The organism is Pseudomonas mosselii (assembly GCF_005796105.1).
GTDB lineage: Bacteria > Pseudomonadota > Gammaproteobacteria > Pseudomonadales > Pseudomonadaceae > Aquipseudomonas > Aquipseudomonas mosselii_C.
The window spans coordinates 113,315-169,779 of record NZ_VAUO01000009.1 but is presented as its reverse complement, the minus strand read 5'-3'; the positions used below and the strand labels follow the sequence as shown (position 1 = coordinate 169,779).

The 56,465-nt window shown below is 62.9% G+C and carries 50 protein-coding genes, 4 tRNA genes and 1 pseudogene (2 of these 55 running past the window's edge); 34 read left to right on the top strand and 21 right to left on the bottom strand.

Going from position 1 to position 56,465, the window contains the following annotated elements:
- From FEM01_RS18595 to FEM01_RS18580, 4 genes are all read right to left on the bottom strand, one after another.
- A protein-coding gene (locus tag FEM01_RS18595) for a deoxyguanosinetriphosphate triphosphohydrolase (protein WP_138220939.1) crosses the window boundary here: on the bottom strand, nt 1-728 show its 5' portion. 604 nt of this gene lie to the left of the window's left edge; the window shows 728 of its 1,332 coding nt (coding positions 1-728); its start codon is at nt 726-728; its stop codon lies off the left edge, out of view.
- Between the two features lie 76 nt (nt 729-804).
- The gene (locus FEM01_RS18590) at nt 805-1,134 is read right to left on the bottom strand and encodes a hypothetical protein (protein WP_138220938.1); all 330 of its coding nucleotides are present in this window, start codon (nt 1,132-1,134) and stop codon (nt 805-807) included.
- Nucleotides 1,131-1,505: a phage holin family protein gene (locus FEM01_RS18585; RefSeq protein ID WP_138220937.1), complete on the bottom strand. Its 375-nt coding sequence runs from the start codon at nt 1,503-1,505 to the stop codon at nt 1,131-1,133. Before FEM01_RS18585 ends, FEM01_RS18590 begins: the two co-directional genes overlap by 4 nt.
- A gap of 9 nt (nt 1,506-1,514) precedes the next feature.
- Nucleotides 1,515-1,826: a DUF883 family protein gene (locus FEM01_RS18580; RefSeq protein WP_138220936.1), complete on the bottom strand. Its 312-nt coding sequence runs from the start codon at nt 1,824-1,826 to the stop codon at nt 1,515-1,517.
- Nucleotides 1,827-2,123: 297 nt separating this feature from the next.
- On the opposite strand from FEM01_RS18580, the gene FEM01_RS18575 reads away from it, so the two are divergent.
- The 4 genes from FEM01_RS18575 to FEM01_RS18560 all read left to right on the top strand — a co-directional run bounded on the left by FEM01_RS18575 (nt 2,124) and on the right by FEM01_RS18560 (nt 4,944).
- Entirely contained in the window at nt 2,124-3,332 is a 1,209-nt protein-coding gene (locus tag FEM01_RS18575; RefSeq protein ID WP_138220935.1) for an ammonium transporter, read from the top strand.
- A 72-nt stretch (nt 3,333-3,404) separates the two neighbouring features.
- Nucleotides 3,405-3,641, top strand: coding sequence for a glutaredoxin family protein (locus tag FEM01_RS18570; RefSeq protein WP_138220934.1), 237 nt, complete (start codon nt 3,405-3,407; stop codon nt 3,639-3,641).
- A 68-nt stretch (nt 3,642-3,709) separates the two neighbouring features.
- Complete coding sequence (locus FEM01_RS18565) at nt 3,710-4,018, top strand: transcriptional regulator (protein WP_138220933.1); 309 nt, start codon at nt 3,710-3,712, stop codon at nt 4,016-4,018.
- Nucleotides 4,019-4,059: 41 nt separating this feature from the next.
- Nucleotides 4,060-4,944, top strand: a complete 885-nt coding sequence (locus tag FEM01_RS18560; protein ID WP_138220932.1) for a pseudouridine synthase — start codon at nt 4,060-4,062, stop codon at nt 4,942-4,944.
- 46 nt (nt 4,945-4,990) lie between these two features.
- Here FEM01_RS18560 and FEM01_RS18555 read toward each other — a convergent pair whose 3' ends face one another.
- The 3 genes from FEM01_RS18555 to acnA form a co-directional block, all read right to left on the bottom strand.
- Nucleotides 4,991-6,556, bottom strand: coding sequence for a methyl-accepting chemotaxis protein (locus tag FEM01_RS18555; RefSeq protein ID WP_138220931.1), 1,566 nt, complete (start codon nt 6,554-6,556; stop codon nt 4,991-4,993).
- 201 nt (nt 6,557-6,757) lie between these two features.
- Nucleotides 6,758-7,534, bottom strand: coding sequence for a CPBP family glutamic-type intramembrane protease (locus FEM01_RS18550; protein WP_138220930.1), 777 nt, complete (start codon nt 7,532-7,534; stop codon nt 6,758-6,760).
- A gap of 96 nt (nt 7,535-7,630) precedes the next feature.
- Entirely contained in the window at nt 7,631-10,372 is a 2,742-nt protein-coding gene (gene acnA, locus FEM01_RS18545) for an aconitate hydratase AcnA (protein WP_138220929.1), read from the bottom strand.
- Nucleotides 10,373-10,590: 218 nt separating this feature from the next.
- Here acnA and rlmM point away from each other — a divergent pair, with 218 nt between their 5' ends.
- Genes rlmM through pdxB form a run of 3 tightly spaced genes read left to right on the top strand, consistent with a single transcriptional unit; the run spans nt 10,591 to nt 13,122 of the window.
- Nucleotides 10,591-11,655, top strand: coding sequence for a 23S rRNA (cytidine(2498)-2'-O)-methyltransferase RlmM (gene rlmM / locus FEM01_RS18540; protein ID WP_138220928.1), 1,065 nt, complete (start codon nt 10,591-10,593; stop codon nt 11,653-11,655).
- Nucleotides 11,656-11,689: 34 nt separating this feature from the next.
- Nucleotides 11,690-11,932: a sulfurtransferase TusA gene (tusA, locus tag FEM01_RS18535; RefSeq protein WP_138220927.1), complete on the top strand. Its 243-nt coding sequence runs from the start codon at nt 11,690-11,692 to the stop codon at nt 11,930-11,932.
- Nucleotides 11,933-11,979: 47 nt separating this feature from the next.
- Entirely contained in the window at nt 11,980-13,122 is a 1,143-nt protein-coding gene (gene pdxB / locus FEM01_RS18530; protein ID WP_138220926.1) for a 4-phosphoerythronate dehydrogenase PdxB, read from the top strand.
- 86 nt (nt 13,123-13,208) lie between these two features.
- On the opposite strand, the gene FEM01_RS24215 is transcribed toward pdxB, so the two are convergent.
- Nucleotides 13,209-13,382: a PA1571 family protein gene (locus tag FEM01_RS24215; protein ID WP_171030990.1), complete on the bottom strand. Its 174-nt coding sequence runs from the start codon at nt 13,380-13,382 to the stop codon at nt 13,209-13,211.
- Between the two features lie 256 nt (nt 13,383-13,638).
- Between FEM01_RS24215 and FEM01_RS18525 the strand changes: the two genes are divergently transcribed.
- From FEM01_RS18525 to FEM01_RS18495, 7 genes are all read left to right on the top strand, one after another.
- On the top strand, nt 13,639-15,402 hold the full coding sequence (locus FEM01_RS18525; RefSeq protein WP_138220925.1) for an ABC transporter transmembrane domain-containing protein: 1,764 nt from the start codon (nt 13,639-13,641) through the stop codon (nt 15,400-15,402).
- 184 nt (nt 15,403-15,586) lie between these two features.
- The gene (locus FEM01_RS18520; RefSeq protein ID WP_138220924.1) at nt 15,587-16,141 is read left to right on the top strand and encodes a serine acetyltransferase; all 555 of its coding nucleotides are present in this window, start codon (nt 15,587-15,589) and stop codon (nt 16,139-16,141) included.
- Between the two features lie 281 nt (nt 16,142-16,422).
- Nucleotides 16,423-16,908 carry a formate dehydrogenase subunit gamma gene (locus FEM01_RS18515; RefSeq protein WP_138220923.1) on the top strand — a complete coding sequence of 162 codons (486 nt, stop codon included), beginning with the start codon at nt 16,423-16,425 and terminating at the stop codon, nt 16,906-16,908.
- Entirely contained in the window at nt 16,902-18,443 is a 1,542-nt protein-coding gene (locus FEM01_RS18510) for a formate dehydrogenase beta subunit (RefSeq protein WP_138220922.1), read from the top strand. The genes FEM01_RS18515 and FEM01_RS18510 overlap by 7 nt, the downstream gene beginning before the upstream one ends.
- Complete coding sequence (gene fdhF / locus FEM01_RS18505) at nt 18,440-21,313, top strand: formate dehydrogenase subunit alpha (protein ID WP_138220921.1); 2,874 nt, start codon at nt 18,440-18,442, stop codon at nt 21,311-21,313. The genes FEM01_RS18510 and fdhF overlap by 4 nt, the downstream gene beginning before the upstream one ends.
- Nucleotides 21,310-21,513, top strand: a complete 204-nt coding sequence (locus tag FEM01_RS18500; protein WP_138220920.1) for a formate dehydrogenase subunit delta — start codon at nt 21,310-21,312, stop codon at nt 21,511-21,513. Before fdhF ends, FEM01_RS18500 begins: the two co-directional genes overlap by 4 nt.
- A 155-nt stretch (nt 21,514-21,668) precedes the next feature.
- Complete coding sequence (locus FEM01_RS18495) at nt 21,669-23,483, top strand: ABC transporter ATP-binding protein/permease (RefSeq protein ID WP_138220919.1); 1,815 nt, start codon at nt 21,669-21,671, stop codon at nt 23,481-23,483.
- A gap of 102 nt (nt 23,484-23,585) precedes the next feature.
- Here the strand turns inward: FEM01_RS18495 and FEM01_RS18490 are convergent, their stop codons facing one another.
- From FEM01_RS18490 to FEM01_RS18460, 7 genes are all read right to left on the bottom strand, one after another.
- Entirely contained in the window at nt 23,586-25,526 is a 1,941-nt protein-coding gene (locus FEM01_RS18490) for a methyl-accepting chemotaxis protein (RefSeq protein ID WP_138220918.1), read from the bottom strand.
- 189 nt (nt 25,527-25,715) lie between these two features.
- Nucleotides 25,716-26,804, bottom strand: coding sequence for a pyridoxal phosphate-dependent aminotransferase (locus tag FEM01_RS18485; protein WP_138220917.1), 1,089 nt, complete (start codon nt 26,802-26,804; stop codon nt 25,716-25,718).
- A gap of 153 nt (nt 26,805-26,957) precedes the next feature.
- Nucleotides 26,958-27,743 (bottom strand): sulfite exporter TauE/SafE family protein, encoded by a 786-nt coding sequence (locus FEM01_RS18480; protein WP_138220916.1) that lies wholly within the window; start codon nt 27,741-27,743, stop codon nt 26,958-26,960.
- 158 nt (nt 27,744-27,901) lie between these two features.
- Nucleotides 27,902-29,788, bottom strand: coding sequence for a methyl-accepting chemotaxis protein McpA (mcpA, locus tag FEM01_RS18475; RefSeq protein ID WP_138220915.1), 1,887 nt, complete (start codon nt 29,786-29,788; stop codon nt 27,902-27,904).
- A gap of 335 nt (nt 29,789-30,123) precedes the next feature.
- The gene (locus FEM01_RS18470; protein ID WP_138220914.1) at nt 30,124-30,813 is read right to left on the bottom strand and encodes a GntR family transcriptional regulator; all 690 of its coding nucleotides are present in this window, start codon (nt 30,811-30,813) and stop codon (nt 30,124-30,126) included.
- 17 nt (nt 30,814-30,830) lie between these two features.
- Entirely contained in the window at nt 30,831-31,532 is a 702-nt protein-coding gene (locus FEM01_RS18465) for a FadR/GntR family transcriptional regulator (RefSeq protein WP_138220913.1), read from the bottom strand.
- A 70-nt stretch (nt 31,533-31,602) separates the two neighbouring features.
- Nucleotides 31,603-32,913, bottom strand: coding sequence for a C4-dicarboxylate transporter DctA (locus FEM01_RS18460; protein ID WP_138220912.1), 1,311 nt, complete (start codon nt 32,911-32,913; stop codon nt 31,603-31,605).
- A gap of 473 nt (nt 32,914-33,386) precedes the next feature.
- Here FEM01_RS18460 and FEM01_RS24815 point away from each other — a divergent pair.
- Nucleotides 33,387-33,668 (top strand): annotated as a pseudogene (locus FEM01_RS24815) (PAS domain-containing protein); the annotation flags it as partial.
- 156 nt (nt 33,669-33,824) lie between these two features.
- Nucleotides 33,825-34,952: a methyl-accepting chemotaxis protein gene (locus FEM01_RS18455; RefSeq protein ID WP_431188613.1), complete on the top strand. Its 1,128-nt coding sequence runs from the start codon at nt 33,825-33,827 to the stop codon at nt 34,950-34,952.
- Nucleotides 34,953-35,040: 88 nt separating this feature from the next.
- Here FEM01_RS18455 and folD read toward each other — a convergent pair whose 3' ends face one another.
- The gene (gene folD, locus FEM01_RS18450) at nt 35,041-35,895 is read right to left on the bottom strand and encodes a bifunctional methylenetetrahydrofolate dehydrogenase/methenyltetrahydrofolate cyclohydrolase FolD (protein ID WP_138220910.1); all 855 of its coding nucleotides are present in this window, start codon (nt 35,893-35,895) and stop codon (nt 35,041-35,043) included.
- Between the two features lie 252 nt (nt 35,896-36,147).
- On the opposite strand from folD, the gene FEM01_RS18445 reads away from it, so the two are divergent.
- The 11 genes from FEM01_RS18445 (at nt 36,148) to FEM01_RS18395 (ending at nt 45,784) form a co-directional block, all read left to right on the top strand.
- A tRNA-Arg gene (locus tag FEM01_RS18445) sits at nt 36,148-36,224 on the top strand.
- 35 nt (nt 36,225-36,259) lie between these two features.
- A tRNA-His gene (locus tag FEM01_RS18440) sits at nt 36,260-36,335 on the top strand.
- 56 nt (nt 36,336-36,391) lie between these two features.
- Nucleotides 36,392-36,476: transfer RNA gene (locus FEM01_RS18435), tRNA-Leu, on the top strand.
- Nucleotides 36,477-36,518: 42 nt separating this feature from the next.
- Nucleotides 36,519-36,594: transfer RNA gene (locus FEM01_RS18430), tRNA-His, on the top strand.
- Nucleotides 36,595-36,743: 149 nt separating this feature from the next.
- Nucleotides 36,744-37,043 carry a DUF6388 family protein gene (locus tag FEM01_RS18425; protein ID WP_138220909.1) on the top strand — a complete coding sequence of 100 codons (300 nt, stop codon included), beginning with the start codon at nt 36,744-36,746 and terminating at the stop codon, nt 37,041-37,043.
- Nucleotides 37,044-37,329: 286 nt separating this feature from the next.
- On the top strand, nt 37,330-38,643 hold the full coding sequence (tig, locus tag FEM01_RS18420) for a trigger factor (RefSeq protein ID WP_138220908.1): 1,314 nt from the start codon (nt 37,330-37,332) through the stop codon (nt 38,641-38,643).
- 91 nt (nt 38,644-38,734) lie between these two features.
- Entirely contained in the window at nt 38,735-39,376 is a 642-nt protein-coding gene (gene clpP, locus FEM01_RS18415) for an ATP-dependent Clp endopeptidase proteolytic subunit ClpP (protein WP_043213484.1), read from the top strand.
- Between the two features lie 108 nt (nt 39,377-39,484).
- On the top strand, nt 39,485-40,768 hold the full coding sequence (gene clpX / locus FEM01_RS18410) for an ATP-dependent Clp protease ATP-binding subunit ClpX (RefSeq protein WP_138220907.1): 1,284 nt from the start codon (nt 39,485-39,487) through the stop codon (nt 40,766-40,768).
- A 153-nt stretch (nt 40,769-40,921) separates the two neighbouring features.
- Nucleotides 40,922-43,318: an endopeptidase La gene (gene lon, locus FEM01_RS18405; protein ID WP_138220906.1), complete on the top strand. Its 2,397-nt coding sequence runs from the start codon at nt 40,922-40,924 to the stop codon at nt 43,316-43,318.
- 153 nt (nt 43,319-43,471) lie between these two features.
- Nucleotides 43,472-43,744 (top strand): nucleoid-associated protein HU-beta, encoded by a 273-nt coding sequence (hupB, locus tag FEM01_RS18400; RefSeq protein WP_054883552.1) that lies wholly within the window; start codon nt 43,472-43,474, stop codon nt 43,742-43,744.
- Between the two features lie 180 nt (nt 43,745-43,924).
- Nucleotides 43,925-45,784: a SurA N-terminal domain-containing protein gene (locus tag FEM01_RS18395; RefSeq protein ID WP_138220905.1), complete on the top strand. Its 1,860-nt coding sequence runs from the start codon at nt 43,925-43,927 to the stop codon at nt 45,782-45,784.
- A gap of 92 nt (nt 45,785-45,876) precedes the next feature.
- Here FEM01_RS18395 and FEM01_RS18390 read toward each other — a convergent pair whose 3' ends face one another.
- A complete protein-coding gene (locus FEM01_RS18390) occupies nt 45,877-46,917 on the bottom strand; it encodes a patatin-like phospholipase family protein (RefSeq protein ID WP_138220904.1) in 1,041 nt (346 codons plus the stop codon).
- Between the two features lie 154 nt (nt 46,918-47,071).
- Between FEM01_RS18390 and FEM01_RS18385 the strand changes: the two genes are divergently transcribed.
- The 3 genes from FEM01_RS18385 to FEM01_RS18375 all read left to right on the top strand — a co-directional run bounded on the left by FEM01_RS18385 (nt 47,072) and on the right by FEM01_RS18375 (nt 49,012).
- Nucleotides 47,072-47,350 (top strand): hypothetical protein, encoded by a 279-nt coding sequence (locus tag FEM01_RS18385; RefSeq protein ID WP_138220903.1) that lies wholly within the window; start codon nt 47,072-47,074, stop codon nt 47,348-47,350.
- A 14-nt stretch (nt 47,351-47,364) separates the two neighbouring features.
- A complete protein-coding gene (locus tag FEM01_RS18380; protein ID WP_138220902.1) occupies nt 47,365-48,132 on the top strand; it encodes a CHAD domain-containing protein in 768 nt (255 codons plus the stop codon).
- Between the two features lie 82 nt (nt 48,133-48,214).
- Nucleotides 48,215-49,012 carry an acyl-CoA thioesterase gene (locus FEM01_RS18375; RefSeq protein ID WP_138220901.1) on the top strand — a complete coding sequence of 266 codons (798 nt, stop codon included), beginning with the start codon at nt 48,215-48,217 and terminating at the stop codon, nt 49,010-49,012.
- A gap of 30 nt (nt 49,013-49,042) precedes the next feature.
- Here FEM01_RS18375 and FEM01_RS18370 read toward each other — a convergent pair whose 3' ends face one another.
- The 3 genes from FEM01_RS18370 to FEM01_RS18360 all read right to left on the bottom strand — a co-directional run bounded on the left by FEM01_RS18370 (nt 49,043) and on the right by FEM01_RS18360 (nt 51,962).
- Complete coding sequence (locus tag FEM01_RS18370) at nt 49,043-49,411, bottom strand: Mpo1-like protein (RefSeq protein WP_138220900.1); 369 nt, start codon at nt 49,409-49,411, stop codon at nt 49,043-49,045.
- Nucleotides 49,412-49,590: 179 nt separating this feature from the next.
- Nucleotides 49,591-51,069, bottom strand: coding sequence for a methyl-accepting chemotaxis protein (locus FEM01_RS18365; RefSeq protein ID WP_138220899.1), 1,479 nt, complete (start codon nt 51,067-51,069; stop codon nt 49,591-49,593).
- A gap of 86 nt (nt 51,070-51,155) precedes the next feature.
- Entirely contained in the window at nt 51,156-51,962 is an 807-nt protein-coding gene (locus FEM01_RS18360) for a TatD family hydrolase (protein ID WP_138220898.1), read from the bottom strand.
- 159 nt (nt 51,963-52,121) lie between these two features.
- Between FEM01_RS18360 and FEM01_RS18355 the strand changes: the two genes are divergently transcribed.
- From FEM01_RS18355 to greB, 4 genes are all read left to right on the top strand, one after another.
- Nucleotides 52,122-53,522, top strand: coding sequence for a transglycosylase SLT domain-containing protein (locus FEM01_RS18355; RefSeq protein WP_138220897.1), 1,401 nt, complete (start codon nt 52,122-52,124; stop codon nt 53,520-53,522).
- Nucleotides 53,523-53,637: 115 nt separating this feature from the next.
- Nucleotides 53,638-54,072, top strand: coding sequence for a DoxX family protein (locus FEM01_RS18350; RefSeq protein ID WP_138220896.1), 435 nt, complete (start codon nt 53,638-53,640; stop codon nt 54,070-54,072).
- 226 nt (nt 54,073-54,298) lie between these two features.
- Entirely contained in the window at nt 54,299-54,607 is a 309-nt protein-coding gene (locus FEM01_RS18345) for a hypothetical protein (protein WP_138220895.1), read from the top strand.
- Nucleotides 54,608-54,683: 76 nt separating this feature from the next.
- Nucleotides 54,684-55,157 carry a transcription elongation factor GreB gene (greB, locus tag FEM01_RS18340; RefSeq protein WP_138220894.1) on the top strand — a complete coding sequence of 158 codons (474 nt, stop codon included), beginning with the start codon at nt 54,684-54,686 and terminating at the stop codon, nt 55,155-55,157.
- A 36-nt stretch (nt 55,158-55,193) separates the two neighbouring features.
- On the opposite strand, the gene FEM01_RS18335 is transcribed toward greB, so the two are convergent.
- A protein-coding gene (locus FEM01_RS18335; RefSeq protein WP_138220893.1) for an ABC transporter permease crosses the window boundary here: on the bottom strand, nt 55,194-56,465 show its 3' portion. Its footprint extends 1,236 nt past the window's final position; only the last 1,272 of its 2,508 coding nucleotides appear in the window; the start codon falls outside the window, past its right edge; it ends in the stop codon at nt 55,194-55,196.

The following is a 56,465-nucleotide window of genomic DNA, read 5'->3' as shown; positions in this document are numbered from 1 at the left end:
ATATCGTCAGCGGCCTCCATCAGGTAGACCAGCGGATGGCGTGCCCAGCGCTGGTGCTCTAGCTGTGGCAGGCCCAGCTTGCTGGCGATTTGCTCAAGCAGGCCCAGTTCGCTCTGGTAGCAGCCGAACTTGTGCTTCTTGTAGCCCAGAGCGTCGGCGTGGCGCGCTGTCCAGGGGTACTTGAGGTAGGCACCCAGAGTCGCGTAGGTCAGTCGGGTGCCACCGTCGAACTGGTGGTACTCCAGTTGGGTCAGCACGCGGAAACCTTGGGCGTTGCCTTCGAAATTGAGGAAGTCGGCGCGTTGGTCGTCACTCATGTCGTCCAGCCAACCGCGTCCGGCAGCCTGCTGGAACCAGTGACGGATGGCATCCTCGCCAGAGTGGCCGAAGGGCGGGTTGCCGATGTCGTGGGCCAGGCACGCGGACTGCACGATCATTCCCAGGTCACTCGGCTCACACCAATCTGGCAGCGCTTCGCGCAGGGTTTCGCCTACACGCATGCCCAGCGACCGGCCCACGCAACTGACCTCGAGCGAGTGAGTCAGGCGGGTGTGGATATGGTCGTTACTGGTAACCGGGTGCACCTGAGTCTTGCGTCCCAGACGCCGGAAGGCACCTGAGAAGATGATGCGGTCGTGGTCCTTGTGAAACGGGCTGCGACCCAGCTCCTCGGGGCTGTAGAGGGCCTTGCCCAAGCGTTCGCGCGTCAGCAGGGTCTGCCATTCCAAGGCGTGATCTCCGGTCAATGAGAGGGCATAGCTTCTCCCGTGTGGCGCGCCGTGGCAAGGGCGCGCCACACGGGATTCAGGGACGCCGATTGGGGCCCATGAACAAGCGAATCAGCGGCACCAGCGTGGTGCCCAGACGGACCAGCCGTGCCAGATTGCCGCTGCGCACGCCCTTGCCAGTGAAAAAGCCCATCGCCACTACGGCGCCCAGCCCCCACAGCGAGCCGTGCTTGATGCCTAGACCTTCGCCAAACGCACTGCCCCTGCCACGCAGGCGGCGGATCGGCTCGAGCATCTGCCCGGATTCGTGACGGATCTGTTGGCGGTGCATCTCCATGCGCAGACGCAGTAAAGCCTTACGCAACTCGCGCGGATTACGCGTGTCGGGAAGTTCTGGCAGGTTCATGGCAACAATCGCTCCCGGTCCTTGGCCAGCTCTTCGAGCGTGGCGCCAAATGGCGAGGATTCATCGAACACCGCGGCTTTGAGGCGCAGTGCGCAGAACAGCGCAGCCAAGCTGTAGAACACGCACAGGCCGATGATGCCGGCCAGGCGGTAGCTATCCCACAGCAGCACCAGCACCAGCCCCGACAGGGCGGTCAGCAGCAACAGAGCGAAGACCAGCGCCAAGCCTGCGAACAGCAACAGGCTGAGGGTACGGGCCTTTTGTTCCTGCAACTCGATGCCGAACAGCTCGATATGGCTGTGCAACAGGCCCAACACGGCTGCGCCCAGACGCCTGCCGGAGGCGCCGGTGCCAATGGCGTCGTTGTCCATGAGCGCTCCTTAGCGTTTGGCCAGTAGGCCGATCAGCAGGCCTACGCCTGCGGCGATACCGACCGCTTGCCATGGGTTCTCCTGTACGTACTGTTCTGCGCTACCGACGGCAGCCTGGCCGCGCTGGCGTACCGATTCCTGGGTCAGTTGCAGACTTTCGCGGGCTTGTGCCAGGCGCTCGTGGATCTGCTCGCGTAGTTCATCGGCTTGGTCGCCGGCAAGGTTGGCAGTGTCGGCGAGCAGCTTCTCGGTGTCGCGCACCAGCGCCTGGAAGTCAGCCATCAGTATGTCTTGTGCAGTCTTTGCGGATTTGCTGGCCATGGGCCTCTCCCTGTGGATGTGTGTGGCTATTTCGAGTATTGCGCGGCTGCGAAGGTTCAGCATGATGTGCTGGTACAGCCTTTGCTTACTCCCGGTGCGTCAGTGCCGTGACTGCGCCGAACCTGTGCACGGCTTGCGCAAATACCGATAAACCTTAACCCAATCCACGACAAACCCAAGAAAAAACCACACAGGCTGCTCGCACCTCGCTGAAAGAGGGCAGGGGTCTGGCACCGATTCGGTGCAAGGATGCCGGTACTTGAACTGTCATGGTGCCTTTTTCAGGTCTGCCACTACATGGAAAACATGCACAGCGCGATGGACTCTCTGCTCCACGGCTCTAATACCCTGTTCATTCTCATGGGGGCCATTCTGGTCCTGGCCATGCACGCCGGCTTCGCGTTTCTGGAAGTGGGCACCGTGCGCCACAAGAATCAGGTCAATGCCTTGTCGAAGATTCTGAGCGATTTCGCGATCTCGGCCCTGGTGTACTTTTTCATCGGCTACTGGATTGCGTATGGCGTGAGCTTCTTGCAGCCAGCGGCGACACTGGCCGCCGACCACGGCTACGGGTTGGTCAAATGCTTCTTCCTGCTGACCTTCGCCGCTGCGATCCCGGCGATCATTTCCGGCGGGATTGCCGAGCGCGCGCGCTTCGCCCCACAGTTGTGCGCCACTGCCCTGATCGTGGCGTTCATCTATCCGTTTTTCGAAGGCGTGGTATGGAACGGCAACTTTGGTGTGCAGGCTTGGCTAGCGGCGCGCTTCGGTGCCCCTTTCCACGACTTCGCAGGGTCGGTGGTGGTGCATGCCATGGGCGGCTGGTTGGCGTTGGCGGCTGTGCTGCTGCTCGGTGCGCGGCGTGGTCGTTACCGTGATGGCCGGCTAGTGGCCTTCGCGCCTTCGAGCATCCCGTTCCTGGCGTTGGGTTCGTGGATCCTGATCATCGGCTGGTTCGGCTTCAATGTCATGAGTGCGCAGACGCTGCAAGGGGTGAGTGGCCTGGTGGCGATCAATTCGCTGATGGCGATGGTCGGCGGGACCTTGTCGGCCCTGGTGGCTGGGCGCAACGACCCAGGCTTCCTGCACAACGGCCCGCTGGCTGGGTTGGTGGCGATCTGCGCAGGCTCGGATCTGATGCACCCGATTGGTGCGCTGGTCACCGGGCTGGTTGCCGGTGGGCTGTTCGTCTGGTGCTTCACCGCCTCGCAGAACCGCTGGAAAATCGATGATGTGCTGGGCGTGTGGCCGCTGCATGGGTTGTGCGGTGTATGGGGCGGTATCGCATGCGGTGTGTTCGGCCAGGCCGCCTTGGGTGGCTTGGGCGGTGTCAGCCTGGCCAGTCAGTTGCTTGGCAGTCTGGGCGGCGTTGCGGTGGCGCTGGTCGGCGGCTTTGCCGTGTACGGTCTAGTGCGGGCTGTGCTCGGTCTGCGTCTGAGCCACGAGCAGGAGTTCCAAGGCGCCGACCTGTCGTTGCATCGCATTGGCGCCACCAGTCAGGATTGATGTCCGACAGTGCGTGATCAGCAGGGTGGACCTAGAATAAGTCTCCGTTCTTGCGACTTTCTGGGTTTGCCCATGCTTCCTGAATGCCAGTTGTTCGGCACCCTGGGGTGTCATTTGTGCGAAGTGGCCGAGGCTGTGCTGATGCCGTTCGTCGAGCATGGCCTGCTGGTCGAGCTGGTCGACATTGCCGACGATCCGCTGCAGTACGAGCGCTATGCTCTCAGTATCCCGGTGCTGCGCCGCTGCGATAGCGGCGCGGAGCTGGCCTGGCCGTTCGATTCGCAACAGATCGTGGCCTTCCTGCGCTGACCTGTGCATTGACGCAGGTCCGCTTCGCTTCGTATGCTGTATATAAATACAGTATCGAGGTGACAGCCATGCTCAATGTCGAGCAACTCAAGTACAGCATCAATCACATGGCCCCGGAGCGGGTGTGCGACGCCGTGCTGGAACTGCGCCTCGACGGCATCGTCACCGACGCGCATACCCCGTTTGGCAAGGTGCATTTCAACACCTGCTTCGCCGAGATCGAGGCGTTGTTCCAGCGTGCGGGCTTTCACCGGCCGTTGGATGTGGTCGGCTATCAGGGCTTGAGCTATGCGCTGTTCGACCCTTCTCGCTGGGAGGCGGTGCAGGTGTTGCGTTGGCTCAAGGCGCGCTGCGAACCGGTTGGCGAGGTCGGTTGAGGAGGGGATAATGCCCGCCCTGCGATCAACCGAGCCTGCCGATGACCACGCCTTTCGACCCCGCCCGCCAGCAAGCCAGCACCGTATGCCTGCCGCCCGGCCAGTGGGTCACTGTGCTTGACTGCCTGAGCGATCACTTCAAGGCGATCAGTCGCGAGCAGTGGCTTGACCGATTTGCCCGTGGCCGCGTGCTCGACGCCCAAGGGCAGGCGGTTGCCGCCGACCTCGTGTACCGCCCTGGCATGCGCCTGCATTACTTTCGCGAGGTGCTCAACGAAAAGCCAATCCCGGTACAGGAGGATATCCTGTACGTGGACGAACATCTCGTGGTGGCCGACAAGCCGCATTTCCTACCGGTCACGCCCACCGGCGAGTACGTCGAGCAGACACTGCTGCGCCGGTTGATTCGCCGCTTGGACAACCCGCATCTGGTGCCTCTGCATCGCATCGACCGGCACACTGCCGGGTTGGTGCTGTTCTCGGCCAACCCCGAAACCCGTAGCGCTTACCAACGCCTGTTCCCGGAACGGCGAATCGACAAGCACTACCAGGCCATTGCCGCTGCGCTACCGCAGCACACCTTTCCACGGGTGCATCGCAGCCGCCTGGTACACGGCGAACCGTTCTTCCGCATGCACGAGGTCGAGGGGGTCGCCAACAGCGAGACCCACGCCTGCGTGCTGGAGAAAAACGCTGATCTGTGGCGCTATGGCCTGTCGCCGGTCACGGGCAAGACTCATCAGTTGCGGGTGCACATGGCAGCATTGGGGGCGGGAATCTGTAACGATCCGTTCTATCCGCAGTTGCTCGACACTCAGGACGATTATGCGCGGCCACTGAAGCTGCTGGCCCAGGGCCTGCGTTTTAGTGATCCGTTAACGGGTCAGCAGCGCGACTTCGAGAGCCGGCTGAAGCTGGAGTGGTAAACCCATTGCGGGGCACGTCGGTTCGCTGACGTGCCCCGCGACAGATTCAGCGGTTGAAGCGCTCCACCAGCGAGTACTGGGTGCTGGCAGTGCTGGTCAGCTCTTCGCTGAGCAAGGCCGAACGCTGGGCCTGGCCGGCGGTTTGGTCAGCCAGGTCGGCGATGGTGGCGATATTGCGGCTGATCTCGTCGGCCACGGCGGTCTGCTCTTCGGTGGCAGCGGCAATCTGGGTGGCCATGTCGGTTATATTGGCCACCGCTTCGCTGATGCCTACCAGCGCCTGATCGGCCTGCATCACCCGTTCTACGCCCTCCTGGGCTTGGCGATGACCGGTTTCCATGGTCTGCACCGCATTGTTGGCGGTTTGCTGCAGTTTGGCGATCAGGTTGTGGATCTGCCCGGTGGACTCGGCGGTACGCTGGGCCAGCTGGCGCACTTCATCGGCAACCACGGCGAAGCCTCGGCCCATCTCGCCAGCACGCGCGGCTTCGATGGCGGCGTTGAGTGCCAGCAAGTTGGTCTGGTCGGCGATACCCTTGATCACGTCCACTACACCGCCGATCTCGTCGCTGTCCTTGGCCAACTGGGTGACGGTCAGACCAGTCTCGCCCACGGCGGCCGACAGCCGCTCGATGGCATCACGGGTCTCCCCGGCGATGTTGCGGCCCTGGCTGGTCAGGCGGTTGGCTTCCTGGGTGGCATCTGCGGTGCGCTGCACATGATTGGCCACTTCCTGGGTGGTGGCGGCCATCTGGTTGACTGCGGCGGCGACCTGCTCGGTTTCTACGCGCTGACGCTCCAGGCCCGAGGAACTCTGGTGGGCCAGGGTATCGGACTGGCGCGCTTGGTCGCTCAGGTGTTCGGCGCTGTCTTGCAGCCGGGTCAGGCAGGTCTTCATGCGTGCGTCCTGGCTGAGCATGGCCATTTCCAGGCGTGCCTGCACACCGCGGCTGTCGGTGTACATCTGTGCGATCAGGGGGTCGGAGGTGGTCTGTTCGGCCAGGCGCAACAGGCGCTTGATACCCCGCTGCTGCCAGCCCAGGCCCAACAGGCCCAACGGCACCGACAGGCCCGCAGCGAGCGCGAAGCCCCAGGAGTGGCCGAGCCAGTTGCCGATCAGGAAGCCAATCTGGCTGATCAGGATGAATGGCAGCCAGTCCTGCAGCACCGGTAGCCACTTGTCGCGGCGCGGCACCGCCGATTTGCCCTGGTTTATGCGTTGGTAAAGTGCCTCGGCGCGGCGGATCTGTTCGGCAGTGGGCTTGACCCGTACCGACTCGTAACCGATCACCTGATTGTTTTCGAACACCGGCGTGACGTAGGCGTTGACCCAATAGTGATCACCCGACTTGCAGCGGTTCTTGACGATGCCCATCCACGGTAGGCCTTGCTTGAGGGTCTGCCACATGTGGGCGAACACGGCCGGTGGCACATCAGGGTGACGCACCAGGTTATGCGGCGCGCCCATCAGATCCTCGCGGGAGAAACCGCTGATCTCGATGAAGGCATCGTTGCAGTACGTGATCACGCCTTTGGTGTTGGTGGTGGAAATCAACCGCTGCTGGGCAGGGAAAGTCCGTTCTCTCTGGGTAATCGGCTGGTTGTTACGCATTGGCTTTTCAATCCGCAAGGCTTTCGATGGTTATCGGCACGCCCATTTTTTTATTGAATGAATATTTAAACAACGTTGATGTGGCGCAACGCAAGGCGCTTACCGTTGACGTAGAGCGTCTACCCCTGTTCCCTTACAGACGGTCTTTGTCGCAGTTTCATTAAGAAATCATGACAGCTAGGTCTGATCATGACCGAATGTTCACGTCGGGGCCAGCATCGGGTAGCTGAAGGCGGTGAAGTGCACGACGTTGACGAACACGTGGCACCACACCGCTGTCAGCAAGCCGCCATACCGATAGGCCATGCCGTAGCCGATGCCGGCGAGGGTTGCCAGGTAGAACCACTGCCAACCGCTGCCCAGGTGTGCCAGGCCGAAGAGCAGAGCGGCCAGGCCCAGGGCCAGGTTCTGATTGCCCAGCAAGCGCTCAAGCCCGCCCTGGATATAGCCGCGAAACAGCAGCTCTTCGGTCAGGCTGACTAGCAGCAGGTTATTCGCCAGCCACAGCCAGGCATCTTGTGGCCATTTCGGTGCCCATGCCACCACCCCTAGGATCCACGCGCTGCCCAGGCAGGCGAGCAGCGTCAGTGGACGGATCACTGCCAGGCTCACCACCACGCCCTTGCCGCGCAGCAGCAGTAGCCACGGGCAGGCCAGCATGACCCATAGGCCGATCAATGACTTGTCCAGGTTCAGCGACATGGAGAACGGCAGCGCGCCCTCGCTGAACACGATGTTGTCGATGACTTTGGCGTTGTTGAACCCAGGCAGCCAGTGCAGGGCCAAGGCGATGGCGAGGAAGATGAACAGCCCGTGCCCCAGCACCTGCTGCCAGCGCACGGGGCGTTGGACCAGCAGCGCTGAGCAGACCAGGGTCAATAACAAGGGTGCTGCGCTCAACCCCAGACTGCCGTAGGTCAGCGCGAGGGCATAACCGAGTGTGAGCAGGAACAGGGTTATCCAGTAGGGCGCGGACATGACAACTCCTTGATGCAGGGGCCTGGAGTGATGCGACGTGTTCGCCATCACTCCAGGCATCCGGGCAGGTTCGCGACGCGAACCGAAGGAGCTGTATTAGGCTGCTATTAGTTGCCGCAGTACATAGTGCAAAATTCCCCCTGACTTGAAGTATTCCAATTCATTGAGGGTGTCGATCCGGCACAGTACCTCGACCTGCTGTTGTTGACCATCGTCACGGGTAATGCGCAGTTGCAAGCTTGCCCCAGGGCGCAAGGTCGCTTCGGACAGCCCTAGTATATCGATGCGTTCGCGTCCGCTCAGGCCCAACTGCTTGCGGTCGTCACCGGCCTTGAACTGCAACGGCAGCACGCCCATGCCCACCAGGTTGGAACGGTGGATGCGTTCGAAGCTTTGCGCCAGCACGGCCTTGATTCCGAGCAGGTTGGTGCCCTTGGCTGCCCAGTCGCGGCTGGAGCCGGTGCCGTACTCCTGGCCTGCGATCACCACCAGTGGCGTGCCCTCCTGCTGATAGCGCATGGCCGCGTCATAGATAGACAGCTTCTCGCCGCTGGGGATGTGCAAGGTGTTCCCGCCTTCTTCACCACCGAGCATTTCGTTGCGGATACGAATGTTGGCGAAGGTGCCGCGCATCATCACTTCATGGTTGCCGCGCCGCGAGCCGTAGGAGTTGAAGTCGTGCGGTGCCACGCCCTTGTCGCGAAGGTAACGTCCGGCAGGGCTGTCGGCCTTGATATTGCCCGCTGGGGAAATATGGTCGGTGGTCACCGAGTCCCCCAGCAGGGCGAGGATGCGAGCGCCCTGGATATCGCCGATTGCCGGTGGTGGGCCGTCGATGTGTTCGAAGAACGGTGGATGCTGGATGTAGGTGGAATCGTCCTGCCACACATAGGTCGCCGCTTGTGGCACTTCGATTGCTTGCCACTGCGCATCACCTGCGAACACGTCGGCGTATTGCGTGTGGAACATCGCGGTATCGACCTTGGCCACCGCTTCGGCGACCTCGTGTTGGCTGGGCCAGATGTCGCGCAGGTACACCGGCTGGCCATCCTTGCCGACGCCCAAGGGGTCCTGGCTTAGGTCCGTGCGCACGGTGCCGGCCAAGGCGTAGGCCACCACCAGGGGCGGCGAGGCCAACCAGTTGGTTTTCACCAGCGGGTGCACTCGACCTTCGAAGTTGCGGTTGCCTGAGAGCACCGAGGCGACGCTCAAGTCAGCGCTGGCAATGGCGGTTTCGATGGCCGCGTCCAGTGGCCCGGAGTTACCGATGCACGTGGTACAGCCATAGCCGACCAGGTCGAAGCCCAGTTGGTCGAGGTAGGGCGTGAGGCCGGCGGCCTGGAAGTATTCAGTCACCACCTTCGAGCCAGGAGCCAGGGAACTCTTGACCCACGGTTTGCGTTGCAGGCCAAGCTCCACGGCTTTCTTCGCCAGCAGCCCGGCGGCCATCATCACGCTCGGGTTGGAGGTATTGGTGCATGAGGTGATGGCAGCGATCACCACGGCGCCGTCGTGCAGGGTATGGGTTTGCCCTGCGTGTGTGTAGTCGATTGCACCGGTTTGGTTGGCGTTGCCCACGGCTACACCGCCGCCGCCTTCGCTTTCCAGGCGGCCGACCTCCTTGGCCAGTGGCTTGGGCTGTAGTGCGATGAACTGTTCGAAGGCTTGGCTGACTTGGTTTAGCGCCACGCGGTCCTGAGGACGTTTGGGGCCGGCCAAGCTGGCTTGGACCTCGCCCATGTCCAGCGCCAGGCTGTCGCTGAACAGCGGCTCCTGGCCCGGCAGGCGCCACAAGCCTTGCGCCTTGCAATAGGCTTCGACCAGTTCCACGGTCTCGGTAGGCCGCCCGGACAGGCGCAGGTAGTCCAGGGTGATCTCGTCGACCGGGAAGAAGCCGCAGGTGGCACCGTATTCGGGGGCCATGTTGGCGAGGGTGGCGCGATCGGCCAAGGGCAGGTCAGCCAGCCCGTCACCATAGAATTCGACGAACTTGCCCACCACGCCTTTGTTGCGCAGCATCTGGGTCACGCTCAGCACCAGGTCGGTGGCGGTGATGCCTTCACGCAGTTTGCCGGTCAGCTTGAAGCCGATCACTTCGGGGATGAGCATCGACACCGGTTGGCCCAGCATGGCCGCTTCCGCCTCGATGCCGCCCACGCCCCAGCCCAATACGCCCAGGCCGTTGATCATCGTGGTGTGTGAGTCGGTGCCGACCAAGGTGTCGGGGAAGGCGTAGGTACGCCCGTCTTCCTCGCGGGTCCAGACCGTGCGGCCAAGGTATTCAAGGTTGACCTGATGGCAGATGCCGGTGCCTGGTGGCACCACGCGAAAATTGTCGAACGCGCTCTGGCCCCAGCGCAGGAAGGCATAGCGCTCGCCGTTACGCTGCATCTCGAGGTCGACGTTCTCGGCGAAGGCCGCGTGGCTTGCGTAGTGATCGACCATCACGGAGTGGTCGATCACCAGGTCCACCGGCGACAGCGGGTTGATCCGCTGTGGGTCGCCGCCGGCCTTGGCCATGGCCGCGCGCATCGCCGCCAGGTCGACCACCGCAGGTACACCGGTAAAGTCCTGCATCAGCACCCGCGCCGGGCGGTACTGGATTTCGCGCTCGGAGCGCCGGTCCTTGAGCCAACTGGCCAGGGCTTTCAGGTCGTCGCCGGTGACGCTGCGACCATCTTCCCAGCGCAGCAGGTTTTCCAGCAGCACCTTCAGCGACATGGGCAGGCGTTGCAGGTCGCCAAGCGCATCGGCGGCAGCGGTGAGACTGAAGTAGTGGTAGGTGTGGCCTGCCACCTGGAGGGTCTTGAGGGTTTTCAGGCTATCGAGCGAGGGCATTTACAACTCCTTGTGCTCCGGTGGCCCGGCAATGCTTCGGTGTTCCGGTGCCACCGCTCTGGATCGGTCCGCACGGCACGGACCTGGCTGAACAGTCAGGGTAGCCCCATTTACCGGGGCCGCCCCTGTTCTGGACCGGCGGGACGTGTCGCAGGTTCCGATCTTCCTTTATCATTCGCCGCCCTGGCGCGCTCTGCGCCAGTGATGTGGAGTGAGAAATGAATACCCTGTTCATGCATTGCCGACCCGGCTTCGAAGGCGAGGTCTGCGCCGAAATCAGCGAACACGCCGCCCAATTGGGCGTGCCCGGTTACGCCCGGAGCAAGCCGCAGAGTGCCTGCGCCGAGTTCGTTGGCCTGGAGCCGGACGCTGCCGAGCGGCTGATGCGTGAGCGGCGTTTCGCCCAGCTGATCTTTCCTCGCCAGTGGGCCCGTGGCACCTACCTGGAGCTGCCGGAGAGCGACCGCATCAGCGTGCTGCTGGAGCACCTGGCTGAGCTGCCGGTGTGCGGCAGCCTGTGGCTTGAGGTGCTCGACAGCAACGAGGGCAAGGAACTGTCGACGTTCTGTCGCAAGTTCGAGGTGCCCCTGCGCAAGGCGCTGGAGAAAGCCGGCCGGTTGGTCAACGACACGCGTCAGCCACGCCTGCTGCTGACCTTCATCAGCGGGCGCCGGGTGTTCGTGGGCCTGGCCGAGTCAGACAATTCGGCGCTGTGGCCGATGGGCATCCCACGCCTGAAGTTCCCCCGCGAGGCGCCCAGCCGCTCAACCCTCAAGCTCGAAGAAGCCTGGCACCAGTTCATCCCCCGCGATCAGTGGGATCAACGCCTGAATGACGACATGACCGGCGTTGACCTGGGCGCATCGCCAGGTGGCTGGACCTATCAGTTGGTCAAGCGCGGCATGCTGGTGACCGCCATCGACAACGGACCGATGGCTGAGAGCCTGATGGACACAGGCCTGGTGACCCACCTGATGGCCGATGGCTTCACCTGGAAGCCCAAGCAGACCGTGGACTGGATGGTCTGCGACATCGTCGAGAAACCCGCGCGCACCGCCTCGTTGATCGAGACCTGGCTGGGCGAGGGGTTGTGCCGCGAGGCGGTGGTCAACCTCAAGCTGCCGATGAAGCAGCGCCATGCCGAGGTGCGCAAGCTGCTCGAGCGTATCGAGGAAGGCTTCAAAGCGCGCAAGGTGAAGGTGTCGATCGCCTGCAAGCAGCTGTACCACGATCGCGAGGAGGTGACCTGCCACTTGCGCCGGCTCGACCTCAAACCGCGTTGAGATCCCCAATGACCCGAATTTTGCGGAGCGCTGCATGACCGAACTGACCCCTGACGCCATTCTTGACGCCACTGGCCTGAACTGCCCGGAGCCGGTGATGATGCTGCATCAGCACGTGCGCGACCTGGTCGCCGGTGGCCTGCTCAAGGTGATCGCCACCGATCCCTCGACCCGCCGCGACATTCCCAAGTTTTGTACTTTCCTTGGCCATGAGCTGGTCGGGCAGCAGGAAGAGGCTGGCACCTACCTGTACTGGATCCGCAAGAAGACCGACTGAGCCGCACCGATCGCGCTACACTGCGCTCCCCCTGACAGGAGAGCGCCATGCTGATAGTTGCCGACGAGAACATCCCCCTGCTCGATGCCTTCTTCGCCGGGTTCGGTGAGGTTCGCCGTTACCCTGGCCGGTCCATCGACGCCGCCTGCGTGAAGGACGCCGACGTGCTGCTGGTGCGCTCGGTGACCCGCGTCGATCGGCAACTGCTGCAAGGCAGCCGGGTGCGTTTCGTGGGCACCTGCACCATCGGTACCGACCACCTGGATTTGGACTATTTTGCCCAGGCCCGTATCCAGTGGAGCAGTGCACCGGGGTGCAATGCCCGTGGCGTGGTCGATTACGTGCTTGGCAGCCTGCTGACCCTGGCCGAACTTGAAGGCGCCGACCTGGGCCGCAAAACCTACGGCGTGGTGGGGGCCGGCGAGGTCGGTGGGCGCCTGGTGCGGGTGCTGCACGGTCTGGGCTGGAAGGTGCTGGTGTGCGACCCGGTGCGCCAGGCGCAAGAGGGCGGCGATTTCGTCAGTCTTGAGACGATTCTGGCGCAGTGTGATGTGATCAGCCTGCACACGCCGTTGCAGCGCGGTGGCGAACACCCCACCTGGCACTTGCTCGATGCACCGCGCCTGGCGCGTCTGCGCCCGGGTGCCTGGCTGATCAACGCCAGCCGTGGTCCGGTGGTGGACAACCTTGCCTTGCGCACGCTGTTGCTCGCTCGGGAAGATGTGCACGCAGTTCTGGATGTGTGGGAACACGAGCCGCAGGTCGACTTGCAACTGGCCGATCTGTGCACACTGGCCACCCCGCACATCGCCGGCTACAGCCTCGATGGCAAGCAGCGCGGCACCGCGCAGATCTACCAGGCGCTGTGCCGCGTGCTGGGGCGGCCGGAACAGGTGCAACTGGCTGATCTGCTACCTGCACAGGCGTTGGCGCAGATCGAGTTGCACGCTGACGCGGATCCAGCATGGGTCTTGGCGACTGTATGCCGCGCGGTGTACGACCCGCGCCGGGATGATGCGGATTTTCGGCGCAGTTTGAGCGAGAACCCGGCCGAGCAAAAAGCGGCATTCGACCTGCTGCGCAAGCACTACCCGGTGCGGCGGGAAATCGAGGGGCTGGCTGTGCGCCTGCGTGGCGAATCGGCGCAACTGGCGCAGGTGCTGAGTGCGTTGGGCGCCGTGCAGGCCTGAACGCCGAGCCGCTGCGCTTGGGCCGCAGGCTTTGCACCAGGCAATAAAAACCCGGCGCAAGCGCCGGGTTGCAATCAATTCTGGCCTCAGCCCTTCTGGACTTTCTTCACCCGGCTCGCTTCGAGCTCTTTGCAGGCCTTCTGGATCATCTGCTCGGTGATTGGAATCTCGCGCCCCTGGGCGTCGATGATCGAACCGCAGACCTGCGATGGCGCACGTTTAGCGGCGGTGTTGCTGTCGTTACCTTGCTGCAAGCTCATGGACGGTCTCCTCTTCAGGTTCAAGCTTCAGGATAACCCTGCGCCGTGACTGGCCTGTGACAGGTCCTTGTGCACACCACGGCCAGGACAGTGCACCAGAAAGCGCGGCAAAGCTCCAGTGAGCCATTAGATCGAATGTGCATAGCGACCGCGCACGCCGACTGGCCTGTGCTGCGACGCCGTAGCCGCTGCGCGGGTTCCGCGGACCTGGACCAGTGGTAGTCTTGGCGTTTTCCAGCGTCAGGTGTTCAGCGCCATGCCCGATCCGGTTTCTCCCCGCCAACGCCGCGCCCTGCGCCTGGGCTGGCAGTTCATCCGTCCCTATCGGCGCCAGGCGCTGCTGGCCTTGCTGGCGCTGGTGGTCACCGCGGGCATCACCCTGTCCATGGGCCAAGGCATCAAGCTGCTGGTCGATCAGGGCTTCATGACCGGTTCGGCGCACCAGCTCAACCAGACCATTGGCCTGTTCATGTTGCTGGTGGTGGCGCTGGCGATGGGGACGTTCGCGCGCTTTTACCTGGTGTCGTGGATTGGCGAGCGTTGCGTGGCCGATATTCGCCGTGCGGTGTTCGATCACCTGCTCACCCTGCATCCTGGGTTCTTCGAGGACAATCGCAGCTCCGAAATCCAGTCGCGACTGACCGCCGACACCACGCTGCTGCAATCGGTGATCGGCTCGTCGCTGTCGATGTTCCTGCGCAACGCGTTGATGGTGATTGGCGGGGTGATCCTGTTGTTCATCACCAACCCCAAGCTGACCAGCATCGTGGTCCTGGCTTTGCCCCTGGTGCTGGCGCCGATCCTGCTGTTCGGCCGGCGCGTGCGCAGCCTGTCGCGCCAGAGCCAGGACCGCGTGGCCGATGTCGGCAGCTATGTGGCCGAGACCCTGGGCCAGATCAAGACGGTGCAGGCCTACAATCACGAGACACGCGACCGACTGTCGTTCGCCACTGCCGTGGAGGCAGCGTTCAGCGTGGCGCGGCGGCGCATCGCCCAGCGTGCCTGGCTGATCACCTTGGTGATCGTGCTGGTGTTGGGCGCTGTGGCGGTCATGCTGTGGGTCGGCGGCATGGATGTGATCGCCGGGCGTATCAGTGGCGGGGAACTGGCGGCGTTCGTGTTCTACAGCCTGATCGTCGGCAGCGCCTTCGGCACCCTGAGCGAGGTGATCGGCGAGTTGCAACGCGCGGCGGGCGCCGCCGAGCGTATCGCCGAGCTGCTGGCGGCGCGCAGCGCGATTGTTGCGCCAGCAACAGCGCTCTCACTCAATGGCGCACGCGCACGGGGCGAGATCGAGCTGCGCGAAGTGCGCTTTGCGTATCCGTCGCGGCCTGGGGTGGCGGCCATCGATGGTCTGAGCTTGCACGTGCACGCGGGCCAGACGGTGGCGTTGGTGGGGCCGTCGGGAGCCGGCAAGTCGACCTTGTTCGACCTGCTGCTGCGCTTCTACGACCCTCAGGCCGGCAGCATCCTGCTCGACGGTCAGGCGATCACCGACCTCACGCTGGCCGAACTGCGTGCCCAGTTCGCCCTGGTAGCCCAGCAGCCGGCGCTGTTTCGCGGCACGGTGGAGGCCAACATTCGCTATGGCAGGCCCGAGGCGAGCCTGGCAGAGGTCGAAGCGGCGGCGCGCAGTGCCCATGCGCATGCGTTCATCACCCAGTTGCCCCAAGGCTACCAGACGCCGCTGGGGGAGGGTGGGGTCGGCTTGTCAGGCGGCCAACGCCAGCGCCTGGCGATTGCCCGGGCGTTGCTGGTGGACGCGCCGATCCTGTTGTTGGACGAGGCGACCAGCGCCCTGGATGCGCAAAGCGAGCACCTGATCCAGCAGGCTTTGCCGCAACTGATGGCCGGGCGAACCACACTGGTCATCGCTCATCGCCTGGCGACCGTGCAGCATGCCGACTGCATTGCGGTGATCGAGCATGGGCAGTTGGTTGCCATGGGCACGCACCGTCAGTTGATCGAGCAGAGCCCGTTGTATGCGCGGCTGGCGGCGTTGCAGTTCAATACCGATTGACCGATTGGACCTCAATCGCTGCTTCATCACCCGGCAGGCCGCTGGCGCCGGGGCGTCGCGGTACCAGCCGTTTGCCATGCTGCGGCACCGCCGCTACCATGCAGCCGCGCCATTACCGGGTTTAACGCGGCTATACGCCGCCTTACCTGGTTCCCTATCAGCCCTTATTCGCCCCGGACACCCCATGCAGCGCAAGCCCCTCAAACACTACTGGCACGTCGAAGTCCTGGGCGGACTGGACAAACCGTTCTCCTGGCTGCGTCTGTGGCGCCGGGTGCGGCGTAGCCGCGAGTCGCACTTTCTGTTCTGGTTTCGCCTGGCCGATCACCTGTCGCGTACCGGCAGCCGCACACTGATGTCGTTTGCCAAAGGCATCAACAATGGTCTGATCAGCCGTCACGGCACCGAGATCATGCTCGGTGCGCAGATCGACGAAGGGCTGGCGGTGGGCCATGGCATGGGTATCGTGATCACCCGCAACGTGCGTATCGGCAAACATTTCCAGATCCGTCAGAACACCACCATCGGCATTGATGGCAAGGGCGATGCGCCGATCATCATTGGTGACAACGTCGACATCGGTGCCAACAGCTGCATCATCGGTACCGGCATCGAAATCGGTGACAACGTGGTGATCGGGGCCATGAGCTTCGTCAACAAGAGCATCCCGGCCGACCATACCTACATCACCGAAAAGAAGTCCTTCGTCAAACCGCGCCATTCGGCTGTCCAAGGCTAAGTTGACCGGCCATCAGCCAGCCGCTTGCGGCTGGCTGATGGCAGCGACAGGCTGGCCCTGTCGTCGGTTTCAGAACGTACCGGGTCGCCACCGCACTACCAACCCGGCAAAGACCTGCCATGCTTTGAGGATGCCATCGGACCGCGCGCATCCAGACGCATGGCCGGCGGCGTACGAGGGTGCTCGCTATCGCTCACCGTGAGACGGCGATGCACCGCAGCTGAAACCCGCCGGACACCTGCCCGCCAGACGGGCCGGCCCGGGCTGCCGAGGTCTGCTGTATGCCTGATGACTTGAACCACCTGCCCTTGATCCAGCGTGTGCTGGATCATGAAAGATCCACTCCCGGCGCGTTGTTGCCGATTCTGCACGCCATTCAGGCCGGTGTCGGGTACATCCCCGACGTGGCCGTCGGCGAGATCGCCCATGCCCTGAACCTGAGCCTCGCCGAAGTGCGTGGGGTGATCAGCTTCTACCACGATTTCCGTACCACACCACCAGCCCGCCACACGCTGCGCCTGTGCCGAGCCGAATCGTGCCAGAGCCGTGGCGCCGAGGCCCTGGCTGCGCAGCTGCGCGAGCAACTGGGCCTGGACGACCATGGCACCAGTGACGATGGTGCCCTCAGCCTGCGCCCGGTTTACTGCCTGGGGGCTTGCGCCTGCTCGCCAGCCCTTGAGCTGGACGGCCAGTTGTACGCGCGGGTCACCCCCGAGCGTCTGCGGGCGCTGGTCGAAGGCTGCCGCGAGGAGGCCAAGGCATGCTGAACCTGTGCATTCCCTGCGATTCGCTCGCCCGTGCGGTGGGTGCCGATCAGGTGGCCGAGGCCTTGGTCCGCGAAGCGCAGCATCGGCACTTGCCGCTGCGTATCCAACGCACCAGTTCGCGTGGCCTGTACTGGCTCGAACCGCTGGTGGAGTTGGACACGGACGCAGGCCGGCTCGGATTCGGCCCAGTGACCGTCGAGGATGTGCCAGCCCTGCTCGATGCGCTGGTCGAGGGTACGCCCCATGCGCTGGCGCTGGGGCCGGTCGAGCAGATGCCTTACCTGAAAAGCCAACAGCGCCTGCTGTTCGCCCGTGCCGGCATCACCCGGCCATTGTCACTGGACGATTACCATGCCACCGGCGGCTTCGAGGGGCTGCGCAAGGCGTCGTTGCTTGAGGCCGAGGAGGTGGTCGCCAGCGTACTCGATTCAGGGCTGCGTGGCCGCGGCGGCGCGGCGTTTCCGGCGGGTATCAAGTGGCGTACCGTGCGCCAGGCCTCGGCCGTGCAGAAGTACGTGGTGTGCAACGCCGACGAGGGGGATTCGGGCACTTTCGCCGATCGGATGCTCATGGAAGGCGATCCGTTCCTGCTGATCGAGGGCATGCTCATCGCCGGGCTGGCCGTCGGGGCGAGTCAGGGCTACATCTATGTGCGCTCGGAGTACCCCGACGCCATTCGCGTGCTCAATGAGGCCATCGTGCTGGCGCGCGAGGCGGGTTACCTGGATGTCGCGGGCAAGGGGCTGGCCTTCGACCTGCAAGTGCGGGTAGGCGCCGGTGCCTATATCTGTGGTGAAGAAACCGCGTTGCTGGAGTCCATCGAGGGCAAGCGCGGACAGGTGCGTGCCAAGCCGCCGCTGCCGGCCCTGGAGGGGTTGTTCGGCCAGCCGACGCTGGTGCACAACGTACTGACCCTGGCCTCGGTGCCGATCATCCTGGCCCGTGGCGCGAGCTTCTATCGCGATTTCGGCATGGGCCGCTCGCTGGGCACCTTGCCGTTCCAACTGGCGGGTAACGTGCGCTACGGCGGGCTGGTGGAGCGTGCCTTTGGCTTGACCTTGCGCGAGCTGGTCGAGGACTACGGTGGCGGCACTGCCAGCGGTCGGCCAATCAAGGCGGCGCAGGTCGGTGGCCCGTTGGGCGCCTGGGTGCCGCCCTCGCAGTTCGACACGCCCTTGGACTACGAAGCGTTCGCAGCGCTGGGCGCGATGCTTGGCCACGGTGGTGTGGTGCTGGCTGACGACACCTTGAACCTGGCTAGCATGGCCCGCTTCGCCCTGCAGTTCTGCGCGGAAGAGTCCTGTGGCAAGTGCACGCCATGTCGCATTGGCTCCACCCGAGGGGTGGAGGTGATCGACCGGCTGATCGCCAGCACCGACCCGGCCTATCGCGACAGCCAAGCCAGCCTGCTGCGCGATTTGTGCGACACCCTTCAATACGGCTCGCTGTGCGCCATGGGCGGGATGACCCCGTACCCGGTGACCAGCGCCCTCAAGCACTTCCCAGCCGATTTCGGCCTGGAGGCCGCACCATGATCCAGTACTTCGACCCTGGTACCGACCTGGGCACTCCCGCACGCAGCAACGCGGTGCAGGTCAGCCTGACCATCGATGGGCGCGTCATCAGCGTACCGGCGGGCACGTCGGTGATGCGCGCGGCCGCCTTGCTCGGCACCGCCATCCCCAAACTGTGTGCCACCGACAGCCTCGAAGCCTTTGGCTCGTGCCGCATGTGCATGGTCGAAATCCAGGGCATGCGCGGCTACCCGGCCTCCTGCACCACGCCGGTGGCCGAGGGCATGGTGGTGAACACGCAGACCCCGCGCCTGGCTGATCTGCGGCGCAACGTGATGGAACTGTACATTTCTGACCACCCGCTCGATTGCCTGACCTGCTCGGCCAACGGCAACTGCGAGCTACAGACCGTCGCCGGGCAAGTCGGATTGCGCGAGGTGCGCTACGGCTACGATGGCGCCAACCACCTGGCCGAGGCCAAGGACGTCTCCAATCCGTACTTCGACTACGAACCCAGCAAGTGCATCGTCTGTAGCCGCTGTGTGCGCGCCTGTGAAGACATCCAGGGCACCTTCGCCCTGACCATCACCGGTCGCGGCTTCGAGTCGCGCGTGGCGGCGGCCGGGGGCGAGGATTTCCTAGCTTCCGAATGCGTCTCCTGCGGCGCCTGTGTGCAAGCTTGTCCGACGGCCACCTTGAGCGAGAAGAGTCTGATCGCCCTCGGCCAGCCCGAGCGCGCTGTGGTCACCACCTGCGCGTATTGCGGTGTGGGCTGCTCGCTGCGTGCCGAAATGAAGGGCGACCAACTGGTGCGCATGGTCCCGGACAAGCAAGGCGGCGCCAACCACGGCCATGCCTGCGTGAAAGGGCGTTTCGCCTGGGGCTACGCGACCCATCCCGAGCGCATCACCAAGCCGATGATCCGCAAGCGCCTGGAAGACCCGTGGCAAGAGGTCAGCTGGGACGAGGCGGTGAACTATGCCGCCGGTGAGCTGCGTCGCATTCAGCTCAAGTACGGGCGCGACTCGATTGGCGGCATCACCTCCAGCCGCTGCACCAACGAAGAGGCCTACCTGGTTCAGAAGCTGGTGCGCACCGCATTCGGCAACAACAACGTCGATACCTGCGCGCGGGTCTGCCATTCGCCGACCGGCTACGGCCTCAAGCAGACTTTGGGCGAGTCTGCCGGGACCCAGAGCTTCGATTCGGTGATGCACGCCGACGTGGTGCTGGTGATCGGTGCCAACCCCACTGATGCGCACCCGGTATTCGGCTCTCAGCTCAAGCGCCGCCTGCGCCAGGGCGCGCGGCTGATCGTCATCGACCCGCGGCGTATCGACCTGGTCGACTCGCCGCATGCCCGTGCCGAGCTGCACCTGCAACTGCGCCCAGGGACCAACGTGGCCATGCTCAATGCGTTGGCCCATGTGATCGTCAACGAAGGGCTGCTGGATCAGGGCTTTATCGATGCGCGCTGCGAAACCGAAGACTTCAAGCGCTGGCGCGATTTCGTCGCCCAGCCCGATAATGCGCCCGAACAGTTGGGGCCCGTGTGCGGTGTACCGGCCGAGCAGATTCGCGCTGCCGCCCGGCTGTACGCCACGGGCGGCAATGCGGCCATCTACTATGGCCTGGGGGTGACCGAGCACAGCCAGGGCAGTACCGCGGTGATGGCCATCGCCAACCTGGCCATGGCCACGGGCAACATCGGCCGCGAAGGGGTCGGGGTGAACCCTTTGCGCGGGCAGAACAACGTGCAGGGCTCGTGCGACATGGGGTCGTTCCCCCATGAGTTGCCCGGCTACCGGCATATTTCTGGCGACAGCGTCCGCAGCACGTTCGAACAGGCCTGGGGCGTGACGTTGCAGCCTGATCCTGGGCTGCGCATTCCCAACATGTTCGAGGCTGCGCTCGACGGCAGCTTCAAGGCCCTTTACTGCCAGGGCGAAGACATCGCCCAGAGCGACCCCAACACCCAGCACGTCACCGCAGCGCTGCTGGCCATGGAATGCGTGGTGGTGCAGGACATCTTCCTCAACGAAACCGCCAAGTTTGCCCATGTGTTCCTGCCGGGCAGTTCGTTCCTTGAAAAAGACGGCACGTTCACCAACGCCGAGCGGCGTATTTCGCGGGTGCGCAAGGTGATGGAGCCGTTGGCCGGCAAGGCTGACTGGGAGGCCACCATGGCCTTGGCCAATGCCCTGGGTTACCCGATGCACTACCGCCACCCGTCTGAGATCATGGACGAGATCGCGCGCCTGACGCCGAGTTTCCAGCGGGTCAGCTACGCCGAGCTGGATCGGCACGGCAGCCTGCAATGGCCGTGCAACGACACCGCGCCCGATGGCACGCCGACCATGCACATCGAGCAGTTCGTGCGGGGTAAGGGGCGTTTCATGCTGACCGGGTACGTGCCCACCGACGAGAAGGTCAATGGCCGCTACCCGCTGCTGCTGACCACCGGGCGCATTCTCAGCCAGTACAACGTCGGCGCCCAGACCCGGCGCACCGACAACGTCGCCTGGCACGCTGAAGACCGCCTGGAAATCCACCCCAGCGACGCCGAAAGCCGTGGTATCCAGGAGGGCGACTGGGTCGGGGTGTCCAGTCGCGCAGGGCAGAGCGTGTTGCGCGCCAAGGTCAGCAGCCGGGTGGCGCCGGGGGTGGTGTACACCACGTTCCACTTCCCCGAGTCCGGGGCCAACGTGATCACCACCGACAACTCCGACTGGGCCACCAACTGCCCGGAATACAAAGTCACCGCTGTGGAGGTGGCGAAGGTGTTCCAACCCTCGCAATGGCAGAAGCGTTACCAGCGCTTCAGTGACGAACAGCGCCGTTTGCTGGAGCAGCGGCGCCAGGCTGAAGACAAGGAGCAGGTGCACCGATGAGCGACGACAACCTGGTGAAAATGGCCAATCAGATCGCGCATTACTTCGACAGCGAACCGGACCGCGCCACGGCGGTGCAGGGCGTGCGCCAGCACCTCAAGAGCTTCTGGACCCCGGCAATGCTCAGGCAGTTGGGTGAGTGGATCGAGCGCCATCCGGGCGACGGGGTGGATGAGAAGGTCAAGGAGGCTTTGAGCTAGCCGCCCCGCTGCGCCGCCCTCGCGGGGTCGCCCGCGCCCGGCATGAACCGTGGGCGCGGGCTGGCCTGGCGAAAAAATGAAATGTCCGTCATGTTCGCCGGGTTTTGCCCTTGCCGGTGCTAACCTCGCGAAAACCCCGGCACGGACACCTCATCATGCACATGAACTGGCACCAGGCCCTGCAAGAGAGCCTGAGCTGGCTGGCGATTGCCACCTTGATCACCTTCGTCAGTTTTACCGCCGCCGCCTGGCTTGCCGCGCGGCATACCCGCTGGGGGCGGCAGTTCTGGCAACTGGCCGGGCCGTATTTCAGTGTCCGGCGCAGTGTGCGGCCGTTGCTGGGGTTCGCGCTGCTGCTGGTGCTGGCGTTGTTCGCGGTACGCCTGCAGGTGCTGTTCTCGTTCTGGTACAACGGCTTCTACAGCGCCTTGCAGGGCCTTGACCAAAGCGCGTTCTGGTACCTGCTCGGGGTGTTCGCGGTGCTGGCCAGCATCCATGTACTGCGCGCGCTGTTCAACTTCTACCTGACCCAGGCCTTCAACATCCACTGGCGGGTCTGGTTGACCGAACGCCTCAGCGCTGACTGGATGCGCGGCGACGCCTACTACCGTGGCCAGTTCCTCGCCCAGCCGGTAGACAACCCCGACCAGCGCATCGAGCTGGACATCAACGCGTTTGTCAGCGGTTCGCTGTCGTTGGCCTTGGGTGCGGTCAGCGCGCTGGTGTCGTTGGTGGCGTTCACCGGGATCCTCTGGGGCCTGTCGGCGCCTTTGACGGTGGCGGGGGTCGAGGTGCCTCGGGCGATGGTGTTCGCGGTGTACGTGTATGTGCTGATCGCCACCTGGATAGCGTTCCGCCTTGGTCAGCCACTGATCCGCCTGAATTTTCTCAATGAACAACTCACGGCCAACTTTCGCTATGCGCTCATGCGCTTGCGCGAGAACGCCGAAAACATTGCGTTCTACCAGGGCGCGCAGGTCGAGCGTGGAACGTTGCTTGGACGGTTTTTCGCGCTGATAGGCAACGCCTGGGCGCTGGTATACCGGAACCTCAAGTTCAGCGGGTTCAACCTTGGGGTCAGCCAAGTGGCGGTGGTGTTTCCATTCATCTTGCAGGCGCCACGTTTTTTCAGCGGTGCGATCAAGCTGGGCGACGTGATGCAGACCTCCCAGGCGTTTGGCCAGGTGCAGGATTCACTGTCGTTCTTCCGCGAATCCTACGACACCTTTGCCAGCTACCGTGCCACCCTGGACCGGCTGACCGATTTTCTCGACGCCAACCGGCAAGCCGCCGCACTGCCCAAGGTACACGCCGAAGCGTTGTCCGGTGCGTTGGTCATTAGTGCGTTGCAGGTCAGGCGCCCGGACGGTCATGCGCTGATCAGCGACCTGAACGTGCACTTGCAGGCCGGCCAGGCGTTGCTGATCAAAGGCCCTTCAGGCAGCGGCAAGACCACGCTGTTACGCGCCCTGGCCGGGCTATGGCCGTACGCCGACGGTAGCGTGCACCGGCCGTTGGGGCATCAGGCGCTGTTCTTGTCACAGCGCCCGTACCTGCCGTTGGGCGACTTGCGTACGGCTATCGCTTACCCCGGCGAAGCCTCGCCTGCGCACGATGCGCGCGCGCAGCAGGCCTTGCGTCAGGTGAACCTGGCGCACCTGGCGCAACGCCTGGATGAGCGCTGTGACTGGTCGCGTATCTTGTCGTTGGGTGAACAGCAGCGCCTGGCCTTTGCCCGGGTGCTGTTCAACCAGCCGCAGATGGTGTTTCTCGATGAGTCCACCTCGGCGATGGACGAGGGCTTGGAGCATGGGATGTATGCACTGCTGCGTAGCGAGATGCCGCAGGCGGTGCTGGTGAGTGTGGGGCATCGCAGCACGTTGGCGCAGTTGCACAGCCATCGGCTGGAGGTGGACGGGCAGGGTGGGTGGACGTTACTCGAACAGCAGGCGGCGCCGCTGCCGGTATGAGGCGGTGCTCGCGATAGGCGCGCGTGGCGGTGCTCGCTCGATAGGCTCAGGCGGCTTGGCTGCCAGAGCCTATCGAGCTTGCTGCATCGATTCGCTGCTTACTCAGGACTTGAATCGTCCAACCAGGCCATTGAGTTCATCCGACAACTGCGCCAGGCGCCCGGAGTCGGACTGCGCTGAGTTGGCCAGGCCCTCCACCAGCCGCGCTTCGTCGTAGATCTGCTGGATATGCCGGTTGATTTCCTCGGCTACGCTGTGCTGCTCTTCGGCTGCGGCAGAGATCTGCAGGTTCTGGTCGCGGATCTCGTTCACCGACAGCTGGATGCCCTCGAAACTCTCCCGTGCACTTTCGATTGACGACACACTGGCGCGCGACAGGTCCAGGCAACTGTCCATCTTGTTCGACACTTCCTGCGTCTTGACGCCGAGGGTGTTGAGCAACTGGTCGATCTCGCCGGTGGAGTCCGAGGTGCGTTTGGCCAGGGCACGGACTTCATCGGCCACCACGGCGAAGCCGCGGCCTTGGTCGCCAGCACGGGCAGCCTCGATGGCGGCGTTTAACGCCAGCAGGTTGGTCTGCTCGGCGATGGCGCGGATGGTGCCCAGGATCTGGTTGATGCTGCGGCTGCCTTCCTCAAGCTCGACCATGGCCTGGGACGACTCGCTCAGGCGCACGCCCAGGCGGTTGACGTTGTCGGTGGTGGCCTCGATCTGTTGCTTGCCTTCGGCGACCCGGCGGTGGCCGTTCTCGGCGGCGTCAGCTGCGCTGCTGCAAGAGCGCGCCACTTCGTTGGCAGTGGCGACCATTTCGTTGAAGGCGGTCGATACCAGCTCGACGGCCTCGCGCTGGCGTCCGGCTGCCTCGTTCATGTCACCGGCCATGGCGCTGTTGGCCTTGGACGCTTCGTGAAGGTTGGTGGAGGCCGCGCCAATGCGCTGGATCAACTGGCGAATGGCCGCAAGGAACTTGTTGAACCAGCCGGCCAACTCAGCCGTTTCGTCGCGGCCCTGAACCTGCAGGTCGCGGCGCAGGTCGCCTTCGCCTTCGGCGATCGATTGCAGGCCAACGCTGACTTGGCTGATCGGTTTGACGATCACTCGCGAGAAGGCTGCCGCTATCAAGGCGAAGACCAGTGCCAGCACCAGCACGATGACCGTGATGGTGTAGGTCATGTGGGTGGCGGCGGCCATCACCTCGTTGTACTCGATCAGCCCGACGAAACGCCAGCCCAGGCCTGGCGAAGTCCAGACATTGGCCATGTAGCGCACGCCGTCGATCACCACCTCGGTGGAGCCCTGTGCGGTGGCTGCCAGTTGTGCGTAAGGTGCGCCGAGGTCCTTGAGCTGTTTGAAGCTATGCCCGGCATCGCGTGGGTCGACCAGCACCGTGCTGTCTTCGATCAGCATCACGTAGCCGCTGTCGCCCAGCTTGATGCTCTTGATCAGCTCGGTGAGGTTTTTCAGCGATACGCTGACCACGAACACGCCACGGGGCTTGCCGGCCGGATCGAGTAGCGCGCGGGCAGTTCCGACCAGGGCGACGTCATCCTTGTCGTAGTAGTAGGCTGCCGTGCGTACGGTCTTGTCGGGGGTGGCCATCGCGGCCTTGTACCAGGGGCGGGCACGCGGATCGTATTTGGCCAGTTGCGGGTCGTCGGGCCATTTGGCGTAGGTGCCGTCTTCCAGGCCGATGGACAGGATCGCGGCGGCCGGGTGGGTGGTGCCGTAGCGGGCAAAGGCGTCGATGACCCGCTGTGCGCTGGCCGGCATCGGTTTGCTGGGCGCATCGGCCGCTGTGTAGTCTTTAAGTGTATCGACCGAATTGTATACAGGATCCTTGGACATTTGATCGACGTTCTGCAACGTCGCGTCGAAGAATTGCCGCATGTTGCCGTCGATCTGGCGAATTTCACGGGTGCTGCTGTCGAGGAATTGATCCACTGCATCGGCCCGGATATTCAGCACCGAGATACCGCCCACCAATGCAACCGGGATAAAGGCCACCAGCACGAAGGCCAGGACCAGTTTATTTTTTATCTTCATCGAGACACCCATCCGGGAGAGTGGAGGAACGCAAGGCCGAATTCGAGGCAGGCTGGCCTGTTGCTATCTATGTCTGTTTCGGCGGCTCGAATATAAACCTTTAGTAGAAATTTCGTGTACAAGAATGTGAGCGATTGTCTTGATCTTCAGGTCAGGGTGCCGATCGAAACCCTCGGCAACGCGCTGGCCTCAGCCAGCGGTCACCTTGGCGAACGCTTCGCGAAAGCGCCGCATGTCGTTCTCGTCACCGACGCTTACGCGCATCCAGTGCGGCCAGCTTGGCCACACACGGCCCACCAGCACCTGCTCGCGCGCCAGGCGCTCGATCAGCGGTTGTGCGTGACTGCGTAAGTCGATCATGAAGCAGTTGGCATGGGAGGCGGTGCAGCGCCAGCCGCGCTCGCCCAGCCAGGCGATGGTGTGATCGCGCAGGCGCGCGTTGTCACGCTTGCGCTGCGCCACGAGTTGGGGATCTTGCAGGCTGGCCAAGCCTGCCAGCAGCGTTGAGGCGGGGGCGACGTTGTCGCCGTCGAATACTTCGAGCCTGGCCAACAGCGGTGCTTGACCGATGGCCAGGCCCAGGCGTGCGCCGGCCATGCCATAGAGCTTGGAGAAGGTTTGCAGCACCAGCAGGTCGGGATGTTCCTTGACCAGATCCAGGCAGCTTGGCGCGTCGCTGAAATGAATATAAGCCTCATCGATCACCACCACGCTGCCGGCCGGCTTGCGCATCAGCAGGCGCTCGATGTCGCGGCGTGGTGTAAGGGTGCCGGTGGGGTTGTTGGGGTTGCACACGTAGATCATCCCGGCCTGAGCGTCGGCTGCGAGCATGGCGTCGATGTCGTGGGCATGGTGCTTGTTCAGCGGCACGCTATGCACCGGTGCGCCGTGGCCTTTGGCTGCTTCGACTGGGGCTTCGTAGGACGGTTCGGCGATCACCAGACTGCGTGGGCCGGTAAAGGCCATGACGGCGTGCTGCAACGCGAGCTTCGAGCCGCAGAAGACGCCCACGTGCGCTGACGGCAGGTCGTGGCGCTCGGCGAACAGGTCGATCAGCCGGTACTGGGCCTTGTAGGGGTAGCGGCCGCTCTGCGCGATACCGTCCTGCATCGCCTTGCGTGCGGCGCTGCAGGGGCCCCAAGGACTTTCGTTGAAATTGATCTGTACCGGGCCGTCCTGCGAGGCCGACGTTGGTGTCTGGCTGGCCCAGCTCAGTTGACCGAGCAGCGGCAGGCTCAAGCCCAGCCCAACCAGTGAACGACGTGAAAGATCTGTCATGTTCAACTTCCCTGTTAGGTGGCAGTTGAACTAGTGACGAATGGTTGCGGGGGCAATTAAGGGTGGCAAAACGCTGTTACTGCCCGGCTACAGCGCCGACCGCCAGCGCCGCAGGGGCTGCGCGCTGCTCTGCGCAGCCCCTGCGGCCTGTGCTCAGAAGGCCAGCTTGTAACCGATCAGCAGCAGCATGGTCGCCAGGCATGGACGCAGCACGCGGTCGGAGATGCGCCCGGTCAAGTGGCTGCCCAGGTAGATGCCTGGCAGCGAACCCAGCAGCAGGTAGCCCAGCAGCGACCAGTCCATGTTGCCCATGCCGGCATGGCCAAGGCCGGCCACCAGGGTCAGGGGTACGGCATGGGCGATCTCGGTGCCCACCAGGCGGCGGGTGACCAGGAACGGGTAGAGCAGGAACAGTGCTACGGTGCCTAGCGCGCCCGCACCGATGGAGGTCAGCGTGACCATCACCCCCAGCACGACGCCGGTGATGACGGTCAGCACGTTCAAGGTCCGGTCGCTGAGGTGGTAGTGGTCGCCAGCGTGCCGGTTGGCGAACGCCTGCAAGTGCGACTTGAACAGGATCGCCAGGGCGGTGAGGATCAGGACCACGGCCAGGCCCTGCTTGATGATCGCGTTGAGCGCGGAGGTGTCGGCGTGCAGGGTGCTGAGGAACCACAGCGTCAGCGCTGCGGCCGGCACGCTGCCCAGGCTCAGCCAGCCGGTGATCTTCCAGTCAATGTTCTTGTTACGTCCGTGCACCCAGACACCGCTGGCCTTGGTGATAGCTGCGTAGAGCAAGTCGGTGCCCACGGCGGTGGCAGGGTTGATGCCGAACCACAGCAGGATCGGGGTCATCAGCGAACCGCCGCCGACGCCGGTCATGCCGACGATGAAACCCACTATCAGTCCTGCAAGGGTGAAACCGAAAGAACCTACATCCATACGCTACTCGAGTGCTCAGCTTGCCCGTGATCGGATGCTTGCCAGCATATAGATTTTTTTATAGCCAAATAGACTTGTTGGTTATTAGGTTATAACAAGCTGCTGACCGTCGCGCGGGCAGAGCACCTGCCCGCGCGGGTTGCGGCACTTACGGGCGCTTAGATCCTGAAGCTGCCCACCAGCTGCTTCAGACGTCCGGCCTGTTGGCTGAGGGCGTCGCAGTGGCGCAAGGTTTCGTTGAGGTTTTCCACCCCCTGCTGGTTCAGCGCGTTGATCTGGGTGATGTCCAGGTTCAGGCTTTCGACCACGGCGGTCTGTTCCTCGGTGGCGGTGGCCACCGACTGGTTCATGCCGTCGATCTCGCCGATGCGCAGGGTCACGCTGGCCAGGCGTTCACCGGCCTGGTTGGCGACCTGCACGGTCTGCTCGCTGGACACCTGGCTGGTGTTCATGGTGTGCACCGCTTCGCGCGAGCCGACTTGCAGGCTGGTGATCATGCGGTGGATCTCTTCGGCCGATTCCTGGGTACGGTGGGCCAGGTTACGCACCTCGTCGGCGACCACTGCAAAGCCGCGACCGGCCTCGCCAGCGCGTGCCGCCTCGATGGCTGCGTTGAGTGCCAGCAGGTTGGTTTGCTGGGAGATGCCCTTGATCACGTCGAGGATCTTGCCGATTTCGTCGGTGCTGGCATTGAGCGTCTCGATCTGCTCGCAGGACTCGCTGATGCGCTGGGAGAGAGCCGTCATGGCGCTGATCGCTTGCTCCACGACCTCGCGGCCATCGTGGGCTTGCTCGCTGGCGCCGCTGGCGTGCTGCGAGGCGTCGGCGGCGTTGCGCGCGATTTCCTGCGTCGCGGCGCCGAGCTCGTTGATCGCGGCGGCGACGCTGTTGGTGCGCATGCTTTGCTCTTCAGAGCCGCTGAGCGATGCATTGGAGGCGCCCACGACCTTTTCCGACAGGTCGTGCACCAGACGGGTGGCGGAAGACACCTCGGTGATCGAGGCGTGAATCCGTTCGACGAAGCGGTTGAACGCAGCCGCCAGTTCCCCGAACTCGTCCTTGTTGGCCACCGTCAGGCGCCGGGTGAGGTCGCCTTCGCCTTCGGCGATGTCCTGCATGGCGCGACCCATGGTGGTCAACGGACGCATCAGGACCGGGATCAGCAAGCCCAGCAGGCCGGCGATGGCGGCCACGGCCACGAGCATGGCGATGATCGCCGAGGTGCGGAACTGGCTGAGCCCTGCATACGCCTTGTCCTTGTCGATCGACAGGCCGATATACCACTGCGCCGACGGCAGGCCGCTGACTGGCGCGAACGAAACGATCCGTTGCTCGCCGTTGAGCGTCACATCCTGCAGGCCCGGCTCGATGCGCAGGTTGGCGCCGGGATAGATGTCCTTGAGGTTCTTCATTAGATGGCCCTTGTCAGGGCTGACGATCACTTGGCCGTCGCGATCGACCAGGAACGCGTGGCCAATGCCGCCGAAGTCCACCGCTGCGAGGATCTCGCTGAGGGTGTCCAGGCTCAGGTCGCCGCCGACCACACCGAGCAGCTCGCCGGTGCCACGCGCTTTGACCGGGATGGCGATGGTCACCACCAGGCCACCGACCGAGGCTTGATAGGGCGGGGTGAGCAGCGTCTGGTTGGCGGTCACGGCCTGGCCATACCAGGGGCGTTGGCGTGGGTCGTAGCCGTCGGGCATCTTTGCGTCGGGGCGTTGGGTGAACAGGCCAGTGTTCTGGCCGAAGTAGGTGAACTGGAAGTTACGCGTGTAGGACGGTTGGTCGATCAGACCCGGTACGTTCGTGCCGGCGCCTTGCTGGGCGATGTCCTGGGCCAGGTTTTCCAGCACCAGGATGCGCCCGCTCATCCAGTTCTGGACGCTGCTGGCAGTCTGCGCGCCAGCTTGGCGCACCGACGATTCGATGTTCTGGCCAATGGTGTTACGTTGCAGGTAGTCGTTGTACAGGGTGAACAATGCAAAGGCCAGGACGACCACGCCACAGGCACTGAGCAGGATCTTATGGCGGAATTTCAGGTTCATGTTTCGAGACCTTGAGCCAGGGAAGGGAGGTCACCTTGCGCTTTTGGCGCATAAGGCGAAGTCAGTCATCACGGTATCGGCTGTACCGGAAAATTGTTGAAGATCGGCCTGTTGCAGGCGATGACTGGTAGGGCGCGCGTGCACTGCCCGGGTGGGGCAGCCGCGAGGGGCTGTCATGACGGGCTCAGGACTTTGCCGTGGATTGTGCGAAGTGGCTCGACCGCTGCGGCGGTTCGCGGTCGTGGGGCAGCCTGCCTGAGCGGGGCATCGCCACCGCGATCAGCGTCGCGGCAGCTGCGTTCTGCGCCGTCGGACCGGCTTGGGCAGGGCTGTGGTCAGACGGGTTGATCCAGGTCCAGCTTGGCTTCCAGCCGGTCCAGATGCTGGTGCATCAGTGCCAGCGCAGTCTCGCCGTCGCCCTGTTCTACAGCGTCGATGATCGCCGCGTGTTCCTGCCACGCACAGTGATCGCAGCAGCGCGACTCGTAGCGGGCGATGATCAGCGAGGTCATCGGCACCAAGCCGTTGAGAAAACGCGCCAGCGGGGCGTTGGCGGCCATTTGCGCAAGCTTCATGTGGAACTCGCCGCCCAGGCGGATCGCCGTACAACGCGCGCCTTGCTCATGGTGCTGGCGTTCGCGTTCCACCAACTGGCGTAACTGGCGGATCTGCGCCGGGCGGGCGCGCTGGGTGGCCAGGCCGATCAGCGTGGTTTCGGCAAGGCGCCGTGCGCTCAGCACTTGGCGGGCCTGTTGTGGATCCGGCGCGGCCAGGTGCGCGGTGTGACTGGGACGTTGTACCACCACCTGTTGGTCGGACAGGCGCCCGAGTACCCGGCGGATCACCGTGCGGCTGACACCGAACGCGTTGCCCAGCGCCTGTTCGGGCAAGGCACTGCCAGGCGGCAGGCGTTGTTCGAGAATCGCGTCGAACAGCCGAGGATAGATCTGTTCTGCCGACAGGCGGGTTTCGCCAGCACCGAGCAGGGCTGGCAGGTGCACGGAAGCTTGGGCGCAGGCGGTCATGGGCGCTCTCCTTTGTATCAGGGGCCTGGGTGGTCGTCAGGAATGTTCAAGGCAATGCCCATGCGCTCGCCCTCGGCGAGGATATGGCGGCGCATCTGCAGGCTGGCCAGGGCGCTGTTGCGATCGCGGATGGCCTTTACCACGGCCTCGTTCTCGCTCAATCGGGCGGCCAGGTGCTCGGGCGAATTGCGCAACATGTCGGCGCTCTGCTTGAGGGCATTGCCAGTCTGTTGCACCACGCTCTGGAAAATCGGGTTGGTGGTCAGGGCGAACAGCGCCTCGTGAAAGGCGATGTAGGCAGTGAAGCCCGCTTCGCTGTCGGCACTGTCGAGGGCTTCGCGCATGTCCATCAGGGTCAGGCGCAGTTGGCCGATGTCGTGGCTGCCGGCCGATTGCGCGACCAGGCCTGCGATGAACGGTTCGAGGGTGTAGCGCAGCTCCAGGACATCGGCCAGGCTGGCCTGGGCGACGGCTTCCGGGGTCTGCGCCTGGGCGAGGTCGGCGTCGAGCACCAGGACGCCCTTGCCGGGCAGCGAGCGCACCAGGCCCAGGGTTTCCAGCACGATCACCGCCTCGCGCAGGCTGGGGCGGCTGATCCCTAGTTGTTCGGCCAGCTCGCGCTGGCCGGGCAGCATGTCGCCGCTGCGCCACTGGCCACGGGCCAGGGCCTGGCGGAGTTTCTCCACCACGGAGTTGACTACGGTCGATGAGCTGATCACGGTTCGCTCCTGAGTTGACGCGCTGTCGCCGCAATGGGCGGAGCGGCGCCTGGCGCCGCCCGCCGGGGGCTTAGAATTCCTGTTGATGGGCCTGGCCCTGCTTGCGCGGTGCCGGGGCGTAGCCCGGCTTGTTGGCCAATACGTTGTTGGCACGTTCCAGGTCGATGTCCTTCTCCCAGCGGGCGATGGCCACGGTGGCGACACAGTTGCCGATCAAGTTGGTCAGCGCGCGGCCAATCCCCATGAACCAGTCCACCGCCAGCACCAGCACCAGACCCACCACCGGGATCGCCGGTACCGCAGTCAGGGTGGCGGCGAGGATCACTAGGGCCGAGCCTGGGATGCCGTGGGCGCCCTTGGACGTCACCAGCGAAACCAGAAGGATGGTCAGCAGGTCGCTCATGGCCAGCGGCGTGCCGGTGGCGTTGGCGATGAACACGATGGCCAGGGTCAGGTAGATCGAGAAACCGTCGAGGTTGAACGAATAACCGGTCGGGATCACCAGGCCCACGGTGGAGCTGCCGATACCGAGGTGTTCGAGCTTACGCATCACCTGTGGCAGCACTGCGTCGGAGGAGGCGGTGCCGAGCACGATGCTGAGTTCTTCGCGCAGGTATTTGATCAGTGGCAGCAACTTGAGGCCTGACAGGCGCATCACGGTGCCCAGGATGATCAGCACGAAACCTGCGCAGGTCAGGTAGAACAGCGCCACCAGGCCGCCCAGGTGTTGCAGCGAGGACAGGCCGTACTTGCTGGTGGTGAAGGCGATGGCGCCGAATACACCGATCGGCGCCAGGCGCACGATCATGCCCATGATGCGGAAGATCACGTGGCTCAGCTCGTTGATCAGCCGCGAAATGCCCGAGGCCGATTCACCCACCAGGTTCAGCGCGCTGCCGAACAGCACCGAGAACAGCAGCACCTGCAGGATATTGTTGTCGGCGAAGGCGCCCACCACCGAGGTTGGAATCAGGTCCATCAGGAAGGTGGTGGTCCCGTGTATGTGCGCACCGCGGTCGGCCAGGGCGCCGGCATCGGCTGTCGAGAGTTGGTCCAGATGAATGTTGGCGCCGGTGCCGATGCCGCTGGTGAAGGCGAACACCAGGCCAATCACCAAGGCCAGGGTGGTCAGCACTTCGAAGTAGATCACCGACTTCAGGCCAATACGCCCGACCTTCTTCAGGTCGCCTGCGCCGGAAATGCCACTGACTACCACGCAGAACACAATCAGCCCGATGAGCATCTTGATCAGCTTGATAAAGCCATCACCTAGCGGTTTGAGCTGCAAGGAAAGGTCGGGGAAGCTCAGGCCGCAGACGATGCCGAGGGCAAGGCCAATTACAACCTGGAGGAATATTGAACGCGAACACCATTTGAGCATGGGAGGAGTCTCTGGTCGGTGTCCTTGCCCCCATAGCCACACGGAGCGAAAGAGCGCAGGACTTAATTATTGTGGTCTTACCGGTTTGTTCACTGCGAGGGCCATAAAACTCCGATTTTTCGGACATTGCAAGTGATTTTGGCCTTACCGGTCTGACCAGTTGTGGTGCGAAAAAGCCGCAATGGCTCTGCGCTGGTGCGCCGAATCGCGCAGCAAGGCCGCGTGAGGTTGGTCGCCTGGCGGACGTTGCAAAGGTTGCGCCAAGCCTCCTTTGGGCGCATTGCAATATGTGCCGGACACCGTAGAATTCTTCTTTGACTGAATAGTCATTCAAAAAAATATCCCGAGTGATTTAGTCATCTTTCGGCTGCTTTCCATCGCTTGGGTAAACGACGCCTGTAGGACGGGCGGCGCGGTGCTCCGGGGCAGCAGGCCTTGCTGACTGTTTCCCTGATCGAGAATGGAGCCCCACCTTGCGTCTGAACCTGCCAGTCAATACGGTCGAGCAGCGATTCCCCGAGCACCAGCGGCTCATTTCTGCCACCGACACCTCCAGCCTGATTACCTATTGCAATGCCGAGTTCGCTGCGATCAGCGGTTACAGCGAGGCGGAACTGATCGGCAGTCCGCATAACCTGGTGCGCCACCCGGACATGCCCGAGGCGGTGTTCGAACTGATGTGGCAGTACCTCAAGGCCGGCCGCAGCTGGATGGGTATCGTCAAGAACCGCTGCAAGAACGGCAATTTCTATTGGGTCAGCGCCTACGTCACGCCGATCCTTGAGAATGGCCGGCTGGTAGGCTACGAGTCGGTGCGGGTGTGCCCGACCCGTGAGCAGGTGGCTCGCGCCGATGCGCTGTACGCGCGCCTGCGGGCGGGCAAGGCGGCGCTGGCGCCCGCTCGGCGCCTGATGTTGGTGGGCCGTGCGATGGCGCTGCCGTTGTGTGCAGGTGCGCTGGCGCTGGGTGTCAACCAGGCTTGGCCGGGCTTGACCGCCCAGGCGGTGACGCTGGCGCTCTTCGCAGGGCTTGGCGTGTGGGCGCAACTCCGTCTGGAACAGCATCTGCGACGCATCGCCGAGGGGGCGCAAAATACCTTTGGTGACGCGGTGGCGGCGCTGACCTACAGCGACCAGGTCGGGGCAGCCGGGCAGCTCGAGCTGATTTTGCTCAGCGAGCAGGCACGCCTTAAGACCGCGCTGGCCCGCCTGGGTGATCTTGCCGCGCAAATGGCCGAGGCGGCTTTGGATGCCGGGCACCTGTCGCGTGGTACGGAGTCGGCCTTGCTTGAGCAGCGTGCCGAAACCGACCTGACCGCCACTGCCATGACGCAAATGGCGGTGTCCATCGGCGAAGTGGCGGGTCACGTGCAACTGACCGCCCAGGAAGCGCACACCGCGCACCTGTTGGCCGAGCAGGGTAGCCAGGTGGCCGACGCCAGTGGCGCGGCGATTCGCGGACTGGCGGACACGGTCGGACAGATCAACCAGGCGGTGAATGCGTTGGCCGGTCAGACCGGTGCGATTGCCGACGCCGCCGGAATGATCCGCACCATCGCCGAGCAGACCAACTTGCTTGCGCTCAACGCCGCCATCGAGGCCGCCCGCGCAGGCGAGCATGGTCGCGGCTTTGCCGTGGTGGCCGACGAAGTTCGCGCCCTGGCTGACAAGACCCGGCAGTCGACCCTGCATATCCAGGCCATCACCGATAACCTGCGCACAGGCGCCGAGCAGGCGGTGGACATCGCCAGCCAAGGCATTGCCGGCGCCGACCGTGGGGTGGCCCAGGTGGACGAGGCGCAACAGGCGTTGCAGGGGATTCGCCAGGCGGTGCAGCGCATCAGTGACATGAGCCAGCAAATGGCCGCGGCGTCGCAACAGCAGTCGAACGTGGCCGAGGATGTGTCGCGGCAGATCAACGGCGTGGCCGGCACCGTGCAGCAGAGCGCCAGTCGCGCCAATGCTGCGGCATCGCGGGGGCGTGAACTGGAACAGATCTGTGCCGGTTTGCGTGCCTTGGTCGAGCGCTTCAATCGGTAACCAGGGCTTGGCGCCTGGGGGGTTGTCAGAAACGGTCACGCATAAAAAACGGCACCTGCCAGAGGTGCCGTTTTCATTTCAGGCTGCCTTACGCGTGCAGCGTTTCGGCGGCATACAGCGTGTTCTCCAGCAGGCACGCCCGGGTCATCGGGCCGACACCACCTGGCACCGGGGTGATCCAGCCAGCGCGGGGCAGTGCGGTCTCGTAGACCACATCGCCGACCAGCTTGCCGTCTTCCTGGCGGTTGATGCCCACGTCGATGACGATGGCGCCCTCCTTGACCCACTCACCCTTGACCAGGCCCGGCTTGCCGGCGGCCACCACCAGCAGGTCGGCGCGACCGACGTGGCCAGCGAGGTCCTGGGTGAAGCGGTGGCAGACGGTGACGGTGCAGCCGGCCAGCAGCAGTTCCATGGCCATTGGGCGACCGACGATGTTGGACGCACCGACGATCACGGCGTTCATGCCGTACAGGTCTTGCCCGGTGCTTTCCAGCAGGGTGATGATGCCTTTCGGGGTGCACGGGCGCAGCAGCGGGATACGCTGGGCCAGACGGCCGATGTTGTAGGGGTGGAAACCGTCGACGTCTTTGTCTGGGCGAATGCGTTCGAGCAGCAGCGAAGCGTCCAGATGCGCCGGCAGTGGCAATTGCAGCAGGATGCCGTCGACGGCCGGGTCGTCGTTGAGGCGGTCGATGAGGTCGGTCAGGGCTTGCTGCGTGGTATCGCTGGGCAGGTCGAAGGCCTGCGAGATGAAACCGACTTCTTCGCAGTCCTTGCGCTTGTGCGAGACATAGACTTGGGAGGCTGGGTCGGTGCCGACCAGGATCACGGCCAGGCCCGGTGTACGCAGGCCTTGCTCGCGGCGCTCGGCGACACGTTGGGCGATCTGCTTGCGCAGGTTGGCGGCGATCGCCTTGCCATCGATAAGGTGTGCAGTCATAGACGCGTGATTAACCATCGAGAAGGAAACATGAAGAAGCGCGCATTCTCGCACGACACGCGGCGAGGGCAAAGGCGCGTGGTCGGGCAAATGCCCTAAGCCCTTCAATAATTTAAATTTTTGCTAGAAACCTGTTGACGACCCGTGGGGCCGTCTATAAGATTCGCCGCACTTGTCGGGCACTGCCTGGCACGGGTTGGCAAGGTCAGGCAGAATAAGCGGTTAGTTTGTTCGGTCGAACCGTAAGCTTAAGCGCCCGTAGCTCAGCTGGATAGAGCATCCGCCTTCTAAGCGGATGGTCGCAGGTTCGAGTCCTGCCGGGTGCGCCATTAGGCCTGGGCAAGTAAGCAGCAGCCGTACTATGGTGGGCGTAGCTCAGTTGGTAGAGCGCCGGATTGTGATTCCGGTTGTCGTGGGTTCGATTCCCATCGTCCACCCCAGATTTTTCAGGGGCGCCTCGATTGAATGATCCGGCGCCTTTGTTTTTGAGTTGCATGCGGACGTGGTGAAATTGGTAGACACACTGGATTTAGGTTCCAGCGGCGCAAGCTGTAAGAGTTCGAGTCTCTTCGTCCGCACCATGTTTCAGTAAATCAGGTTGTACAACGTAGCACCGCTTCATGGTGGGCGTAGCTCAGTTGGTAGAGCGCCGGATTGTGATTCCGGTTGTCGTGGGTTCGATTCCCATCGTCCACCCCATATTTTTCGAAGGCGCCTTGGTCGTAGACCGGGCGCCTTTGTCGTTTCTGTGCTCCGCCGATCTATATCTGTGCTGGTGGTGCAATGAAATCTGATAGATTTCAGTCGGTTGAAGGTCTGGTTGAACAGTTGGCCGAGGATTACCTTAAATGATCGCAAAACAAGCGCGCCAGGCACTGGCGCTGCAACGCTTCGCCGAAGCCAATCCGCAACTGCTCGAAGAGATCCGCGAGCTGGATGCGCGCGAGCAGGCCCAGCAGATCGAGTGGGCATTCGAGGATGCTGCCGATGAGCTGGGTATCCAGCCTTGGGAGTATGCGCTGCAATTGATCGCTGAGTCGCCGGAGCAACTGAAGGCCATGCGACTGGAAACCCATCGCGAGGTGGCCGAAGCGCTGGGGCTGGAGTGGGAAGCATATTGCGAGTTCAACGAGATCGATCCGCAGTAAGGCTTTTTATGCGGTCGCCCTTGAATTTTCTGGCAAAAATCCCATATCTCAGCCAGCTGTCGTTTGTTTGACAAGGTTTTACAGTCGCGTGGCATCAGTGCTGCCGCGCGGGGCTCGTATCAATAGGCTCGACGCCAAGGGGCGCGGGCCTTTCAGGGAAATCGACCGGTGTAGCGTGCCGACATTTCGGGTGGGGTGACTTCTGGTGCGTGAGTCACTAGAATGCTTGCCCTTGATTCTGGAGTCGGGCTATCGCCGGCTAACGTCTGTGCAACGAGGAATATCCATGCAAGTTTCTGTTGAAAACACTTCCGCTCTCGAGCGCCGCATGACCATCGCCGTTCCGGCCGAGCGCGTCGAGAACGAAGTCAACAAGCGTCTGCAGCAGACTGCCAAGCGCGCCAAGGTTGCCGGCTTCCGTCCGGGCAAGGTGCCCATGAGCGTGATTCGCCAGCGCTTCGAAGCCGATGCCCGCCAAGAGGCTTTCGGTGACCTGGTCCAGGCCTCCTTCTACGAAGCTATCGTCGAGCAGAAGCTGAACCCAGCAGGTGCTCCGGCGGTCGAGCCAAAATCGTTCGAAAAAGGCAAGGACCTCGAGTTCGTCGCCATCTTCGAAGTCTTCCCTGAGTTCACCGTTGCCGGCCTTGAGTCGATTGCCGTTGAGCGGCTGAGCGCCGAAGTGGCCGACGCCGACCTGGACAACATGCTGGAAGTCCTGCGCAAGCAGAACACCCGTTTCGAAGTGGCCGAGCGCGCCGCCCAGAACGACGACCAGGTCAACATCGACTTCGTCGGTAAGGTCGACGGTGAGGCGTTCGCTGGCGGTTCGGCCAAAGGCACCCAACTGGTACTGGGTTCCGGCCGCATGATCCCCGGCTTCGAAGACGGTCTGGTTGGCGCCAAGGCCGGTGAAGAACGCGTTGTCAACGTGACCTTCCCTGAGGACTACCAGAACCTGGACCTGGCCGGCAAAGCCGCCGAGTTCACCATCACCGTCAACAGCGTTTCGGCCCCTGTGCTGCCAGAACTGAACGAAGACTTCTTCGCCCAGTTCGGTATCAAAGAGTCGACCCTGGAAGGCTTCCGCGCCGAAGTTCGCAAGAACATGGAGCGTGAACTGCGCCAGGCCATCAAGGCCAAGGTCAAGAACCAGGTCATGGACGGTCTGCTGGCCGCCAACCCGATCGAAGTGCCGAAAGCCCTGCTGGAAAACGAAGTCAACCGTCTGCGCGTCCAGGCTGTTCAGCAGTTCGGTGGCAACATCAAGCCTGACCAACTGCCTGCCGAGCTGTTCGAAGAGCAAGCCAAGCGCCGTGTGGTCCTGGGCCTGATCGTCGCCGAAGTGGTCAAGCAGTTCGATCTCAAGCCTGACGAAGGCAAAGTGCGCGAAATGATCGAAGAGATGGCCTCGGCTTACCAAGAGCCTGAGCAAGTCATCGCCTGGTACTACAAGAACGACCAGCAAATGAACGAAGTCCGTTCGGTTGTACTGGAAGAACAAGTTGTAGATACTGTTCTGCAGAAAGCGACTGTGACAGACAAGTCGGTTTCGTACGAAGACGCTGTCAAACCAGCACAGGCTCCTGCCGCTGCTGAGTAACAGGCTACTCTCGTAGGAAACCTCCACAAGCCAGCCTTCGCGCTGGCTTGTGCGTATTCAAGCCATGACTATTTGGGAGTGAGCGCAGGACATGTCCCGCAATTCTTATATTCAGCAGAGCTCTGACATCCAGGCCGCAGGCGGTCTGGTCCCGATGGTTATCGAGCAGTCCGCCCGTGGCGAACGCGCCTACGACATCTACTCGCGCCTCCTGAAGGAGCGGGTGATTTTCCTGGTCGGTCCGGTAGAGGACTACATGGCCAACCTGGTCGTGGCGCAGCTGCTGTTCCTTGAAGCGGAGAACCCGGACAAGGACATCCATCTGTACATCAATTCGCCGGGTGGTTCGGTGACTGCGGGTATGTCGATCTACGACACCATGCAGTTCATCAAGCCGGACGTCTCGACCATCTGCATCGGCCAGGCCTGCAGCATGGGTGCCTTCCTGTTGGCTGCCGGTGCCGCTGGCAAGCGTCACTGCCTGCCGAACTCGCGGGTGATGATTCACCAGCCGTTGGGCGGCTTCCAGGGCCAGGCTACCGACATCGAGATCCACGCCCAGGAAATCCTCAACATCAAGGCGCGCCTGAACGAGCTGCTGGCCCATCACACCGGCCAGGACCTCGAAACGATCAAGCGCGACACCGAGCGTGACAACTTCATGAGCGCTGCGCGCGCGGCCGAGTACGGCCTGATCGACTCGGTATACGACAAGCGGCAACTGGCATCCTGAAGCAATGCGCCAGAGCGGGTGGGCACGGAATACGCCCGCCCGCGGACTTGAAAAAGCCTGCGATTGCCTTCATCTTGTGTTTCAAGCCTACCGGATTGGATCGATCGAATGACTGACACCCGTAACGGCGAGGACAGCGGCAAATTGCTCTATTGCTCCTTCTGCGGCAAAAGCCAGCATGAAGTGCGCAAGTTGATTGCCGGCCCCTCGGTATTTATCTGCGACGAGTGCGTCGACCTGTGCAACGACATCATCCGTGAGGAGGTGCAGGAAGCCCAGGCCGAGAGCAGCGCGCACAAACTACCTTCGCCGAAAGAAATCAGCACAATCCTGGACCAGTACGTCATTGGTCAGGAGCGCGCTAAAAAGGTGCTTGCCGTAGCGGTGTATAACCACTACAAGCGCCTGAACCAGCGTGACAAGAAGGGCGACGACGTCGAACTCGGCAAGAGCAACATCCTGCTGATCGGGCCGACGGGCTCGGGCAAGACCCTGCTCGCCGAAACCCTTGCACGCCTGTTGAACGTACCGTTCACCATCGCTGACGCCACCACCCTGACCGAAGCCGGTTACGTGGGTGAAGACGTCGAGAACATCATTCAGAAACTGCTGCAGAAGTGCGACTACGACGTGGAAAAGGCCCAGATGGGCATCGTCTACATCGACGAGATCGACAAGATCTCGCGCAAGTCGGACAACCCGTCCATCACCCGTGACGTCTCGGGCGAGGGCGTGCAGCAGGCGCTGTTGAAACTGATCGAAGGCACCGTGGCTTCCGTCCCGCCGCAAGGTGGTCGCAAGCACCCGCAACAGGAGTTCCTGCAGGTCGACACCCGCAACATCCTGTTCATTTGCGGTGGCGCTTTCTCGGGTCTGGAAAAGGTCATCCAGAACCGCTCCACCAAAGGTGGTATCGGGTTTGGCGCCGAAGTGCGCAGCAAGGAAGAAGGCAAGAAAGTCGGCGAGTCGCTGCGTGAGGTCGAGCCGGACGATCTGGTCAAGTTCGGCCTTATCCCGGAATTCGTCGGTCGTCTGCCGGTACTGGCCACGCTCGACGAGCTGGATGAGGCTGCATTGATGCAGATCCTCACCGAGCCGAAGAACGCCCTGACCAAACAGTACGCCAAGCTGTTCGAGATGGAAAGCGTCGACCTGGAGTTCCGCAGCGATGCGCTCAAGGCCGTTGCGCGCAAGGCCCTGGAGCGCAAGACTGGCGCCCGTGGCCTGCGTTCGATCCTCGAAGGCGTGCTGCTCGACACCATGTACGAGATTCCTTCGCAGAAGGACGTCAGCAAGGTGGTGATCGACGAGAGTGTCATCGATGGCGCATCACAGCCGCTGCTGATCTACGAGAACAGCGAGCCGCAAGCCAAGGCCGCCCCCGACGCCTGATTGGGTAGGGGTTAGCCAAGCAGGAAGGGGCCTTTGGCCCCTTTTTGCATTTCTGGGACTCGGCGCTTGTATTTTCCGGGGGCTGCCCCCACATTAGCCCCAAGCACTATTTCCACCGGTTTCCGGCCACAAGGCCGCTGTAGAGGCGAAATCATGAAGACCACCCTCGACTTGCCTCTTTTGCCATTGCGCGACGTCGTCGTCTATCCGCATATGGTTATCCCGCTGTTCGTGGGGCGTGAGAAGTCCATCGAAGCCCTTGAGGCTGCGATGACGGGCGAGAAGCAGATCCTCCTGCTGGCCCAGAAGAACCCCGCTGACGACGATCCGGGCGAAGACGCCCTGTACCGCGTCGGCACCATTGCCACCGTTCTGCAACTGCTCAAGCTGCCCGATGGCACCGTCAAGGTGCTGGTCGAGGGCGAGCAGCGCGGCGCGGTCGAGCGCTTTGTCGAGGTCGAAGGGCATGTGCGGGCCCAGGTGAGCCTGATCGATGAAACCGAGGCCGCCGAGCGCGAGTCCGAGGTATTCGTGCGCACGCTGCTCTCGCAGTTCGAGCAATACGTGCAGCTGGGCAAGAAAGTCCCCGCTGAAGTGCTGTCCTCGCTCAACAGCATCGAAGAGCCGGGCCGTCTGGTTGATACCATGGCCGCCCATATGGCCCTGAAGATCGAGCAGAAGCAGGAAATCCTCGAGATCGTCGACCTGCAGAGCCGCGTCGAGCACGTGCTGGCCCTGCTGGATGCAGAAATCGACCTGCTGCAGGTCGAGAAGCGCATTCGCGGTCGGGTCAAGAAACAAATGGAGCGCAGCCAGCGCGAGTACTACCTGAATGAGCAGATGAAGGCCATTCAGAAAGAGCTCGGTGACGGCGACGAAGGCCACAACGAAATCGAAGAGCTGAAAAAGCGCATCGAGGCCGCTGGTTTACCTAAAGACGCCCTCACCAAGGCTCAGGCCGAACTCAACAAGCTCAAGCAGATGTCGCCGATGTCCGCCGAGGCCACCGTGGTGCGGTCGTACCTCGACTGGTTGGTTCAGGTGCCGTGGAAGGCGCAGAGCAAAGTGCGTCTGGACTTGGCCAAGGCTGAAGAGATCCTCGATTCGGACCACTACGGCTTGGAGGAGGTCAAGGAGCGCATCCTTGAATACCTCGCCGTGCAGAAGCGCGTGAAGAAGATTCGCGGTCCGGTGCTGTGCCTGGTCGGTCCGCCTGGTGTAGGCAAGACCTCGCTGGCCGAGTCGATTGCTGCCGCCACCAACCGCAAGTTCGTGCGCATGGCCCTCGGTGGCGTGCGTGACGAGGCCGAGATCCGTGGTCACCGCCGCACCTACATCGGTTCGATGCCGGGCCGACTGATTCAGAAAATGACCAAGGTGGGCGTGCGTAACCCGCTGTTCCTGCTCGACGAGATCGACAAGATGGGCAGCGACATGCGTGGCGACCCGGCCTCGGCGCTGCTGGAAGTGCTTGACCCCGAGCAAAACCATAATTTCAACGACCACTACCTGGAGGTCGACTACGACCTCTCGGACGTGATGTTCCTGTGCACCTCGAACTCGATGAACATCCCGCCGGCGCTGCTTGACCGTATGGAAGTCATCCGCCTGCCGGGTTACACCGAGGACGAGAAGATCAACATCGCGGTCAAGTACCTGGTGCCCAAGCAGGTCAAGGCCAACGGTCTGAAGAAAGACGAGTTGCAGGTCGATGTCTCGGCGATTCGCGACATCATCCGTTATTACACCCGCGAAGCCGGCGTGCGGGGTCTTGAGCGGCAGATCGCCAAGGTCTGCCGCAAGGTGGTCAAGGAGCACACCGGGCAGAAACAGGTGAAGGTCAAGGTCACGGGCGAGCAGCTCGAGCACCTGCTGGGCGTACGCAAGTTCCGCTATGGCTTGGCCGAGCAGCAGGATCAGATCGGCCAGGTCACCGGCCTTGCCTGGACCCAAGTGGGCGGCGAGCTGCTGACCATCGAGTCGGTGGTCATCCCTGGCAAGGGCCAGTTGATCAAGACCGGTTCGCTCGGTGACGTGATGGTCGAGTCGATCACGGCCGCGCAGACGGTAGTGCGTAGCCGTGCGCGTAGCCTGGGGATCGCCGCAGATTTCCACGAGAAGCACGACGTTCACATCCACATGCCCGAAGGGGCCACCCCAAAGGATGGTCCGAGCGCGGGCATTGGCATGTGCACCGCATTGGTGTCGGCTCTTACCCAGATCCCGGTGCGTGCCGATGTGGCAATGACCGGTGAAATCACCCTGCGTGGGCAGGTACTGGCCATTGGTGGGTTGAAGGAAAAATTGCTGGCCGCGCACCGTGGCGGCATCAAGACAGTGATCATTCCTGAGGAGAACGTGCGCGATCTCAAGGAAATTCCAGAAAACATCAAGCAGGATCTTCAGATCAAACCGGTCAAATGGATTGACGAAGTCCTCCAAATTGCGCTGCAATACGCGCCGGAGCCCTTGCCAGATGTGGCTCCGGAGATTGTCGCGAAAGATGAAAAGCGCGACGGCGATGCTAAGGAAAGAATTAGCACGCACTAGTACGTATTCCGTTGGGGGGCTTTGGTTGACAGCATTTTCGGGGCCTTGCTATAAAGCGCCACGCCATTGTCACCAGGCCACCTAACGCTCGTTTCATAAGCTTTTCATTACATACTTAGAAACAAACTCAATAGAGATATAAGGGGACTTAGAGTGAACAAGTCGGAACTGATTGACGCTATCGCCGTATCTGCTGACATTTCCAAGGCTGCCGCTGGCAAGGCTCTGGATGCTGTGATCGACTCCGTGACCGGTGCCCTGAAAGCAGGCGACGACGTCGTTCTGGTTGGCTTCGGTACTTTCTCGGTCAAAGAGCGCGCAGAGCGCACTGGCCGTAACCCTCAAACCGGCAAGGCAATCAAGATCGCCGCTGCCAAGGTTCCAGGTTTCAAAGCTGGCAAAGGCCTGAAAGACGCCGTCAACTAAGTCGTCTTTCAGCCGGCCCGGGCCATGCCTGAGCCGACCGCGTGACGGCGGGTCGCAAACGTTCCCGCTGGCACGCTCGCTTCGAAAAGGCGCATCCACTGGATGCGCCTTTCTTCTATCAGGACTCTACCCACGCTCCGCGGTTGTCGACGCAGTGGTACAACCGTTTCTGGGGGACGCATGCTGCAAAATATCAGGGACAATTCACAAGGTTGGATTGCCAAGACCATCATTGGCCTCATCGTCGTGTTGATGGCGTTGACGGGCTTCGAGGCCATCTTCCAGGCAGCCAGCCATAGCCAGGACGCCGCCAAGGTGAACGGCCAGACCATCAGCCAGAATGAGCTGAGCCAGGCCGTCGACATGCAGCGCCGTCAGCTGATGCAACAACTGGGCAAGGAATTCGACCCTGCCCTGTTGGACGAGAAAATGCTGCGCGAGGCTGCGCTCAAAGGGCTGATCGAACGCAAGCTGCTGTTGCAGGGCGCCGAAGATGCCAAGTTCGCGTTCTCCGACGCCGCCTTGGATCAATTGATCCTGCAGACGCCGGAGTTCCAGGTCGATGGTAAGTTCAGCGCCGAGCGCTTCGACTCGGTCATTCGCCAGATGGGCTACGGGCGCATGCAGTTCCGCGAAATGCTCGCTCAGGAAATGCTGATCGGCCAGCTGCGTACCGGCATTGCCGGCAGCAGTTTCGTGACCGACAAGCAGGTAGAGGCATTCGCGCGACTGGAGAAGCAGACCCGTGATTTCGCCTCGCTGACCTTCAAGGCCGACCCGGCCGCCATCAAGGTGAGTGACGAGGAGGTCAAGGCCCACTACGACCAGCACGCCAAGGAGTTCATGACTCCCGACCAGGTGGTCATCGACTATGTCGAGCTGAAGAAGGCGGCGTTCTTTGATCAGGTCAAAGTCAGCGATGACGAACTCAAGGCGCTGTACGAGAAAGAAATCGCCAACCTTGCCGAGCAGCGTCATGCTGCGCACATCCTGATCGAGGTTAACGACAAGACCAGCGATGCCCAGGCCAAGGCCCGTATCGAAGAGATCCAGCAGCGTCTGGGCAAGGGTGAAGACTTTGCCAAGCTGGCCAAGGAATTCTCCCAGGACCCAGGCTCGGCCAACACCGGTGGCGACCTCGGTTTCGCAGGCCCTGGTGTCTATGACCCAGCCTTCGAGGACGCGCTATACAAGCTGAACAAGGATCAGGTGTCCGCGCCGGTGCGTACCGAATTCGGCTATCACCTGATCAAGCTGCTGGGCGTGCAGGCGCCGGATGTCCCAAGCTTTGCCAGCCTCAAGGACAAGCTGACCCACGAGCTGAAGACCCAGCAAGTGGAGCAGCGTTTTGTCGAGGCGACCAAGCAGCTCCAGGACTCCGCTTTCGAGGCGTCCGACCTGGCCCAGCCGGCCCAGGACCTGAATCTCAAGGTGCACACCTCGGCGCCGTTCGGCCGTGAGGGGGGCGAGGGCGTTACCGCCAATCGCGCCGTGATCCAGGCTGCATTCAGCGAAGAAGTGATGGACGAAGGCGCTAACAGCAACAGCATCGAGTTGGACCCGGAGACGGTGGTGGTGCTGCGCGTCAAGGAACACCGCAAGCCTGAGCAACTGCCGCTGGAGGCCGTTGCGAAGAACATCAGCGAGCACCTGGCCAAGGAGAAGGCGACCGCCGAACTCAAGGCCAAGGCCGACAAGCTGATCGCCGGTCTGCGTGACGGCTCGGTCAAGCCTGCCAGCCAGAACTGGAAAGTCCAGGAAGCGGTCACCCGCGGCCAGGACGGCATCGACCCTGCGCAGTTGCAGGCGGTGTTCCGTCTGGGCAAGCCTGAGTCCAAGGACAAGCCGGTTTACGCCAGCGTGGTCCAGTCCGATGGCAGCCTGGTCGTGCTACAGCTCAGGGGTGTCAACGAAGGCGCCGCCGCGACCGAGGAAGAGAAGGCGCAAATTCGCCGCTACCTCGCCTCGCGTGCGGGCTCCCAGGACTTCGCGGCGTACCGCAAGCTGCTGGAAGGCAAAGCTGACATCACGCGCTACTGAGTGGTGCAGCAATGACGCAACAGGCCGCTTATGCGGCCTGTTGCGTTTCTGGCATCAGTCGGTACTGGCCTCTTGCAGACCGTGTGGGCGGGCTAGTGCCTTACGCCCTCGTGGCTGTCCAAGGTATCCCTGGCAATTTCCCGCCCCAGGGCGATCAGCTCGGGCGCCTTGTAGAACTCGAAAAAGCGGCAGACGCGCTTGGGTACGTTGATCAGTACATCAGGCGGATAACCCGCGATCTTGTACTGTGCCAGCGATGTCTGCATCACCTCGAAGCTTTGGTTGATCAAGTCAAGTAGCGATGCGGGCCCGACGTTGTCGATGATGAACGAGCCGGTTGCTGATTTTGGCGCGCCTTCACTCTCGGGCGCTGCTGCCGGTTGCTGGGCTTCAGGCGCGGCGCCTTCGGCCAGCCAGGGATTGGGCGGAGCCAGGCCTTCGGCACTGATCTCCTGATCCAGGCGCAGGAGCTGCTCGGCAGGCTTGCGGCGAAAGGGCAAGCGCGAGCCCAGCGAGTCGATCAGTGCGTCGAAGCGCATGCGGAAGGCCGCGGGCCGTTCGATCACCGGCAGTTGATACTGCTTCTGGTTGGTGGCGTTGAGGTTCACGGCGATGATCAAGTCGCAATGGCTGGAAACCACCGGCACGATCGGCAGCGGATTGAGAATCCCCCCGTCCACCAGCATGCGGTTACCTTGTACCACCGGGGTGAACAGGCTGGGAATCGCCGCCGAGGCGCGCATGGCCTGATGTAGACAGCCTTCCTGGAACCAGATCTCCTGCTGGTTGGTGAGGTCGGCGGCCACGGCGGTGTAGGGGATGCGCAGTTGCTCAATGTTGATGTCGCCGACGATCTTGCGGATTTGTCCGAACACTTTGTCGCCACGGATCGCGCCCAAGCGGAAGCTGACATCCACCAGGCGCAGCACGTCAAGGTAGTCCAGGCTCTCGATCCAGCGCCGATACTCATCCAATTTGCCGGCCGCATAGATACCGCCGACCACCGCGCCCATGGAGCATCCGGCAATGCAGGCGATTTCGTAGCCGCGTCGTTCGATTTCCTCGATCACGCCAATGTGCGCGTACCCCCGGGCGCCGCCCGATCCCAGCACCAATGCCACGCGTTTGCTCATGCTATTCCCCTGCGTTCATGCCACCATGCGCCCACAATGCACGGATGCTGGCTGCGCTTCAATGCAGCGCGTGCTGGGCTACGCTGAGCAGGGCACTTTTCGTTTGCCGCAGCGTCGAACGGCCATACCGTTACCCTTCTTCGAGGTTACCCCCATGAAAGCCTGGATCACCGTTCCTCTGATTGCCCTGGCCTTGGCTGGCTGCGCTGGCAAGACGGCCTATCGCGAAAGCTGTGCGACCCAACTGGATGCCGCCTGGAAAGAGCTGGACCTGGCCAAGTCCGAAGGTTTTGCCGGTGCCGTCAGTTACGCCAAGGCCTTGTCGCTGCTCACCGGGGCCAAGACTCAGCAACAGCTGGAGGGCTATGACAGCTGCACCGCCAAGGCGGAGAAGGCGCGTTTCTATATTCGTGAATCGCGTGCCGGACGTTGACCGAGGAGTGCTAGATGGCCGCGATGCTCGACCACGTCGTAGGGCAAGTCATTGCCTTGCAGGTGCGCCTGCTGGCCTGCCGCGAGCGCCTGGCGGCCAATACCGATAGCGAGGCGCTACACGACCTGCGCACCAGCGTGCGGCGTTTGCGCAGTCTGTTGCGGCCCCTGCGCGGTCTGCCTGGGGTCGATCAGCTCGAGCAGGCGGCCCGCTCGTTGGGGGCCCTGACAACGCCGCTGCGTGACCAAGAGGTGCTGGCTGCGCAACTGATTGCTCGCGGTCAGCAGCAGGCCGGTCAGCGACGCTTGGACGGCCAGGCTGAGCGCTTTGCCAGTGTGGCGGGGAGTGCGCAGCTTACGCGGGTATTGATGATTCTCGACGCGTTCAGCGTGTTTCTGCGTGCGGCGGAGCGTGAAGGCCTGGTGCGGCGGTTGCGCCTACGCATCGACAAGCGCCTGGAAAAGCAATGGAAAAAACTGAGCGCAGCACTGCACGATCCAGAGCATGATCGTCACCGCATGCGCCTGCTGATCAAGCGTGTGCGCTACGGCGATGAAGCCTATCCGCAGTTGCAGCATGCCGGGCCCAAGCTCAAAGGTCTGCTCAAGAAAGCCCAAGCGGTACTGGGGGACTGGCATGACCGTTGGCAGTGGTTGCAGCAGGTGCCCGCGCATGCCGATCTGGCCGCCTGCAAGGTCGACTGGGAGCACGAACTGCAAGCAGCCCAGGCTCGGTCCGACATCATCCTAGAGGCGTTGAGCAAGGCGTTGGCGCGTCGATAGCCCCTGCAAATGACCGATATGCGGGCTGCCGAGTCCGGGGTAGCTGTTTAAGATCAAGACTTTTGCCCTGGAGCCAATGCCCATGAACTTTACCGAGTTGCTCGCCGCAGTGCGTGCTCACCCTGATGCGCTCAGCGTGCCGTCCGACTGGGCCCAAGGGCGCGCGGTGTTCGGCGGCTTGATGGCGGCCATGCTGTATGAGGCGATGCGTCTAAAGCTGGGTGATGAGCGTCCGGTGCGTTCGCTGGCCATCACCTTTGTTGGCCCGGCGACGCCCGAGGTGCCGATCAGCCTGGAAGTGGAGGTGCTGCGCGAGGGCAAGGCGGTTAGCACGCTACTGGGTCGGGCGCTGCAAAATGGCCAGGTTGTCACGCTGATGCAGGGCAGTTTTGGCGCTGGACGGCCCTCGGTCGTGGCGGTCGAGGCGCACCCCGCGGCGCCGATCACCCCGCTTGAACACGCCGCGCCAGAGCTTCCCTTCATCCAAGGGGTCACCCCGGCATTCATGCGCCATGTGGCGTTACGCTGGGCAGTGGGTGGCTTGCCGTTCAGTGGTGACACTTCACGCCAGATGGGCGGCTGGGTGCGCTTGCGCGATATCGAAGAGGCACCGCTCGAAGCGGCCCATGTACTGGCGCTGGTTGATGCCTGGCCGCCGAGCTTGCTGCCGCATCTCAAGCAGCCGGCGGCTGGTAGTACGCTGACGTGGACCATCGAGTTCATTCAACCTGCGCCGCCGCTTTCGACGCTGGACTGGTGCCGTTATGTGGTTGAGACCGAACACGCGAGAGATGGCTATGGGCACGCCGCTGCCGCGCTGTGGAGCGCCGAGGGTGAACTGGTGGCATTGAGTCGGCAAACGGTCACCGTGTTTGCCTGATGAAAAGCCGCTCAGAGCCTGCGTTCACCCTCAAGGTCGATGCTGATGCCGTTCCCGCCACGCTTTCCACCACGCGCCGCTGAGCACGAAGCGGGGGAACGTGATGAATTGCTCGGTCAGTAGCCGTTGTATCGCATCCTGACGGTTGGCGAAGGGCTCGGGTTGCTCGGCTTCCAGGCGATGACCCTGGCGCTGTAGGCCTAGCCCTGCAACCAGGGCAATCAGGCCGACCGCGATTTGCACGAGATCTAGGTCGAACAGCCCCGACAGCACCAGCAACGCGCCGATGATGAACAGTGGGACGGCAATCAGGTGCAGAACCAGGTTGGCCGGGTGGCGGTGATTATGGTGATAGCCGCGCCATTGCCAGGCGGGGAGGTTGGGCAGTCGTTTGCTCATGGACAGTTCCTCTCAGACATGGTCCAAGCTTAGTGCTGCCACCCAGAGCGGGCCAATCGAGGTTGGCTATGATGGTCATAGCGTGGTGTTCGGGGTGCTCAGTGGCGCAACCGTGTGCACGTTTGGCGGCCGCCACGGCGCGCCGTCAAACGTGAACAGCGTGTTTGCAGGGCAGGGCGCTAGAGCTTGAGTTGGCCAATCACCTTGTTCAGCTCGCCGGCCAGGGTCGCCAGCTCGCTGCTGGTGGTGGCCGAGCCCACCGTCTGCTGTACGGTTTGCTCGGTGACATCGCGAATGCTTACCACTGCGCGGTTCATCTCTTCGGCCACCTGGCTCTGCTGTTCGGCGGCCACGGCGATCTGCGTGTTGCTTTCGCGCATCTGCGCCACCGCGCTGGTGATCTCGGCCAGTGCCTCGCCGGCCTCCTGGGCCTGGCGCACGCAATCATCGGCCTTGAACGAGCTTTCCTGCATGAAGTCCACGGCATCGCGGGTGCCAGACTGTAGGTCGGAAACCATCGTGGTGATCTCGTCGGTCGAGGTTTGCACGCGTTTGGCCAGGTTTCGTACCTCGTCGGCGACCACGGCGAAACCACGGCCCAGGTCGCCGGCGCGGGCGGCTTCGATAGCGGCGTTGAGGGCGAGCAGGTTGGTTTGTTCGGCGATGCTGTGGATCACCCCGACGACACCGTTGATCTTCTGGCTGTCGTCGGCCAATTGCCGGATCATTTCAGCGGTCTGTTGTACGCCGCTGGACAGGCTGGCAATCGAATCCTGCACGCGACTGACCACTGCCTGGCCACTGCCGGCCAGCGTGTCGGCGGTTTGTGAGAGGTCGCGGGTGGCGCCAGCGTGCTGGGCGATGTGGTGCACAGTGGCGGTCATTTCGTTGATCGCAGTGGCGGCCTGGTCGGTCTCGCTTTGCTGGCCGATCATGCCGTGGCGTACCTCATCCATGCTCCCGGCCAGGCGTGCGGCACCCGAGTCGAGCTGCGCGGCGGTGCGCGCCACGGTGTTGACCACCCGATGGTAGGTCGCCTGCATGGCATTGAAGGCACCGGCCATCTGGCCGACCTCGTCACCACAGGCCAGCGGAACCCGTGCCGACAGATCACCGGTGCGCTCGACGTGCAGCATCACGTCCTTGAGGGTATTGAGTTGGCTGAGCAGGAAGCGGATCAGTAGCTGCGAGGCACCCAGCATCGCCAGCATGAGGATCAGCACGCACAGCGCGTAGTTGCTGAAGCGATCGAAAAATACCTGGCTCAGGCTTGGCGCCTGGGCGATCACCGCCAGGCGCTGCTCGCCTTGGCCGAACACCTGGGCACCGACGGCCGGGTTATCGCCGAGGATCGAGGCGGCGGGTAAATCCACCCAGCCCTGGGCATTGCGCAGGGCTTCGAGGGGGGCGCCTGCGAACTGCGGCGTTTGCCCTGTGCGCCAGGTAACCAGGTTGGCTTGGGCGGGCAAGGGTTGCCCGGCCGGCCAGGTGCTCAGCAACTGCGCTTGGGCCTGGGCCATGGTTTGGGCACTGTTGGCGCGCGCTTGTTGCTCCAGGTGCACGGCATACAGCACCAGCAGCAGGGTGGTGACGAACGCCACCGCATTGACGGCCCAGAACTTGTACTTCAGGGAAACATTGCTAAGCCAGGCACCCATGGTAGGTCTTCTCTGAGTTGGCGGACGGATTGTTGGCAAGGTGCCATCATTGTGTCCGCCTATGTCAGGGGGTGCCTTGATGTGTATCAAGAAATCGCGGGTAGGTCGAAGAACGCTCGGGCGCAGGCGCTGGTGTGAGCGGCGAGCTGCTCGGGCGTTTCGCCACGGTGACGGGCCACTTCATGCAGCACCTCGACCAGGAATGCTGGCTCGTTGCGGCCGTTTTTCGGTTTCGGGCGCAGGCTGCGTGGCAGCAGGTAAGGCGCATCGCTTTCGAGCATGAGCCGGCCGCTGGGGATGCTGCTGACCAGCGGGTGCAGGTGTGTGCCACGGCGCTCATCGCAGATCCAACCGGTGATGCCGATGTGCAGGTCAAGGTCCAGGTAGGCGAACAGCGCCTTGCGTTCGCCGGTAAAACAATGCACCACGGCGGCGGGCAGTTGGTCGCGGTACGCCTTGAGGATTGCCAGCAGCCGGTCACTGGCTTCGCGTTCGTGCAGGAACACCGGCAGGCGTAGTTCGGCGGCCAAGGCCAATTGCGCCTCCAGGGCTTTTTCCTGGGCTGGGCGAGGGGAGAAGTCGCGGTTGAAGTCCAAGCCGCACTCACCCACAGCCTTGACCCGCGGTTGGATCAGCAACTGGCGTAACTGACGTACGCTGTCGGTGCTCCAATGGCTGGCGTCATGGGGATGTACCCCGGCGCTGCTGAACAGGCGTTGGCCCGAAGCATCCAGCTGTTCGCACAGGGCCAGCGCCTGGTGGCTGACCTCCAGGCTGGTACCGGTCAGGACCATCTGCACGACGCCCGCGTGTACCGCGCGCTCGACCACGGCCGCCTGTTGCTCGTGGAAACTGCTGTTGGTCAGGTTGACGCCGATATCGATCAGTTGCATGGTGCTACCTCGTGCCGCAGGGCGGCCAGCATAGCAAAAACCGGGAAAACGCCAAAAAGCCAAGAACCTCAAACGTTTGCCGTGGTCTTTAAGCGTCTTCATCACCTAGCGAACTTCTGTATGGAGTGCGCGCCTACCGCCCCTCGGACCTCTGTTTCCATGCTGCGACTATTTCCATTGCTGCTGTTGGGGCTACTGGCCATCGTGCAAGCGCAAGCCGCCGAGCCAGGTCCGCAGCAGCACCTGCCTGCGAGCCAGGTGCGCGATCTTGAGCAGATACGTTCGAGCCGGGTACTGCGGGTACTGGTCAATCAGAGCCGCAACAGTTCCGGCGAGGTCAAAGGCGAGCCGGTGGGTGTCGAGTACTATCGGCTGCGAGCCTTGGAGCACTCGCTCAATGCCCGGGTCGGCGATGGCCAGGAATTGACCTTGAAGATCATTCCTCGCGCCAAGGAGCAACTGCTTGGTGCATTGCAGCGTGGCGAGGGCGATCTGGCTGCCCCCGGCGAGTTGCTTGACCCGGCGTTGGTGCACGGGGTCGCGGCCAGCGCGCCGGTGGTCGACCAGGTGCCGTTGCTGTTGGTCGGGCGTAAGGGCGAGCGCGCCTATAGCCGGGTGGAGCAGTTGTCGGGGCGTACGGTTGCCTTGACCAGCGCCAGTGCCGCGGGGGCGGCGATCGAGTCTATCAATCAGCAACTGGCCCTGCGCAAGCGGGCGCCGATCAAGGTCGAGTGGGTCGACCCGACGCTGGCGGTGGAGGATGTGTTGGAGATGGTTCAGGCCGGGATCTACCCGCTCACCGTGGTCGAGCGGCCGATTGCCCAGCGTTGGGCGCGGGTGATGCCGCGCCTGCGCCTGGACAGCAAGCTACGCCTCGCCCAGCCCGGCGCCATGCGCTGGTACGTGCGTCAGGATGCGCCGATGTTCCGCGCTGCGGTGGACCGTTTTCTGGCCGGTTACCGCGCACCGGACAACCAGGATGCGGCTTTCGAGCGCATTTACCGTCGTCAGTACCGGGTGCACAACCCTTTGGCGCGCCAGGACCGCCAGCGTCTGGCGGCGCTGCGCCCTGTGTTGCAAAAGCACGGCGCCGATCAGCAGATCGACTGGTTGAACCTGGCTGCCCTGGCGTTCAAGGAGTCCAGTCTCGACACCAAGGCGCGCGGCACCGGCGGCGCCCACGGGCTGATGCAGATCACCCCATCGGCCGCGCAGCGGGTGGGGGTGAGCAACACAAGCACGCTCGATGGCAATGTCCAGGCCAGTGCCCGCTACCTGGCGCTGATCCGTCGCAAGTTCTTCGCCAGCCCCACGATCAACGAGCGCGAGCGCATGGCATTCATCCTCGCGGCCTACAACCTGGGGCCTGAGCGGGTGCAGGCCATGCGCACCGAAGCCCGTCGGCGCGGGCTCAATGGCAACCAGTGGTTTTTCCAGACCGAACGTATCGCCATGGAACAGGTGGGCATGGGGCCAGTGAACTTCGTCAACAGCGTGAACAAGTATTACCTGGCGTTCAATCGTGAACGCGCTGCGCTGGAGCGGGGTAGTAAGCGATAACAAATCTATTTTATCGATTGTTTAAACGGGTTTTTTGCGATTTTCTTATTCGATGAATTGATTAAGATGGCGCTCATCAACACTTACCTCCCCGTTTGAACAAGGAAGCAACATCATGAGCAACGCCATCAAATCTCTGCTGAACACCCGCGCCGGCTACGGTCTCAGTGTCGTGCGCATCTTGGTCGGGATCATCTTCATGGCCCACGGGGCACAGAAACTCTTCGGTCTGTTTGGTGGCTATGGTCTGGAGGGCACTGGCCAGTGGATGGAAAGCATCGGCCTGGCGCCCGGCTACTTGATGGCTCTGCTCTCCGGCAGCGCCGAGTTCTTTGGCGGCCTGGCCCTGGTGATTGGCCTGTTGGCCCGCCCGGCAGCCCTGGCGTTGAGCGTCACGCTGATCGTGGCGATTTTCTCGGTGCATATTGGAAATGGTCTGTTCATGTCCAACAACGGCTACGAGTTCGCCCTGGCATTGCTGGCTGGTAGCGTCGCGGTGCTGATCGAGGGCGCTGGTCGCCTGTCGCTGGATCGCCTGATCGCTCGCTGAGTCATCGCGGCAAGCCATAAGCTGCAAGTCGGTCATGTGATCAACTTGCAGCTTGTGGCTTGTAACTTATGGCTCCAGGCTCTAGCATACCGATTGCGCCGATTTAAACAGCTACTTGCGGGGCGCAGGTTTGGCCCCACCGGGTCTTCCGAAATACCGCTAAAGCGCTGGTTCGGTGACGCCTCCCACCGCTGCCCAGCGGGATCAGCGAGGCGAGAGAGACTCCATGAGTTGTCCACGTACCAGTGTTTGCCTAACCCCCCTGCCTAAAGACCAGGCCTCCCGTACACCGCGCATTCTGCTCGGTGGCCAGCACCAACCGACTTTGCTGCGCAACCTTGACGGTTTCTCCCGTCGCAAGGGTCAGGCACGTGCCTTCCTCATTCAGTTCTACGAGACCTGCGCGCAGTTGCAGCAGTACGGCAACGACCGTTTCGACCTGGCGGTGATCCAGGCACCGGCTGCACAAGATGCTGCCGAGGTGATCGGTCAACTCACCCGCATTGCGCGCCAAGGTTTGATCACCCGTCGTTGAACGGCTGTTTTTTCGCTAAGCTCGGTCACTCGGCAGGCGCCTGGCGCCTGCTGTGGATGCACTGAGGAGAACGCCGTTGAGCACCAACATCATCACCACGCAAGGACACGAGGCTCTGAAAAAGGAGCTCGACCATCTGTGGCGGGTCTATCGCCCGGAGATCACCCAGAAAGTGACTTGGGCGGCCTCGCTGGGCGACCGCAGCGAGAATGCCGATTACCAGTACAACAAGAAACTGCTGCGCGAGATCGACCGGCGTGTACGTTATCTGCGCAAGCGCCTGGAAGACGTCAAGGTGGTCAGCTATTCACCCCAGCAGGAAGGCAAGGTGTTCTTTGGTGCCTGGGTGGAAATCGAGAACGACGACGGCGAACAATTGAGTTTTCGCATCGTTGGCTATGACGAGATCCATGGGCGTAACGATTACATCTCCATCGACTCGCCCATGGCCCGCGCACTGCTCAAGAAAGAAGAGGGCGATGAAGTGCGTGTGAATACGCCTACCGGTGAAGCGACCTGGTACGTCAACAGCATTCGCTATACCCCCTAGCACTGGGTTTGCGAGGGGGCTGCACGCACTCCAGCCTCATCCCTCGCGCAGCACCGCCAGCGGTGCTGCATTCAGCGCGCGGCGAGTGCCTAGGACGCCGGCCCCACCTACCAGTACCGCGCCTGCCAGTGGCAGCAAAAGCAGCCATGGGTGTGGCGCCCATTGCAGATCGAAGGCATAGCGGTACAAGGCCCATGTGATCAGCTCGCAGCCGAGCGCAGCCAACAAGCCGCTGACTGCCCCGAGCAAGCCGAACTCAATGCGCCGTGCCGTCACCAGCAACGGGCGCGCCGCCCCCAGCGCGCGCAGCAGCGCACCTTGGCGGATGCGTTCGTCCAGCGTGGCTTGCAGCCCGGCGAATAGGACGGCCATCCCGGCTGCCAGCACGAACAGCAGCACGTACTCCACCGCCAGCGTCACTTGCGCGAGGATGCTGCGCAGTTGCGCGAGCAGGGCATCGACTTGCAGGATAGTCACTGCCGGGAAGGCCCGTGACAGCGCGACCACCTCCGAATCATGGCCGGGCGCCAGGTAGAAGCTGGTGAGGTAGGTGGTGGGCAAGCCTTGCAGTGTGCCGGGCTGGAAAATCATGTAGAAGTTCGGCTGGAAACTGTCCCAGTGCACCGTGCGCAGGCTGCTGACCCGCGCCTGGCGCTGCTGGCCGGCGATGTCGAAGGTCAGCAGGTCGCCCAGTTGCAGCTTGAGGCTTTGCGCCAACTGCGCCTCGACTGACACACCGGGCACCGCGTCTGGGCTCGGGGCTTGCTGCCACCAGCTGCCAGCGGTCAGGGCATTGCCCTGGGGCATTTCGGCGGTCCAGGTCAAGCTGAGGTCGCGTTGCACGGCGCGTTCGCCCGTGGACTCCTTGCTCACGGACTGACGCACCGGCTGGTCGTTGATCTGCGTGAGGCGGCCAGGGATTACCGGGTACAGCGGTGCCGAGCTGGCGTTGAGCTGTGCCAGGCGTTCGGCGAACGCCTGGCGATCGTCGGCCAGGATGTTCAGGGCGAAATGGTTGGGCGCGTCCTTGGGCAGTTGTGCCTGCCAGTTGTCCAGTAGTTCGACGCGCAACAGCGCGACCAAGCCCATGGCCAGCAGAATCAGGCCAAAGGCCAGGGCCTGCCCGGCCGCTGCCAGCGGGTGACGCAGCAATTGCCCAAGGCCCAGGCGCCAGGGCAGGGGGGCGCCAGCCAGCAACTGGCGTAGGCTACGTAGCCCGAGCAGCAACAGGCCACCGAGCACCAGTGCGGCGATCAGGCCGCCGCCGAGCAAGGCGAAGGTGAGCAGCAGGTCCAGGCTCAGGCGCCA

Bases quoted from the DNA above. Each gene is read 5' to 3' on its own strand.
- FEM01_RS18590 (WP_138220938.1), bottom strand. From the start codon at position 1,134: ATGAACCTGCCAGAACTTCCCGACACGCGTAATCCGCGCGAGTTGCGT.
- FEM01_RS18585 (WP_138220937.1), bottom strand. From the start codon at position 1,505: ATGGACAACGACGCCATTGGCACCGGCGCCTCCGGCAGGCGTCTGGGC.
- FEM01_RS18580 (WP_138220936.1), bottom strand. From the start codon at position 1,826: ATGGCCAGCAAATCCGCAAAGACTGCACAAGACATACTGATGGCTGAC.
- FEM01_RS18575 (WP_138220935.1), top strand. From the start codon at position 2,124: ATGGAAAACATGCACAGCGCGATGGACTCTCTGCTCCACGGCTCTAAT.
- FEM01_RS18570 (WP_138220934.1), top strand. From the start codon at position 3,405: ATGCTTCCTGAATGCCAGTTGTTCGGCACCCTGGGGTGTCATTTGTGC.
- FEM01_RS18565 (WP_138220933.1), top strand. From the start codon at position 3,710: ATGCTCAATGTCGAGCAACTCAAGTACAGCATCAATCACATGGCCCCG.
- FEM01_RS18560 (WP_138220932.1), top strand. From the start codon at position 4,060: ATGACCACGCCTTTCGACCCCGCCCGCCAGCAAGCCAGCACCGTATGC.
- FEM01_RS18555 (WP_138220931.1), bottom strand. From the start codon at position 6,556: ATGCGTAACAACCAGCCGATTACCCAGAGAGAACGGACTTTCCCTGCC.
- FEM01_RS18550 (WP_138220930.1), bottom strand. From the start codon at position 7,534: ATGTCCGCGCCCTACTGGATAACCCTGTTCCTGCTCACACTCGGTTAT.
- acnA (WP_138220929.1), bottom strand. From the start codon at position 10,372: ATGCCCTCGCTCGATAGCCTGAAAACCCTCAAGACCCTCCAGGTGGCA.
- rlmM (WP_138220928.1), top strand. From the start codon at position 10,591: ATGAATACCCTGTTCATGCATTGCCGACCCGGCTTCGAAGGCGAGGTC.
- tusA (WP_138220927.1), top strand. From the start codon at position 11,690: ATGACCGAACTGACCCCTGACGCCATTCTTGACGCCACTGGCCTGAAC.
- pdxB (WP_138220926.1), top strand. From the start codon at position 11,980: ATGCTGATAGTTGCCGACGAGAACATCCCCCTGCTCGATGCCTTCTTC.
- FEM01_RS24215 (WP_171030990.1), bottom strand. From the start codon at position 13,382: ATGAGCTTGCAGCAAGGTAACGACAGCAACACCGCCGCTAAACGTGCG.
- FEM01_RS18525 (WP_138220925.1), top strand. From the start codon at position 13,639: ATGCCCGATCCGGTTTCTCCCCGCCAACGCCGCGCCCTGCGCCTGGGC.
- FEM01_RS18520 (WP_138220924.1), top strand. From the start codon at position 15,587: ATGCAGCGCAAGCCCCTCAAACACTACTGGCACGTCGAAGTCCTGGGC.
- FEM01_RS18515 (WP_138220923.1), top strand. From the start codon at position 16,423: ATGCCTGATGACTTGAACCACCTGCCCTTGATCCAGCGTGTGCTGGAT.
- FEM01_RS18510 (WP_138220922.1), top strand. From the start codon at position 16,902: ATGCTGAACCTGTGCATTCCCTGCGATTCGCTCGCCCGTGCGGTGGGT.
- fdhF (WP_138220921.1), top strand. From the start codon at position 18,440: ATGATCCAGTACTTCGACCCTGGTACCGACCTGGGCACTCCCGCACGC.
- FEM01_RS18500 (WP_138220920.1), top strand. From the start codon at position 21,310: ATGAGCGACGACAACCTGGTGAAAATGGCCAATCAGATCGCGCATTAC.
- FEM01_RS18495 (WP_138220919.1), top strand. From the start codon at position 21,669: ATGCACATGAACTGGCACCAGGCCCTGCAAGAGAGCCTGAGCTGGCTG.
- FEM01_RS18490 (WP_138220918.1), bottom strand. From the start codon at position 25,526: ATGAAGATAAAAAATAAACTGGTCCTGGCCTTCGTGCTGGTGGCCTTT.
- FEM01_RS18485 (WP_138220917.1), bottom strand. From the start codon at position 26,804: ATGACAGATCTTTCACGTCGTTCACTGGTTGGGCTGGGCTTGAGCCTG.
- FEM01_RS18480 (WP_138220916.1), bottom strand. From the start codon at position 27,743: ATGGATGTAGGTTCTTTCGGTTTCACCCTTGCAGGACTGATAGTGGGT.
- mcpA (WP_138220915.1), bottom strand. From the start codon at position 29,788: ATGAACCTGAAATTCCGCCATAAGATCCTGCTCAGTGCCTGTGGCGTG.
- FEM01_RS18470 (WP_138220914.1), bottom strand. From the start codon at position 30,813: ATGACCGCCTGCGCCCAAGCTTCCGTGCACCTGCCAGCCCTGCTCGGT.
- FEM01_RS18460 (WP_138220912.1), bottom strand. From the start codon at position 32,913: ATGCTCAAATGGTGTTCGCGTTCAATATTCCTCCAGGTTGTAATTGGC.
- FEM01_RS18455 (WP_431188613.1), top strand. From the start codon at position 33,825: ATGTTGGTGGGCCGTGCGATGGCGCTGCCGTTGTGTGCAGGTGCGCTG.
- folD (WP_138220910.1), bottom strand. From the start codon at position 35,895: ATGACTGCACACCTTATCGATGGCAAGGCGATCGCCGCCAACCTGCGC.
- FEM01_RS18425 (WP_138220909.1), top strand. From the start codon at position 36,744: ATGATCGCAAAACAAGCGCGCCAGGCACTGGCGCTGCAACGCTTCGCC.
- tig (WP_138220908.1), top strand. From the start codon at position 37,330: ATGCAAGTTTCTGTTGAAAACACTTCCGCTCTCGAGCGCCGCATGACC.
- clpP (WP_043213484.1), top strand. From the start codon at position 38,735: ATGTCCCGCAATTCTTATATTCAGCAGAGCTCTGACATCCAGGCCGCA.
- clpX (WP_138220907.1), top strand. From the start codon at position 39,485: ATGACTGACACCCGTAACGGCGAGGACAGCGGCAAATTGCTCTATTGC.
- lon (WP_138220906.1), top strand. From the start codon at position 40,922: ATGAAGACCACCCTCGACTTGCCTCTTTTGCCATTGCGCGACGTCGTC.
- FEM01_RS18395 (WP_138220905.1), top strand. From the start codon at position 43,925: ATGCTGCAAAATATCAGGGACAATTCACAAGGTTGGATTGCCAAGACC.
- FEM01_RS18390 (WP_138220904.1), bottom strand. From the start codon at position 46,917: ATGAGCAAACGCGTGGCATTGGTGCTGGGATCGGGCGGCGCCCGGGGG.
- FEM01_RS18385 (WP_138220903.1), top strand. From the start codon at position 47,072: ATGAAAGCCTGGATCACCGTTCCTCTGATTGCCCTGGCCTTGGCTGGC.
- FEM01_RS18380 (WP_138220902.1), top strand. From the start codon at position 47,365: ATGGCCGCGATGCTCGACCACGTCGTAGGGCAAGTCATTGCCTTGCAG.
- FEM01_RS18375 (WP_138220901.1), top strand. From the start codon at position 48,215: ATGAACTTTACCGAGTTGCTCGCCGCAGTGCGTGCTCACCCTGATGCG.
- FEM01_RS18370 (WP_138220900.1), bottom strand. From the start codon at position 49,411: ATGAGCAAACGACTGCCCAACCTCCCCGCCTGGCAATGGCGCGGCTAT.
- FEM01_RS18365 (WP_138220899.1), bottom strand. From the start codon at position 51,069: ATGGGTGCCTGGCTTAGCAATGTTTCCCTGAAGTACAAGTTCTGGGCC.
- FEM01_RS18360 (WP_138220898.1), bottom strand. From the start codon at position 51,962: ATGCAACTGATCGATATCGGCGTCAACCTGACCAACAGCAGTTTCCAC.
- FEM01_RS18355 (WP_138220897.1), top strand. From the start codon at position 52,122: ATGCTGCGACTATTTCCATTGCTGCTGTTGGGGCTACTGGCCATCGTG.
- FEM01_RS18350 (WP_138220896.1), top strand. From the start codon at position 53,638: ATGAGCAACGCCATCAAATCTCTGCTGAACACCCGCGCCGGCTACGGT.
- FEM01_RS18345 (WP_138220895.1), top strand. From the start codon at position 54,299: ATGAGTTGTCCACGTACCAGTGTTTGCCTAACCCCCCTGCCTAAAGAC.